The following is a 57,671-nucleotide window of genomic DNA, read 5'->3' on the forward strand; positions in this document are numbered from 1 at the left end:
AAAAATAGCCGCAAGGGATCGGGCGCCTGGCCGCTTGAGGTGTATTCGCTAACGCTTTCGGCAATCACGATAAAAAACGCTCTAAATCCCACAAATACGGTATATGCGACGCTAACGGGCAGGTATTTCATAGCCTTCATAAACGATACGAAGCTAACGCAGACTAACGCGGCAGTAAGCGCGAATCCTACGACATCTTGGGCGTGTTTTAGTCCGTACGCCCAGCCGCACTCGGCGACCGCGCCGCCTAGCACCCACAAAAAGCCCTTAGTTTGCATCGCCTAGGGCGTCTTTTATCTTAAAAATTTGAGCGATATTTGCGTCTAACTCGTCTAAATTTAGCATATTTGGTCCGTCGCAAAGCGCCTCGCAAGGGTTTATGTGCGTCTCATAGAAAAATCCATCCACCCCAACGCTAGCTGCTGCTCTTGCAAGATAAGGCACAAACCTAGCGTCACCGCCGCTTTTTTCGCCAAGTGCGCTTGGCATCTGCACGCTGTGGGTCGCGTCAAAAATGACTGGCGCAAATTCTCTCATCATCACCAAATTTCTCATATCAACGACTAAATTTCCATATCCAAAGGTGCTTCCACGCTCTGTTAGCCAGACGCCATTTGCCTTTGCGACCTCGTATCCATCGCCGCTCACGCCTCTTGTTTCAAGCACCTTTTTAACAGAGTGCTTCATCGCTGAAGCCGCTAAAAACTGCCCTTTTTTTATATTTACGACCGCTTTTGTCTTTGCAGCCGCTACAAGCAGGTCGGTTTGGCGGCACAAAAATGCAGGGATCTGCAGCACATCAGCCACTTCGCCAACTGGCTGAGCTTGATAACTCTCGTGGATATCGGTTAAAATTTTAAAGCCAAATTCTTTTTTCACCTGAGCTAAAATTTCACAACCTTTTTCTAGCCCAGGGCCGCGAAATGAGCTAATACTGGTGCGATTTGCCTTATCAAAGCTCGACTTAAAGTAAAAATCAAGCTTTGGATTTTCATTAAATTTAACTAGCCTTTTTGCTACTTCAAAAACAAGCTCCTTGCTCTCTATCACGCAAGGTCCAGCGATTAAGATCATTTTTTCTCCTTTATTTTTCTCTAAATTTTCTAATCCAATCTATCAAAAGTGGTCTATCGTCGTTTGCAGGTACTTCATACCATTGCGAACAAAGTTTATAGTATATACCATTTATTAGTATTGGGTCCGCATAGTAGCGAACTTTTTCATATTCACTATCTGCCTTAACTAATGCAGCATAGTTTAGCCCGAGATAATCTTTGCTATATTTTTCACTTTGTAGCCTGCTTATCTCATCCGCACCCACTCTACCACTTTCTAAAATTTCTCTCATTATGATACGCGCTATTTGTCCGACTTTTAGCTCTGCGTATTCATCTTGATTATTTTTGTTGTCAATATATTCTTTGGAAGATTGATAAGTATTTGAGATTATTTTTCGTTTCTCTTTTTCGACTTTTTCAATACTTTTTAGCTCCTTTTTATCAAACAAGGATAGCATCTGGTAAGAACGCATAAAAAGCTCCGCTGTATCGGCCACATTACCACTTATCTCTAAAATAGGTTCTAAAACCAAATTTGAAAAATCGCTATTTGCTATTATTCTAAAGTCAAATTCAAATCCCATCTCTTGCATTATGTTGTTTATATCAACAAAACAAGGGCACAAGGCATCTAAAATTTGTCTATTTATTTTAGGGGATGCAAAGATAATTTCTGCTTTTTTAACACCAAAATATCCATAAACACACATGGCGGTTCTAAGACATTTTTTTACTACTCTAGCTACCGTCTCATCAAGACCGCCGTAGTTTAGTCCAGACTCATGAAAAGTAACATCAACTGCATAAATTTCACTAACTCCATCACTCATACAAACGCCCAGTGCATCACACTCTGCTTGTTGCAAAAGTTGTTTTAATGAGGTATTTTGTTTATAAATTTTATATCCATATTTGCCAGAAAAAAGCTCATCTGTTTTTGACATTATATTTTCTAACTCGTCTGAAAATTTTATCTCCCATTTTGGAGAAATTTTCCAGTTAGTTTGCACTATTTGGCACTCTTTAACATGGCGAAGCCAAGAATAAAATAAAGATTCACCGATTTCTATTTTCATAGTATCGCCTTATTTTTCTTTCACAACTAAAATTCCACTCACTATTACTAGCAAGATACCTAAAAGTGCCGTTTGATTTGGCAATACATCGCCCATAAAATAGCCAATTATAAGTGTAAAAATAACGTCTGCGTAGCTAACTGCAGCGATCACTCCAGCCTTTTTACCAACCGCAAACGCCTTTGTCATGTACGACTGAAAAAAATATCCACTAAGTCCCATTAGCAAGATAAAAACAACGTTATACCAGCTTGGCATGCTAAATTTTGAAAACAAAAAATCAAGTGGCTCGTAGGTGAAAAATTCTGCCAAACCCATGCAAATAAGTGGCAAAAACGAGCCCCAAAGCATAAAACTTAACACTATAACATTTGTACCGTAGCTCTTGTTTAGCTCCTTAACACTCGTGTATGCGATCGCCGCACCAAGGCCACTCCAAACGCCGATAATATCAGTCTTGCTTATGCCTAAATTTGGCTGGATAACAAGCAAAATTCCACCAAATCCCAAAAATACAGCAAACCAGCCAAGTGAGCTTAGACGCTCTTTGAAAATAAAGGCTGCGAGGATGGCTGTAAAGATTGGATTTGTCTTTTGAAATGTAAAAGCTGTGGCCAAATTTACATGAGCGACATTATAAAAAAAAGCAAAAAGTGCCACTGTGCCCACAAAGCCACGAAACATTAGCAAAAAAAAGTGTCCACCAGCTTGCTTAAATGGAAATCTATAAATGGCATAAATAACGATAAAAAGGCCTATTAAATTTCTAAAAAATACAACTTCGATAGATGGCATATCTTTGCTAAGATACTTTGCAAATGCGCCAGTAACGGCAAACATAAAGCAAGCAAATAGCATATAAAAAATGCCAAGATGCGAAATATAAAACTTTTTTAACATCACATGACCTTTAAATTTAAAGTAGCCATTTTAATAAAAAGTGGCTTAAATTTTGGTTGATTTTTTCTTTTATTTTGGCGCTTTTAAGCAAATTTTTATACTTTATATAAGTCAAAAATTTGTATAATCAGCCATCACGAAAAGGACAAAATTTGCAAAAAGTAATATTAGTAGGCAAGCCAAATGTCGGCAAAAGCTCACTTTTTAACCGCTTAGCTGGTCGTCGTATCGCTATAACAAGCGATGTTAGCGGCACCACAAGAGATACGAACAAAGCTAAGATCGAGGTTGAGGGTAAAGAGTGCATTTTAATCGATAGTGGTGGCCTTGATGATAGTAGCGAGCTTTTTAAAAATGTAAAAGCAAAGACCTTGGCAGAGGCTAAAAATTCAGACGCCATTTTATACATGGTCGATGGCAAAATGATGCCAGATGACGAGGATAGAGCCATTTTTTACGAGCTTAGCAAGCTAAATTTACCAATCGCTCTAGTCATCAATAAAATAGACAGCAAAAAAGATGAGCAAAGAGAGTGGGAATTTGTAAGTTTTGGCGCAAAAAACTCATTTGGAATTTCTGTAAGCCACAACACAGGCATAGATGAGCTTAGCATGTGGCTAGCAAAGCACTTAGAAAACAAAGTGCAGATAAAGGCCGATACGAGCGAAGATTTTGATGATTTTTTAGAAAACTATAATGACGAGGGTGAGCTAAGCGACGAGATAGACTATGAGAGCAAAAACATTAGAGTTGGTATCATAGGACGTGTAAATGTCGGCAAAAGCTCACTCCTAAATGCTCTTGTAAAAGAGAGTCGCGCCGTCGTTAGCGACGTGGCAGGCACTACGATTGATCCAGTTAATGAAATTTACGAGCATGATGGCAGAGTTTTTGAGTTTGTCGATACTGCTGGTATCAGAAAGCGAGGCAAGATCGAGGGCATCGAGAGATACGCGCTAAATAGAACTGAGAAAATTTTAGAAGAGACGGACGTAGCATTACTTGTGCTTGATAGCTCTGAGCCACTAACCGAGCTTGATGAGCGTATCGCTGGCATCGCTTCAAAATTTGAGCTTGGCGTCATCATCGTGCTAAACAAATGGGATAAAAGTAGTGAAGAATTTGACGAGCTTTGCAAAGAGATAAAGGATAGATTTAAATTTCTCGCATACGCGCCGATCATCAGCGTCTCAGCACTTGGCGGCAAAAGAGTGCATAAAATTTACCCGCTCATAGTTGAAATTTACAAAAACTACACACAAAAAATCCAAACTTCAAAACTAAATGAAGTGATCGGCGAAGCGACCAAAGCGCACCCACTGCCACGAGATAAAGGCAGAGTTGTGAAAATTTACTACGCAGTGCAGTTTAAGACTGCACCTATCATGATAGCGCTCATAATGAACCGCCCAAAATGCCTGCACTTTAGCTACAAACGATATTTAACAAATAAGCTTAGAGAGAGTTTTAATCTAACTGGCGTACCTATCGTGCTAATCCCTAAAAAACGTGGAGAGAGCGATGAAAACAAAGAACAATAATATCGTTTTGATAGGATTTATGGGCGTTGGCAAAGGCACGACCGCAAGGGCGCTTAGCAAGGCTTTAAAGACGATGAACATTGACTGCGACGACTTACTGGAGAGCTCACAAAATATGAAGATAAAAGCTATCTTTGAAGAGTACGGAGAGGAGCATTTTAGGCAGCTTGAAAAGGATCTGGCTAAATTTCTAGCAACAAATGTCAAAAATGCAATCATCTCAACTGGCGGAGGCTTTGCGAAGGTTAAAAATTTAAAGAAAATTGGCACCGTGATCTATCTAAAAGCTAGTTTTGATGCGATCATGCAAAGACTAAAAAATAGTAAAAATAGCGAGAAAAAACTTGCCAAACGTCCACTTTTAAGTGATCTAAAAAGAGCCGAGGCGTTACATCTGGAGCGAGAGGAGCTTTATGAGAAAAAGGCTGATTACATCGTCGAAGTCGAGGGTAAAACTCCAAAGCAAATCGTAAAAGAGATAAGGATGCTTTTAAAGATTTAGTTGTAAAGTGGTGCGAAATACTGCTTGCAACGATAAATTTCAAGATCAGGCTAGATGGCTATCTGGCGTGATGTTAAAATTTGAAATGTTTGAGCTAAATTTAACGTTTTGTAGTTAGAAATTTTGGCAAAGGTTTTGAGATGAATGTAAGTGCTGTGCGGTTAAATTTTTATCAAGACTAGGCATTTAGCCTGCTAAGCTAAATTTTAAGATTAGACTAGATAAAAATATCTGTCCTGATATTAAAATTTAAAAGCTTTTGGCAAAGAATTTTTTTAAGCAAAAGCTAGACGCATGGTCTGCCAGTTAAATTTTAAGATTAGATTAGATACAAAAACTCTAATGTAACGTTAGAATTTAAAAAGCATTTTAGCGAAGTATCGCGAGATGATTTTGATAGTTGTGTAGAAATTTTAAGCCGAGGCTAGACACATAGTCTGTCGAAAGCTTAAAATTTCAAATCTCTATCAAAAGCGCTCACGAGAAAAAGCCAAAATTTGAAAGGATAAGATGAGAGTATTAACCGGCCTTCAACCCTCCGGCAAACTACACCTTGGCAACTACTTTGCCTCGATAAAGCAGATGGTTGATATGCAAGAGCAAAATGAGATGTTTATGTTTATAGCAAACTACCATGCGATGACGAGCCTTAGCGAGGCCAAAGCACTAAAGCAAAACACTTTTGAGGCTGCGTGTGCATTTTTGGCACTTGGGATCGATCCAAATAAAAGCATATTTTGGGTGCAAAGTGACGTTAAAGACGTGCTTGAGCTTTATTGGGTGCTAAGCCAATATACCCCTATGGGCTTGCTTGAGCGTGCACACAGCTATAAAGACAAAGTCGCTAAAGGCCTTAGTTCGCACCACGGACTCTTTAGCTATCCGGTTTTAATGGCAGCTGACATTTTGCTTTATAATGCGCAAGTCGTACCTGTAGGCAAGGACCAGATCCAGCATGTAGAAATCGCTCGTGATATCGCGATAAAATTTAACAACGAGCATGGAGAAATTTTTACATTGCCTGAGGCTAAGATCGATGAAAATGTCGCCACCGTGCCTGGCACAAATGGCGAAAAGATGAGCAAAAGCTATGGCAATACAATCGACATCTTTGCCGATGCTAAAACGCTTAAAAAGCAAATTTCTAGCATCGTGACAGATGGCACACCACTTGAAGAGCCAAAGCAGTGGCAAAACTGCAACGTCTATAATATCGCCAAACTTTTCTTGGACGAAAGTGAGCAAAAAGAGCTTCAAGCTAGATATGAGCGTGGTGGCGAGGGTCATGGGCACTTTAAAGCTTATCTAAATGAGCTTATTTGGGACTATTTTAAAGATGCGAGAGAGAAATTTGAGCATTATCAAAATAATCCTGACGAAGTGTCTGGAATTTTAGAAATAGGAGCCAAAAAGGCAAGTAATGTTGCTCAAACAACGATAAAAAAAGTTCGTGAAGCAGTCGGAATTTATTAATAAAGGAAAAAATATGCAAAATTTATATCCATACGCACAGATAGTTCATCTTTTCTGTGCAATCATCTTTGTTGGTTACCTCTTTTTTGACGTAATCATTTTTAAGGCAGCTTGTAAAAAAATGCCACCTGAGCTTGCTCAAAAGGCAAAACAAGCTATCGGTTCAGTTGCTATTAAGATAATGCCACTTTGTATCTTGCTTTTGGTATTAACTGGAGGCATGATGATGAGTAACTGGGTCGGATCAAAGGCTGGTGGCTACTTTGAGACAAATTTACAAATTATTTTTATGATCAAATTTTTCTTAGCAATGCTAATCGTAGCTGCGGTTATAACAAATTTAAGCTGCAAATTTATATTTAAACGCCCTAGCCCACTTGGCAACATCCACCCATTTGCACTAACAGCGGCAGTTTTTATCGTACTTTTTGCAAAAGTTATGTTTATGGTTTAAGGATACGGAATGATAAATTTAAAACTACTCGAGACAAATTACGATGAATTTGTAAAAAAACTTGAGGGAAAAAATGTAAAAGCTGGGCTACTTGACGAGCTTTTACAAACTTTTAACGAGCTAAAACAAAAACGTAAAGCACTTGAAAATTTCCAAGCGATCCAAAACGCAAAGAGCAAAGAGCTTGGCATAAAGGCAAGAGCCGGTGAAGATGTAAGCGAGCTTAAAAATGAGCTAAATTTAAACAAAGCTGCACTTTCTGATGCTGATGAGATCGTTAAACAATATGAAGAAAAGCTTGAGCAAATTTCATTTAGCGTGCCAAATATCACCGATGATGACGTGCCTTTTGGCAAGGACGAGGACGATAATGTCTGCATAAAAACGGTACTTGAGCCAACTAAATTTAGCTTTACACCAAAAGAGCACTGGGAGCTAGGTGAGAGCCTTGGTTGGCTTGACTTTGAAAGGGGCGCAAAGCTCTCAGGATCTCGCTTTACCGTACTTCGCGGCATGGGAGCAAGGCTAAGTAGAGCGCTTGTTAATTACATGATCGACTTTAATAGCTCACGTGGCTTCGAGCTTGTAAATGTCCCTTATCTAGTAAGCTCAAATACACTTTTTGGTACTGGTCAGCTGCCTAAATTTGAAGAGGATCTTTATAAGGTGCGCGACGAGGATCTCTACCTCATCCCAACTAGCGAAGTGCCTGTGACAAATTTATACAATGACACGATCATTGAAGCTGAGCAGTTACCTATAAAGATGACTTGCTACTCAGCATGCTTCCGTCAAGAGGCTGGCTCAGCAGGACGTGACACGAGAGGCATGATCCGCCAGCACCAGTTTGAAAAGGTCGAGCTAGTAAGTATCACAAGACCTGATCAAAGCGAAGACGTGCTAAATGAGATGGTATCGTGCGCAAGCGATTTACTAACTAGCCTTGGGCTTCCTCACCGCCATATGCTTCTTTGCAGTGGCGACCTTGGCTTTAGCGCGGCAAAGACGATAGACCTTGAGGTTTGGTTGCCTGGTCAAGGTAAATATAGAGAGATTAGCTCTATTTCCAACACTCGTGATTTTCAAGCAAGGCGTGCAAAAATTCGCTTTAAAGATGGCAAGAAAAATATGCTTGTAAATACGCTAAATGGCTCAAGTCTAGCTGTGGGCAGGACTCTTATTGCCATCATGGAAAACTACCAAAAAGCAGATGGCACTATTGAAATTCCAGAAGTTCTTAAAAGGTATATGTAGTGGCTGAAGAAGAGGTTGTAGTTTTAAAACCACCTGGCGAGCAAGCAGAGCAAGAAGCGCCTGAAGAGGCAAAAGCCGAAGTGCCTGAAGAGATCGTCTCGCTTGAGAGTATCGCAAGTGAGGGTGTACTACAAGATGAGAGCATCCCAGAGCCAATCCCTGTAAAAAAGAGCAATAAAAAGCTCTTTATAATAGCAGGTATGGTCGCTCTAGTACTTATCATCTTGATAGTGGTTTTGCTAGTTATCTTGCTAAAGAAAGACAAAAAAGAGAACATAGATACTGCAAGTATCGTAAAAAATATAGAAAATAACTACCAAACGCAAAATTTTGGCGCTTCAAAGATAGATGAAATGATAAATAAAGCCAATCAGCTCTACGAGCGTGGCAATAAATTTGAAGCGTTAAAAATTTATGAAAACGTAGCTGTTTATAACCAGTCACTTTCAAACTACAACCTCGGTGTTTCGCAGATGAAACAAGAAAGATGTGATGAGGCGATCGTATCTTTTAATAAAGCTATAACCGATAGAGAAAACACAGCAGTTAGCGCCATAAATGCTGCCGTTTGCTCACTTGAGCTAAATAACACTAAAAATTTTAACTACTATATAGGACTTGCTGACTCATTTTTGCAGTATGAAAACAACTCGCCACTTTATAGCTATTACTACGCGCTTATAAACTACTATAAAGGCAACTATTACGAGGCGCTTCAAGCACTTTCTCATCCAAATACTGCAGATTATAAAAATGAATATGCGTATTTAAGTGCAAAAATTTTATCACTTCTTGGAGATGATGAAAGAGCAATAGCCAAACTTGAGAGCCAAAAGGCGTTTAAAGCCGACTTCACGCTAGCGCAGCTCTACGCAAGACTTGGCAAATACGACAAGGCAAGGGATTATTTAACAAAAGCTTCTAAAAATACGCCAAATATCGATCTTATCAAGATGACTGAGGCGCTAATTGATCTAAAAACTTCTGACTACGGCGACGCGGCTGCATTTATCAAAGATGTTTACGACTACAATGCTTCTTTGCCAAGCAAAATTTACAAGATAAAAACGATACTAAAGCCTGATCTTTTTGATGTCAGCCTAGCTCAGGCACACTTTAGCGATGATATGTTTTTTGATAGAACAAGGCGCTATGAGACCCTTTTTTACTTCGCGCCTTACAAGGTCTTTGATGCAAAACAGAGCATCGAGCAGATAAGAAAAGGCGGTGTTAGCGTCTTTTTAGACGATACATCAGCAGCAAATGACTATCTTAGCCAAAGTGCAGCTGCTTCAAAAGTAAATGCAAAACTTAGTGAAGCTATTGCAAAAGCACTAAGCTATCGCTTAAAAGAAGCAAATAAAGAGTTTGAAGAGCTAGCCAGCACTTATCCAAATCACTCTATCTTGCAATACAACCTCGCCCTAAGCTACGCTCAGCTTGGAAATTTTAGCCTTGCAGCAAAGCACTTCATAGCAAGCTATCACCAGGATGTAAATAACCATCTTGCAGGTATTTTTGGGGCGATTTGTCTAGATATAAATAGAAATTTAAACCCAAAACTCATTGAAGAGATCGGCGAAAATTTAGAAAATGACAAGAGTTTAAAGCCTGTAAATTTATATGCCTCGCTTCTAAGCCTGGTTAGCGGCAACCAAAGCGCCATGATAAGGTGGCTTGAAGAGCCAAAAGAGCAGACAATGCTAAATTTAGCCTTTGATATCATCATCGCAAAAGTAACAAACAATGACGAGCTAATGGCAAAGAAAGCTGATGAATTACTAAAAATTTTGCCAAATGATATTATTGCAAATATCTTAAATTTCATCTCGAAAAACAAAGAGCAAAATGTCAAAGAGTATGCAAAAGCGATACAAATTCACTTTAATGGCAAGCAACTTGATTCAAACGCTTTCTATCACGGCGCTGATATCATCAAAAAGCAATACATCAAGCTACTTCAAATTTCAGGCTTACTTACAAGAGAGCGTGATAAGTTAAGAGCCGAGCTAAAAAATGCTCCAAAGAATATAAATTTGATCCAAACTCTAGCCTATATCGATATCTTTACAAACGATTTTGAGGAGAGCTATAAACTTTATAATCAGGCAATCGATGAGTTTAAAGTAAATGACGCTAGCACATTGTTTTTAGCATCTGTGGCTGCGACAGGAGCTGGAAAAGTATCAAACGCGATCGCACTTTTAGAGCTAACAAAACTAAATGATGCTAATGCTATCGAAAATAGAATAGCTCTTGGCCTAATGTATCAGCAGATAGATAATATAAAAGCAGCTCTTATACAATACAGCAAAATAGGAAATGTTGAGTATGAAAGCGAATTTTACGGCTTTGAGATAGATAATGACTGATAAAAACTGGGTTTATGCGCCTAGTTTTAACTATTTTAAATACTAAGCAATATCTAAAATTTCAAGATTTATTTGATCTAAGACTTCACTAAATTTATAGATCGTATCACCGCATTTATACTCAATACTCTTGCTGCTCTTTTTATTTTTTTGAGATAAAATTTTCTCCATCATACTGGGAAGCTCTTTTTGTAAAAGTAGTTTATAAGACATCCCCATTCCATGCGTTAGAGACTTTATAAATTTGCCATCAACCTCACTCTCATCTTTTATCATATGTAGTGTTGCGTCAAATTTAAGTTTCTTAAGAGCCTCGTAAAGCTCGATTTTATCCTTTGCTGGAGCTATTTCTTTATCACAAATACAGTGATAGCTCACGTAAATTGGCTTTTTATAGCTGCTTTGAACATTTAGATGATCTAAATTTAGGATGTTTCTTATCTCTTCTCTTGCGTCAATAAAATAGTATGGTGATTTTTTATTAAGTGTCCAGTAGGTCTTATCAAAAAAATAAATATATAAATTTTGATACAAAGTGTCAGTGCCAAAACAAAAATAGTTAGTAAAATTTATCTCTTTACCAAAGCCGATAAGACGCCATAAAAATATGGCATAAGAGCTATTATCTATCACCCCATCAACTAGCCATGGAGCGATCTTAGCACACATATGTGCCAGATATCCACCATGTGAGCTACCTACCATTATCACTGGCAGATGTTCAAATTTGGCATTATTTATATATTTTTTTGTATAAAGCACAGCATTTAGCACATCTAATGCTTGCATAACGCCAAAATTTTGATATTCATTTTTTGTTGGCACCATCGTAATGCTAGCATTTAGCCTAAAATCAGCCGGCAAAATACCTCTCTCTTTTCGAATAGTAATCTCTTTGCTGAGAAATTTAAGTAGCAAATCAACCTTCTCGTGGCAGTCGATACTTTTTAGATCAATTGGTAAATTTATACCTATGCTTGATAGTTCTCTTGTTAAGATTTCGCGATCTATATCATCAAGCCCAAATTTCGCCCCAAGCTGTGGGCGGTTGCCTATGCAGTGATAATCCACACTAATGCATGCAACATCATAAGCCTCTGCCATAGTCCGCATAAGGTTAGCTCTATATCCAAGGTCAGAGTCTTCTCCAAGCCCAGGGATAATCACCAAAAGGGCTTTTGCATTCTTGGCATCGTCATAACAGGAATAAAAGGAGAGAGGAGAGCTTCTTTTTATACCAAGTTCAATATCATCACAAGATGAAATTTCATAGCTTCCATCAACTAGCATTTAAATCCTTTTAAATTTACTAATTTCTCCTATTTTTGCGAGACGTTATAAAAAAAGCTAACGATCTGTTTTGCTAGGCGTTCTTTAAAAAACGGCCAAATGTAGCTTGGCGAATAGACATTGCCAGCTTGCATAAGTGAGATATTTGTCGCCTTTTCGCCACCATTTTTTGGACGCACTAGCACGCTTACTTGCATGTGATAAGTATAGCTATTTGTACTAAAGTCATCATCATCGTAATAGCCAAATGGGAAAAACATCGAGTAGCCAAAGCCAAAGCTTGGTCTACCAAAGCCATATCCCATGCCCATTGAAAATCTAGGATCTCTTTTTATTATCCTAGAAAAGCTTTGCACATCGCCAAGGATGATGAAGTCGGCATTTTTGATATTTGGCTCGTTTCTAAAGCCAGCCTTTGCAAACTCGCTTAAAATTTCAGCATTTACATCTTGCCCGGTCGCACTATTTTTAAAATTTACATAGACACTTTTGTTTGATTCATTAAGCGTAAAAAAGATCGGATCGCTCGTTTTGACCGAGATATTTGGAGTGCTACTAGCACATCCAACAAAAAATACCGCTAAGACAAATAAAAAGAAATTTTTCATATTCACTCCTACAAGAGCGATCTTATAGCACTTTCAAGTACACTTTTTGGTGTAAGACCGATAAATTTTGATCGCATCTTACCATCTTTATCAAAAAAATAGATAACTGGCACGCCCATGACGCCACCAACTGCCTTGCTAAAGTAATCAACTGAAACCTTATCACTCGTAGTTTTAAATGTAATGTTGTGCTCTTTTAAAAGCTCAATATCTTTATCAAAGCCTTTACTAGGTCCTAAAACACCAATGAATTGAACCTCTTTACCATACTCTTTTTCAAGCGTATTTAGATCAGGTATAGCGGCCTTGCACACTCCGCAGTCCGTACCAAAGAAAAATAGCATATATGGCTTATCGCCTATCTTTAGCCTCTTTTCTGTTGGAAAAAACTGCGTATCAATGCCGCTTGAGTCATTTAGCGTAATGTGATGCTTCTCATACTGCTTGACGCAGCCCATAACTAGAGCTGCGACCAGGCACAAAAATAGAAATTTAAATTTCATTTGGCACCTTTGGATTTTCAATAGTGCGAATTTTCTCCAATTTGCCGTGTCTTAGATATACGATCTTATCGCCATACTCGCCAAGATCAGGGTTGTGAGTTACTAGAAGAATGGTTTTGCCATCTTTTCTTAGCTTGCAAAATAGATCAAGTATAACTCTTTCATTTGCTTCATCAAGGTTACCAGTTGGCTCATCTGCTATTAAAATTTCAGGATCGTTTATGAGTGAGCGCGCGATACAAAGGCGTTGTTGCTCACCACCACTTAGCTGACTCGGTCTGTGCGTTAGCCTATGTGAAAGACCAACTGCCTCAAGTGCCTTTTTAGCATCCTCTTCATCAACTGAGCTGTGATAGTACTGAGCGATCATCACATTTTCAAGAGCGCTAAGATATGGCACTAAGTGAAACTGCTGAAAAATAAGACCGATCTTTTCACGTCTGAATTTAAGTGTATCATCAGCATTTAGATTGCTCGCGTCATCCCCACCGAGCATATAAGTACCACTGCTTGGAGTATCCATTAGAGAAAGGATATTTACAAGCGTACTCTTACCACTACCACTTGGTCCCATTACGCTGACCCACTCACCTTTTTTAACCTCAAAATTTATATCATCAAGTGCTTTAACATCGCCAAAAATTTTACAAATATTTTTTAATTCTAGTGCATTTTGCATATCATTCTCCTCTTAATGTATCTGCCATTTTATTATTAAGTGCCCGTTTGATCGGATAAAATGCTGCGATCGCTGCAAATAAAAGCGAAATTATCACAGCTACTGGGATGCTTAAAATTCTAAAATCAATACTAGAATCAAATATCGCATAACCTAAAATTTGAGCTAGTAAATATCCTAAAAATGCACCAACTAATGCTGAGATGAGCGCTGTCACAAATGTTTCAAAGCCAAATAGCTTTAATACATCCTTTTTGCTTGCGCCTATGGCTCTTAGAAGTGCGATCTCCTTTGAGCGAGAGAGCAAGATAGCACTAAGCGTTGTGTTTACGCACATTGAAGTAATGAGCAAAATAACAAGGCTAACAAGTGCCATTAATAGCTTTATTTTCTCCAAAATATAGCCCTCAGATTTTGAGACCTTTGCCACTGGTTTTGCAGCTATTTCATCATTGCTTATAGTCTTTGCAAGTGATGTTATCTCGTCAAAGTTACCAAGCACAACAGCTTCAGCATAGTTTATTTTGCCAGCTTTATTTGAAATTTTTTGAGCCAAAGATAGTGACGTGATCAAAAGTGCATCCTCTTTATCGCCGCTTGCGACTACGCCTTTTATCTTTACATTTATGCTCTCATTTGAGCCAATGGCGCGAATTTCTATATCATCGCCTGCTTTAAAGCCAGCCTGACGAGCTAGATCAACGCCTATTAGCACATTTTTATCGTCAAAATCGACATTTATCATCGTTCCATCTCTAACATCTAAAAATGGTTTAACTTTTTTTAGATTGCTAAATTTTGCTCCCATGACGATAGCATTTGTTGGACCGATATTTGCCTGAGCAAAGAGATAACCGCTCTCACCAAGAAGCTTATCTTTTGGTACCTTAGCGATCATTTCATTGTAAGTTTTTTCACTCATATCATCGCTTGAGGCCATATCTTTTGGAGCAAAGATCATATTTGCACCATAAGTTTTTAGCTCGCGTGAGACCTTTGAGTCGATATCAAGATAGACATTAACAAACGCCGCACACACGCATGCTCCAAGCAAGATAGAGATCACGATGACCATGACTCTTGATGAGCCATTTTTTAAACTTTTATAAATTGTATTGTAAAAGAATTTGCTATTTGCGGTCATATAGCACCTCCGCAGGTAGTAAATTTATGACGTTTCTCATTGGCATTAGCGAGCCAACGACTGAGATAAGTAGGGCAAATGCCACGCTAATTGGTAGCACGATCCAAGCTATGCCTATGCCGTGAGAGAAGATAATGTAAGACATCACGTAGCTTAGTGCGTATCCTAAAAATGCTCCAGTGATACCTGCAAAAAATGCCACCACAAGACTCTCGCTAGCAAAAAGTGCGTAAATTTCAAAGTTACTAGCACCTATGGCTTTTAAAAGGCCGATCTCTTTTTTACGGCGATAAATTTCACTTGTCATTAGCGACGTTATTCCAATAGCTGAGACCACAAGAGCGATGATGCTAACGATGCCCATTAGGCTTTGGATTTTCTTTACGATATTACTTTCAGCATCACTTACTTGAAGGCTAGCTTTTGCGCTAACGTTTGGTAAATTTTCTTCTATCTGAAATGCGATCGAGCCAGCGTAGGCTGAGCAGTACCATTTGTCGTACTCTGCGCTATCAAGATTGTCTAAATTTCTTCTTGCTTTTAGTGATAGGTCGTTTTCTGGGATCGTCATGGCTGAGACTTCAGCCTTTGTGTATGAGTTTGCATGTCCAGAGAGATCTCCAGCAAGCTTTAACGAGCCAACTAGCTTATGCGTCTCGTCACTAGCTCCTTTTAAAATTCCAACTATTTTAACCTCTCTTGTACCATTTTTGCCCACAAGGCTAAGCTTGTCGCCAACTTTTAAATTTTTAGCCTTAGAAAGTTCTTCGCCAACTAAAATCTCATCCATACTCTCATCTTTTGGCCAAGCGCCCTCAACACCCCAAAATCCATACAAGCTCTTAACGCCTGTGCTAAATTCTGGCTCATCTTTTAGACCGATATTTTTATCAAAATAAGTCCCCTCAAAGCTAAACTCATCGCCCTTAGCGTCCTTTACCTTTGTCTCTAAAAACGGAGCAAAAGCAACGATGTTATTTCGCCAAAAGATCTCTTTTATCTTATAAATATCAGCTTCTGGAAGTAAATTTTGTGATTTTAGCGGGGTGAAATTTTTACCCTCGATCTCGATACTTAGGCTCTCACCGCGTGGTAAAACAACGATATTTGAGCCATATCCTCTAAGCTCAGTTGCTACTTGATCACCGATTTTTAGTGTGATATTTAGCATGCAAGCTATCAAAAGAGCAGCTAGTAGTATGGTGATAAATGCCATCGTCTTTTGCACCTTTGAGCCCGTGATCGAGCTTTTTATCATTCTTAGTTGCATATTTTTCATTTTAACGTTCCATTTATTTCTACATATTTTTCTGGATTTGCTTCAAATTTCGCCTGAGTTTCGTTATTTTCAAAGAAATATGTGCGTCCATAATATAAATATGATCTTGACTCAAGGTTGCTCACTTTTTTGCGACTAACTGGGTCAAGCACCATTTTTTCGACAACCTTACTAAAGAAATTTGCTCCATCTGTAATAGTTTTATAATCAACTATGATATTTTTGCCATCAAAGATAAATGGCATTGGTATCGGATTGCAACCACCCTCTTTGCCAACTGATGGCAAGAAAATTCTAACATTACAAGAGATACAAATAAGGTCATTTCCTCTTTTTATATAGCCCATATCGCCACATATCATGCATGAATCAAAGACGATAACAGGTGATACACGGTCGCTAAAGCGGTTTAATAAGAAAAATCTTATCTGTTTGCCCTCGTCTGTTATATAAGCAAATCTGTGAAGTTCATTATCTTTTAGCATATCAACATCAAATATAAATTTATCTCCCACTGGCTCAACCAAGACTGGCTCTGAAATTTCAGGTGGACGAGATGCGTAAAGATCATAATAGAGCGAAAATCCAAGTGCTATCAAAATACTACAAAATGCAAATTTTGCATTATCAGAAATATTTTCTCTAATGGCTTTTGTAAAGCGGTATTTGATAGAACCAAATTTATTTTTATCAATACTTTTTGGCATAAAGAAAAGTGCAGTGATGCATAAAAGTAAGATCACAAAGATATAAAAATAAGTACCAAATTCTGATACGTAAATACCTTTTGCACTAACAGATAGAATCTGAGAGTTTAACTCACTACTTATTTTTAAAGCCCCAGCACGTAAAAGCTCAAGCGCTGTCTGAGAACTTCTATCTATTAGTAAGAAAACTAAAGTGATAATAGCTAAAATTTTAGCTATTAATGGAGAAATGCTAGATTTTAAATTCGAAATAAAAAAGAATAAAAATACGAGCAAAATCATTGCAAATATCATTAGAAAGAAGCTAATGACCGAAAGCGTATCTAGTAGCTCACCACCAAATAGCGGGAATAACACACTGCTTGAACTATAGCCAAAGCCAAAGCCGATGCCTAAAATAAAAAACGTTACAATTTTTGCTATCTTAAGCTCAAGAAATATCCATAAAATGCTAATTAGTAGAAAAACTAGCGTCACTAAATCGATGAAAATTTTAAACTGATCATCTACAAGTGCGTGACGAACGACTTTAAAAATAAATATGCCAGCTACGACTCCAAAAAGTGACGGTAAAAAGAGTGTTTTTAAACTTTTATCCTTGTTATTTAAGGCAGCAAAAAGCGTAAATCCAAGGAGGGCTAAAAAGACCTGATAGAAATAAATTGACATAACTAAACCCTGTGAGAATTTTTTAAAAGGGGCGAGAACGCCCCTGGTGATTATTTAACAGGACCACCTGTCCATTGAAATTTATAAGTTGTTGTGAAAGGCTCAAACCATTTACCAACACCGCTCTCTTTGTCAGCGTGACGACCAAAACCTTGTTTTTCTGGATTATCAATGTGGAATTTAAGCTCATAGTTACCTACGCCTGTATCCATTTTTACGTTAGCACCATAGTGTGGGCCATCGCTTGCAACCATTGGCATAAAGGTACCTTTTTTAACTTTGCCGTTATCAAGGTTTTTTAGCTCGTAGTTAATCTTTAGGTATGGGATCCACTCACCTTCGCCAAAGCCGTTTTTATTACCAGCAATAGCGTGTATGTCAGCTTCTAGGTGAAAATCAGCTAGGCTTGGAGCTAGGTCAATACCCTTTGGTTCCATGTCGATTGGTTGCAAATAAACTGCAGCTATCTCCATACCATTAGCCTCTACAGGCTCACCGATTGGGTGCTCACCAGCAAGTGCAAAACCAGCTGCTAGGCTAAGTGCTAGAGCTGAACTAAGAATTTTATTCATTTCCTCTCCTTTAAATAAGATTAATTTTTATTTTGTTTTGATTTCATAATAACGATGCCAATAACAAGGGCAAGCACCATAATGATTTGAGGCACTAAGCTCTCATAATATGGCTGAAGTCCTAGCCAGTCTCTCATCCAGTCAGGGAAGCTAAGTCCATTTATGATAGTTGGGATGAAAATTTTACCCTCAACTAGCTCGCCAACACCCTTGCCAACAAAGACGATCGACATATAAAAGATGATCGCTGACGTAAATATAAAAAATGGTTTAATAGGAATTTTAACAGCAAAAATTTTAAATAAGAAATAGACTATTAAAAGAACGACAAGTCCTATCACAAAGCCAGCTGCTATCATTGAGTAACCAGCTGAATCTTTAGCTCCAAAAATAAGTGCCTGATAAAATAGTACAGTTTCAGCACCCTCTCTAAATACTGCTAAAAACACGGTCCACCAAAGTGTTGTGGTTGAGCCACTTGAGATAGACTCAGATACATGTGATTTAATGTAGTCATTCCATTTTTTAGCACCAGCATTTGAAAGAAGCCAGAAACCAACATAAAATAGAAGTCCCACTGCAACAAGCATCGTGATACCTTCCATAAGCTCTCTTTTTTGACCTGCTGCCTCGCCAAAAATGACATTCATTAACCACGCCATGACAAAACTTAAGATAACAGCCACGCCAACTGAGCTATAAACAACTTTACCCATCGCTTTAGCATTACCAGTTTTTACAAGATATGCAACAACAGCAGCAACAATGATAAGCGCCTCAAAGCCTTCTCTTAAAATAATAGTCAAAGCCCAAACAAATAAAGACCAAGGTGAGCTTGAACTGCTAGTTTTCTCAAGTGCAGCTGTTAGCTGAGATGACATCTTACTTGCACTCTCTTCAAGTGTTTTTTCGTCTGCACCTGATTTCATAAGGGCTACAAGATTGCCAAATGTAGCTTCAATAGCTGTTTTTAAATTTACATCTATTGCACCTACTTTATTCTCCATGCCGCTACCTTCAAACTCATCAAAGTAGATGTCTTGGATATCGCCCATGGCTTTTTTTACATCACCATTTTTATAAAGTGTGATAGCAGCTTGAATTTTGTCGTTTATGCTTTGAACGACTTTGGTATAATCTACACCACTATCTTCTTCAGAAGCTGCTTCTACATCGCTCATATCAACTTTTGCAAGTTTTGCAGTATCAGCTGGAAGTTTTGAGACAGCGTCATAAGCTAGCTTTTTGATCTCATCTAGCTTGGTTTTAAAGTCATCTTTGCTTATACCATTTGTGATGCCGCTGATCGCTTCGCCCATCTTTCTTTGGATGTCAGCATCTATGCTTTTACCATTTTCTATATGCTGGCGAATAGCGATTTCAAGTTGAGTATTTCTGTAGTCTGTAAATTTAGCATCTTGGATAGCATTTTTAGCATCATCTTGCTTATCACTCTCATAGCTTGCTATTGCTTTATCTAGATCGGCTGATAAATTTGTAAATGCTACCTTCCATTCAGGGATAAATTTAGAAGTATCATAGTCAGTTGCAGCAGCTTGAGCTGGGCTGTCTGAATACTCACCAACTAGTCTATGTCCTTTTAAAATAACTGGTAGAACTTCAGCGATCTCGCTATTTATCTGATCTATTCTTTTTTGCACATCATCTGGTGCTTCGCCTGCTTTTATCGCCTTTCTGATCTCGCCAAACTGCTTCTCCATTGAGTAAGCTTTTTTCTGACCTAAATTTATTCTGATGCCAGCTTCGACATCTTCAAATAAGCCAAAATAAGCATTTTGAGTATCACTGACCGCTTGTTCAACATTGCCCGCTCTATACTCTGTTATTACTTTTTGTAGCGACTCTTTTATCTGAGCTGCGACTTGCTCATAGTCGTCGTTTTTTGCCACGAGCCAAATAGGCAACAACATAATTAACATAAATTTTAAGAATTTATTCATTAAATAAACCACCTGTGAGATTTTTTTGAAGCGAATATTACCAAGGCTTTACTTTGATTAAAATAAAAACGATTATCATAAAATAGAGCAAATTGAGATAATAAAGAGAAATTTGTCTTCAAATAGCCAATTTTAAATGGTTTTAGAAATTTTCTAATGTAAATTTAAAATTTATCTTTTGAATAAAAAATAGTCGCTTTATAAAAAATGAAAAGGTTTTTATGTTTAAAATTTAGAATTTAAAGGAGAGCAAATGCTCTCCTTCTTGTTAGGCATTTAGCCCAGTGTTTCTTAGCATAACGCGTTTGCGATATACGTTTGATACTTCAGCCGCATCTCCAACTAAAAGTGCATTTGTAGCACACACAGCCGCACACATAGGCACTTTTCCTTCGGCCATTCTATTTTGACCGTATAGTTCTCTCTCCTCGTGTGAGTTTGTTGGCTCTGGACCGCCTGCGCACATTGTACATTTATCCATAACGCCTTTTACGCCAAATGCTCCATCTTTAGGGAACTGTGGTGCACCAAACGGACAAGCATATAAGCAGTAACCACAGCCTATGCATTTATCTTTATCGTGAAGCACGATGCCATCAGCTCTAATGTAGAAACAATCAACTGGGCAAACTTGCTCACAAGGTGCATCAGTACAGTGTTGGCATGCAATGGTAGTTGAAACCTCTTTACCTTCGATACCATCGTGAAGTGTAATGACCTTTCTTCTATAAATTCCTACTGGAAGTTCATGAGCAGAAGAGCAAGCAACTTGGCAACCATAACAACTAATACATCTATCAGTATCTACGAAAAATTTCATTCTTGCCATTTTATTCCTCCTTACTCTTTACCCATGGCGTCTCTCTCGCCATATTCATGGAAAAACGATGTTTTAAATGTATTTTCCTCAGCTTTTTCTATGCGGCAAAGACCTGCGTTAAACTCTGAAATTTGAGTAACTGGGTCAAATCCGTAGTTAGTAACTGTGTTAAAGCTCTCGCCGATAACATAAGGCTTAGTGCCCTCTGGATAGCGAGCTGAAAGATCAACGCCTTGCATAATACCAGCGAAGTTGTATGGCATACAAATTCTATCTGGAGTTACCATCTGGCTGTGATAGCATCTTACTTTGATCTTTGTGCCTTGTGGACTGTGGATCCACATCATATCGCGGTCTTTTATACCGTATTGTAAAGCTAGCTCTGGGTTAACATTAGCAAACATCTCTGGCGTAATAGCTGATAGATATTTACTGGTTCTTTCGATCATGCCAGCACCACTTAAGTTTACGACACGTTGCGTACTAAATACGATAGGGAACTCTTTTGACCAATCTTTTGCCTGTTGCTCTGACTTAAACTTAGTAGAAACACGGAAATTTCTAGCTTGATCTTCAAATGTCGGATACTTTTGAACAAGATCCCAGCGTGGTGAGTGAACAGGCTCTCTATGTTTTGGAATAGGATCAAGGAATTCCCAAACGATAGCTCTTGCCCTTGCATTACCATAAGGCACAACACCTTTTTCACGGCATTTTTCAAAGATAATACCACTATAATCCATACTCCAGCTTGGTCCCATCTTAGCTTTCTCTTCTTCAGTTAGAGTTATGCCTAAGACTTTTTCTATATTCTCTTTTGTGATTTGTGGATAGCCACCTTTTATAGCTGAGCCAACAAGTGTTGTCTCTTCGCTAGCTAGCTGACTAACGCCATTATGTTCGAGTCCAAAGCGATTTCTAAAGCCTGAACCACCTTCAACATAAGGTTTGCTCATATCATATAGTATTGGAGTTCCAGGGTGTTTTTCATCCCATGCTGGCCATGGTTTACCGTAGTATTCGCCTTTGACTTCACCGCCAATACCTATTAGCGTATCTGGGTCAAATTTATCCCAGTTTGCTTGATGTCGTCTAAACATCTCGGCTGTTCTACCACCATAACCTATAGAATTTCCAATTCTTGCTATCTCATTTGTCGCATCATCAGGCCATACAAAATCATCTTTTACTTGTTTTATTTCATGATCTACGATACCCATTTTCATGCCTCTTACGTATTCATCGTAAAAGCCAAATTTCTTAGCAAACAAGAACATCACTTCGTGATCGCCCTTGCTCTCATAAAGTGGATCAACAACTTTTGTTCTCCATTGTCCTGAGCGGTTTGTAGCACTTAAGTGACCTTCATTTTCAAATGCAGTCGCTACTGGCAAGATATAAACGCCATCTTTTCTATCTGAAAGGATAGAAATTTCATTCACAAATGGCTCAGCTACAACGATCATATCTAGTTTTGAAGCTGCTTCTTGAATTTTAGCTAAGTGTGCCATAGATGTTAGACCAGTTCCTTGAACCCAAAGAACTCTTAATGCACCACTACTAAATGTATTCTCCTCTTTCAAGACGCCTTGCCACCATTTTGAAAGTGACCAGCCTTTTTCGTTTCTCCAGTTTCTATCTTCTGGATGTTTAGGATCGTGGTAATAATACTCTTCAAAGACTGTGTTTTTAACAGGAGTACCACCTTGTTTTGGCTCTTTTGTTGAGACTGCAAAGCGTTTAATAAATTCGTCATAATCAACGCCCCAGCCTTTGCAGTAATATTTCCATGCTGCATCAGTTAAGCCATAATACATTGGCAAGCTATCTGAAAGGTTGCACATATCAGTTGAGCCTTGAACATTGTCGTGACCACGAATGATATTACAGCCACCGCCTGCTTTGCCCATATTTCCTAGAATTAGTTGAAGGATAGGTAAAATTCTTGTATTTGATGTACCAACTGAGTGTTGAGTGATGCCAAGTGCCCAAACAACAGTACCCGGTTTTGTATGAGCTAGGATATCTGCGGCTTTTAGTAGCTTATCAACTGGCACTCCAGTAACATCAGATGTAACCTCTGGTGTCCAGTGCTCAGCCTCTTTTCTTATCTCATCAATACCGTAAGTTCTATTTTCTATAAATTCTTTATCTTCCCAACCATTTTTAAGAATGATGTGAATAAGACCATAAACAAGTGCAATATCAGTTCCTGATCTTTGTCTTAAATAAAGATCAGCATGTGCAGCTGTCTTTGTAAAATTTGGATCAGCTACAATTAATTTTGCATTGTTTCTATCTTTTGCTTGTAAAGTGTGCTTCATGCCACCAACTGGGTTTGCCACAGCTGGGTTTGCTCCAATGATAAATATACATTTTGAGTTTGCAGCCATATCTCCAAAGTGGTTTGTCATCGCGCCATAACCCCAAGTATTCGCCACACCGGCGACTGTTGCGCTATGTCAAATTCTTGCTACGTGATCGTTACTGTTTGTACCCCAAAATGCACAAAATTTTCTAAAGTAGTAAGACTGTTCGTTGTTAAATTTAGCCGATCCTAAGAAAACAACACTATCAGGGCCATCTTCTTTACGGATCTGAAGCATCTTATCACCGATCTCATTTACAGCTTGATCCCATGAAATTCTTTGCCATTTACCATCAACTTTTTTCATAGGATATTTAATGCGTTGTTTGCTATGTGTAAGATCGATCTGATCGATACCTTTTGAACAGTGTGAGCCCTGAGATATTGGGTGGTACATTGCCATATCTTGGCGGATCCAAACACCATCTTTTACCTCAGCCTCGATACCACAGCCTGCTGAACAAATAGAACAAATAGTCCTAACCTTTTTTGAGCCAGGAAAAGGATCTTTTATCTCTTCCGCACTCGCCTCTCTTATCGTATCATTTTTCCCAAAAGCCATTGTGGTGCCAGCACCAAGTGCTGCTAGCTTTAAAAATGAACGTCTCCCTATACGTGCATCACTCATGGTTTTCTCCCTTAATAAGCGATTTTATAGTAGGTTTCCCAATTTTTGCTTTTTTTATAAAGCACCTCTTTTTTGTTAGACTTACCTACGACGACGCCATTGCCATCAGGAGCTAAGTCATCACTAGTTGTTTTTGCTATTGCAGAAACTGCGAGTATTCCGCCAGCAGTACCAACTTTTAGAGATTTCTTTAAAAAATCTCTTCTTGATCCTTGCATTTTTTCTCCTTGCCTCTCAAATCTTAAAAATTTGAGAAATTTGGTTCCATGATATGTAAAATTTGCATATTTAGAGATACTAAAATATTGCAAATAGTCTATTTCAGGGCTTTTAGAGCCTAGAATTAAACTATGTAAATTTAGCATATTTATAAAATAATAAAAGTAAATATATAATATTAATTATATTTGTTAAGTATTTATTAAAAATATAGTTAAATGTATTTTAAAATTTAAGAATTTTTATTAAAAGAAGAAATTCTAGGGAGAGCTCCCTAGAAAAGATTATTTTAGATCACTTTTGTTTATGATAAATGGCACTGATCTAACGCCAGCTGAGAAATATTTTTTACGTAAAGTATCGATCTTGTCGCTCTCTTCTTTGCTAACATTTTTTTCATCCACGTTATAATCTTCAGAAAAATACTTTCTTAAAATTTTAACCTTATCGCTATCACTTTTTGCATTTTTTATATCTTTATAGATCAAAGCACTTTTTTGCAAAGACGATAGTTCATGCACTGGAGTTAGGATGATTTCAACGTTATTGTCTTTTAATGTCGTTTCGATCTTTGCTAGCTCGGCTCTACAATATGGGCATTCAGGATCTGAAAACATGATAAGAGTTGGCTTTTTGCTATCATTGCCAAGAGTTATAACATTTGCCTTGTCTTCATTTTTATAAATTTTAGCTAGTGATTTTACTAAATCAAGTGCTGCTTTTTCTGCGATTACCTTTTTTTCTTCAGCCAAATAAGACTTTTGCTCCTTTAAATTTACAACATCAGGAAACATAAGATCGCCCTTAACAAAAGTCACATCTTCTTGAGACATATCTCCTTTGCTAAATTTTAAGCTTACTTTTTCTATATCATCTAAAATTTTAGTGCGCTCTACGACTTTTACATTAACACCATCGATATTTTGATTTTTAAAAACTTCTGAGTAAAAATCTTCTATTTGCTTATTACTAGCTGCCACTAGGCTAGTTGCCGCTAATATTGAGGCCAAAACCACTTTTTTCATTTTTTTCCTTTTTAAAAATTTGGCGGATTATATTTGTTTTTTGTAAATGAATACTAACCACGAAAGACTCTATCATTTCCTTGCTTTATTATGTCACTCTCAAGATCGAGCTGCTCAAGATAAGCGATTACATATTTTCTACTTAAATTTAGTGCATCCTTGGCGTTTGTGACATTTACAAAGCCTTGATTTTTTATGATGGCTCGAAGCCTATCAAGTGCCATTCTTAGCGAATTTCTAGTGATAAAAAGATTATGCTCCAGCCTTACAACTCTACCCATTGCAGTTAGTTTTTTAAGTGCATTATCGCCACTTAGCCTATCTATTTCCAGCTCATCATATATATTATAAGGCGCCGTTGGAGCTAGCTTTCCGCTTTCTAAAATTTCATAAATTTTCTCTTCAAGCCTTACTTTTAGTTTGCTTATATCAACGCCCTTTTTTGTATAGACGCCATCATTTTTAGAGATTAAGTTTATACTTTCAAGCTCATCAAGTGCTTTTTGAGCCAAATTTTGACTAGCCCAAGCAAGCTTTAGGCTTATACTTTGAGCTGAGAAAACGGCAAATTCGTTCTTTTCTATCATAAATTTAACCACAGATTTTATCCGCTCAATCGCGCTTAGATCGTAGATATTTAAAGCTTTTTCATCGACAAAGACGTTTGAGACTTTTTTAGCCACATTTACTGCCTCTTCGTGACTCAAACCAAATCTTTGATAAGAAGAGATGATGCCAAAGCCATTTTTGTGGGCTTCTTTAAGTATAGAAAATGCTCCAATGAAATCATGCTTTAAAAGTGCTGCTAAAAAGAGAATTTTTCCAGCCTTTTTTAGTGGCTCAAGTACAGGGTTTAGTACTCTACCACCACCTATCACTCGTGCGTCTGAAATGAGAACAAAAGTCTCGTCAAATTTCAAAAACATATCGCTTTGAAATTTAAAGGCAACAAAGTAGCTATCATCTTTTTGGCTTAGTATTAGCACCTTTGCAGGGACGTTTTTAGCACCCACACAAAATGTTACGTTTTGCGAGTGGATCAAATTTTTAGCAGTTACGACCGCGTCTGCCTCTCTAAAACCTCTAAAAAAGCCTTTCTTACTAAGTAGCTGCCCCTTTTTAAGCTCACCAAGCTCTATGCCTGTCAAATTTAGTGCCACGCGGCTGCTCACACTCGCACGCTCTACAAATTCATCGTGGCTTTGCACGCTTCTTACGAGTACCTCTTTGCTAGCGTCGTAGTTAAAAAGCTTCTCATTTTTATTGACACTTCCCTCTATCACGGTACCAGTTACGACGCTACCAATACCTTTTAGACTAAAAACTCTATCGATGTAGTATCTAAAAACGCCGTCCTCATCGCGTTTTTTAGCCCTTAGTGTAAAGAGATAGTTTCTAAGCTCATCGATGCTTGCCTTATCCTTTATACTAACGGCGAAAATTTCTAAAATTTGTAAATTTTTAAACTTAGAAATTTCATCTCTTATCTCTTTTTTTCTTAAATTTATAGTCGCTTCATCGACTAAATCACACTTTGTAAGTGCCACGATCAAGGATTTCACGCCAAGGATATTTAAAATTTCAAGATGCTCCAAGCTTTGAGGCATAAGCCCGTCATTTGCTGCCACCACAAACAAGCACGCGTCAAAGCCATATGCGCCACTTATCATCGTTTTTATTAGATTTTCATGCCCAGGCACGTCGATAAAGGCGATATTTTCGCTATTTTTGCTTAAATTTGAAAAGCTTAGATCGATCGTTATGCCACGCTTTTTCTCCTCTTCAAGATTGTCCCCCTCAAAGCCGTTTAGCTCCTTTATAAGAGCAGTTTTGCCGTGGTCGATATGCCCTGCTGTTCCTATTATTAAACTCATTTTTCTTCCGTTTCATTTATTATTTTTATTAGCGTCTCTACGTCCTCATCTAAAAGCGATCTAAGATCTAGCATAAATTTGTCATTTTCTATGCGTCCGATCACCTTTTTTTGCCTAAATTTTAGCTCGTTTAAATTTGCCTCTCCTCTAAATGCAAGTGCGATGCTTGGGATCTTTTTATTTGGCATCGCCCCACCTCCTACAAAGGTTTGTGTGCCTACTATCTCAAGTGGATTTTTTAAATTTTTATTTATAAAATTTGCTAAGTTTTCAAGCTCTTTTACGCTTTTGTGAAGCAGTTTTTGCGTTGTGATTAGCTCGAATTCTTTATTTAAATAAGCTTTCATGCTCTCAGCCAAAAGCGAGATGATCACTTTATCTACGCGAAGCATCCTTAAAAGCTGGTTTTTCCTAAGCTTTGCGATGAGCTCTTTTTTGCCAACAATTATGCCACACTGCACCGCACCAAGCAGCTTATCGCCACTAAAACTAACTAGCGAAACATCTTTTAAATTTTTTAGATCTGGCTCGTTTTTGTCAAGATTAAACGGCAAATTTCCGTAAAATCCGCTGCCAAGATCAAAATAATCTATCAAATTTTGCTCACACGCCAATTTGTTTAATTCATTTGCTGTAACCTCTTCGCTAAAGCCCACGATGTCAAAATTTGAGCGATGAACCTTTACAACCATCGCCGTTTCTTCGCCGATCGCCTCTTCGTAGTCCTTTAGTCTAGTTTTGTTTGTCGTGCCAACCTCTTTCAAAAAGCAGCCCGCATTTGCCATAACTTCTGGCACTCTAAAACTACCGCCGATCTCGACTAGTTCGCCTCTGCTAACGACGACTTCCTTGCCCTTTGCAAAGGTGTTTAACACCAAAAATACAGCACTTGCGTTATTATTTACAACGATAGCGTCCTCAAAACCAAATGCTCTAGCTATTAGCGAGCCGATATAGTCATATCTGTTTCCACGACTGCCTGTTTCTAGGTTATATTCAAGGTTAGAATATCCTGTGATAACTGGCGTCGCTCGGTTTAAAATTTCTTTATCTATTACACTTCTAGCAAGATTTGTGTGAATGGTCACACCGGTTAAATTTAGCACTCTTTGAAGGCTTGATTCATTAAATTTATGATATTCATTTAGGATTAAATCTATTATTTCTTGCAACGCAAAATTTGCATTTTCATTTAAAATTTTAGCTCTAACTTCATTTAAAATTTGCCTCGCAAGCAATGTGACTAAATTTATATCAAATCCTGAAAATGCTTCGTTTTTTATGATCTTATCAACTTGTGGGATATCTCTTAAATCGCTCAATTCGTGCTCCTAGTAAGTTAGTTTTACCAAGCCGTGATTTTAACATAGATTTGCTTTTAAAACATTATTCCAGACCCTACAAGAACTTACTATATCCACCATTGCAATAATACTGATCTTGACATAAAGCTTGATACATTGCTGTTTTCCAGTGATTTATATGATTCATAGCTTTAGATTTAAATTTTTTATGAAGTTCTTCTTCTATATCTGTTGTTGTTAAATTTTTATTTTCAAATTCTATTCTCAGGTCGCTCAATTCACTAGCTGCTTCAACGGCATATCTTCTAGCTAATTCGTACACCGAAAAATGCCCTTCAATTTTCTTTTTATCCAAATCATTATTAATATTTTTTGTGTCTACAAAAAATTCCATAACGAGTGCAGGCCAATTCACTTTTGCAAATAACCACTGTATTTTTGTAAAGTTATCATAATATGGGTGAATAGTATTTAAAACTATATTTCTTTTTATGGCATTACAGTCCCTACAACATCCAATCAGATTGTTTGGCAATATTGAAAAAATTGGAAACTCGGATTTTGGTAAATAGTGATCCAATGTAGCTACTTGCCCCAATCCGCAATATGGACACTTGCCTAATTTTGGACTAGCCTTTATTTGATTATAGTATTTTCTTGGCTCCTTTCCTCTCACTAAGCGCTTATCATACAAATCAAATAAATCGTTTTTTATATCTTCGTATCTAGCAAATTTTTTATAATTAATCGGTTCTTTGATTATATACTTATCAAGATATTTTTCTCTTACACTGTTGCGGTAATCGCAAGCGTTTAATAAAAATACATATAAATAATTTAATAATTTATTTTTCTTCGCCTCATCCTTTATTCCATTACAACAACATTTATATATGTCAGATTTACTTATTTTAGGCATATCTACTACAACCATAAGACTATTTCCTATTGTTTAATAAGGCTCTTACCAATAATCTTGCTTCGGATCCAAGCTGATTATTATATTCTTCCATTATGCTATCATAAGAGGCTCCATTTTCTTTTTTTACACTATTGTCCAGCATCGCATAAAAGCCCGATTTGTTTACCTCAAGGCCAAAAATTTCTTTAGTTAATGTTCCTATCGTCTCTCCAAATGTTTCAATATCAAAACGCTCCGCTTTAGCCTCTAGACCAAATCTACTTAGTCTCCAAACGCAGCTCTTCGGAACCTCTTGTAAAACCACAGGCGAATGAGTCGCTATAATAGCGACCGCATTCTTTTTTATAAGCAAATCTGATAACGCCCTCATAAAGGATGATAATAAAGGCGGATGCAAATGACTTTCTGGTTCATCTAATAATACAAGGGTTTTTTCTTCTATCTTTTCAAAAATTTTAGTAATAGTTAATAATATTATAGCGTGCCCTGAACTTAATTTTCTAAATAAATCCATAGCCGGTTGCTTCAAGCCTTGACTAGTAGCTTTATCATCTTTTTTAAATTCCATAATAACTTCTACCGTTTGGCGTATAATCTCCATAATATTCAACTCTTTGAATATTGGATCTGATTCCAGTTGGGATATTAAATTTTTGTATTGTTCTATATTTTTATTACTTAAAATTTTTACAAAGCTACTAGCAAACTCGTCTGAAAGTTCTTTATTGTCTTTTAAATGGTTTTTTTCACCAGATACTGTGCCGCTCTCTTCTGGATTAAATTTTAACTTTTTAAGTCCGATATAAGAATACTCTGGGTATTTTTTTTCCGAAAATGGCAAAAATGGGTCAAATGCACTATAGGATACCGATAAAATTCTTGAAAAAATTTTACGAGGAGGCTTTACTTTTTCTCGTTCTCCAAAAATATCTTCTTCAAATTCAAAGAATTTACCATTTTCACAATCTAAACCAATAAAGCTTTTTGTCATATTATTTAGCAAATGGGTTTTACCAACACCATTTCTTCCGATTAATACATGGATGTTAGTTGGAGGATTTGAATCCGCAAAAACCTCAAAATACAACTTATAACCAGCCTGATTATTTACACAAGATGTCTCATATCCAAAGCTATAGTCATCTAAAATAGCTCCACCATCCAGTATTCTCTTATACTGCCCTCTAATTGTAACTAAACTAGTGTCCCTCAAAAGTGAAGTTGTGAATACATCTTCACTTAATGCCTCATTTAGAAGCTCTTCATTTTTAATAACATCATTAATACTTGCTAAAAATATATCCCTTATTTCTGCAGACATTTGGCTTAACAACGAATAATATTCGGGACTTTGACCTAATGAAAAATAGCTACTACCTAGGCTCTCGAATTTTGGAGGTATCTTTGTTTGCTTTTGACCAAAAGAGGCAATTTTTACATAACCTAAATCATATTTTTTACCACTTATGTCAAAAATGACTATCTGGTACAGCGTTTTATACCCAAAATCATCCCAATTGTCGTAACACAAATAAACTTTACAAGCATGATGAGGAAACAACTTATCGTTTTCAAGTCCTTTAATTCTTGAAAACTGACTCCAGTCCTTTTCAAAAAATTCTAGCATATTTCATACGTCCTAAATTAAATACTTAAGATAATAATTGAAACAATTATATCGTTTTGTTCTATAAAAATATCAGGTTTATCTTTATGTAGTGCCAAATAAATTTACTAATTTTTAAAAATTTACAATTTTTCTTAAACCAAAAAATAGTTAGATTTTTTCAGAGTCTATTAATCCCATTAATATTAGAATAAGTCCGTTTTTGATAATAGGAGAAACAATGAAAGAATTTGGCTTTTATAACGATTTTGACGATGCTTTGATGCTAAATGAACAAATAGAGATCAACAACGAAAATGGCGACTATCTCGTCTCTAACTCGCCAAAACTAAAAGCAAATGTCATCGCACCTGAGATAAATTTTTACCTTAAAAATACAACTGCAAATGTCTTAGAAAAAGCCAAAAACACGCTTTTACTATACGAAGCAAGAGCTAGTGCCTTTGACATGGCAAAGGATGTAGACTTCGAAAAAGAGGTTGGCAAAAATGTCGTAATAGTTAGCAACTCAGGCCGCGAAGAGCTAGCAAATCTACTAAAAGAAAATGGTTATAAGGTCATTGAGTTAACGCACTTTGAAGTAAAATTTATATACGGCGCGGCTGGTGAGCTAAGCGTTTTGGTACTTAGAGCAAATGACGAATTTGAAGTTGATTGTGACTTTTTCTTGGTTGAAAACGCAAGGGACTATATGCTAAAACAAAGCGGCTGTTACGAGATAGCAGGGCTTAAAGATGAAAAAGTGCTTGAAATTTTAAATGCAAAATCACCAAAATTTAGATATAAAAGTTTCACTCAATACGACTCATCTATCTGCCAGTATCATGAGAGAAGGACTGAAATTTGCGGACGTTGTGCCGAAGTTTGCCCGACGGTTGCGATATTAAAAGAGGATGAGACAAAGCATCTTGTATTTTCACAGATAGACTGCACAAACTGTGGAAACTGCATAAGCGTCTGTCCTAGTGGTGCACTTGATTACACGATAATGCCTCAAAGCTCATTTGCTGCTGTGGCAAAGCTTTATAAAGGCAAGATTGCACTCATTGTGCCAGAAGAGATAAATTTAGAAGATCTTAGTGTTAGCCTACCAGAAAATGTCCTACCTTTTGCCATTTCAGCTGCACATTTTCTAAGCCAAACGCACTTTTTGACACTCCTTCAAGAAAGCGGTGCTAGCGTTATTTTATTTAGCAAGAGCCTTGGTAAAGGTGAAAAAGATGCCATTAGCATCCTAAATCAAATTTATGAGCTTAAATTTAAAGAAACTGCGATCTATCACGTAAAAAATGAGACTGAGCTAGAAAGCGCGCTTAAAAAGGCTAAATTTATAGATGGCTCTCAGCACTCTATAACAGAATACGCGCTACCAAAAAGAGAAATTTTTGCAAAAAGGCTCGAGTTTTTAGTAGGTAGCGAAGATCTTGGCGTAGTAAAAAGCGGCGAGATGATAAGATACGGCGATGTCAAGATAAACACTGATAGCTGTACACTTTGTCTAAGTTGCGTTGGCGCTTGTAACGTAAGCGCGCTAGTGGCTGATAAAAAGACAAATTCGATTTTATTTAATCCAAGCGTCTGTACAGCTTGTGGATACTGCGAACTAAGCTGTGCTGAAAAAGACACCATAAGCCTTGAAGTTGGAAAAATTTCTCTTAAACCTGAGTTTTTTACATATAATGAGCTGGCACGAGATGAGCTTTTTGCCTGTGTTGAGTGTGGAAAAGAGTTTGCGACTAAAAAAGCAGTCGAAAAGATCGCAACTATAATGCAACCAAGATTTGGCAACGATAGGGTTAAGATAAAAGCACTTTACTGCTGTGCTGACTGTAAGGCCAAACTAATGGTTCAAGCCCAAATAAACGCGATGAAAGAGGATTTATTAAATGGATAAAAACATCATAAAAGCAAGATCATATTTTTACGAATTTCTAGCATATCCTATGTTTTTTTACACAAATGATGAGAAATTTTCAAGGTGGAAAGAGCAGTTAAGATACTTAAGCGCAAATCCTTTAAGCGAGGATAGTGATGCTGCGTTTAAAAATTTAGATAAATTTAGCTTTGAAGAATTTTCAAAAGAACAAAATGACGTTCTTTTTGGCTTTACAAATATCCCCTTAAGCGCTTCATTTTATGAAGAGGGCAGAGATAACGGAGCAGCTAGGCTTAGGGTTATTGAATGTTTAAAACTAAGCCCATATAGACGTGATAGCGAGCTTTGCAAAGACAGCGAGGACTACGTTGGATTTATATTTTTAGCGATGGCTACATTTTTAAAAGATGAGTTTAATGATGCAAAAAATATTAGCAATAAGCTATTTTCTGAAACTTTAAATTTATTTGTAGATGAGTTTGGCTCGCTACTTTTGGCTCACAAAGAGGCAAATTTCTTTAAATCATATATTATTATTTTAAAAGATTTCATCGATCTTGAACGCTCTATACTAAACGTAGAAGCACCGGCTAAGCCAAAAGGCGATAGTGTCGCCATGGCAGCACTTAAGAAAGAGCCATTTCAAAGCAAGATGCCAACAATCAAAACCAAACTTCACTGGGAGGAATTTTCTCCAGTCATTTCACACGAGTTTAAAGACTAGCTTAAATTTACTCTTAGCCTGGCTAGGAGTAAATTTAACATCCGCTTAAATTTGCTAATATTCTTGATATTTTATAATTATTAGCAATTTGGTAGTAAATTTCTTTAAATTTTTACAAAGGATTTACAATGGTAATGACACACTACATGGAGCTTTTATCGCTCAATCAACCTTACAATCTAATCCTCTACATGGTGATACCTATGGGGCTTGCGGAGCTTTTAGTGGCGATGGAGTTTTTTACGATGTATCACATGGATAGCGGAAAAAATGCTGGCTTTAAGGCTATTAGTAAATTTGTTGGCATAGTTCTTGGGGTCTATTTTACAGCTCTTGTGATCTATTTTATGGCAAAAATTTATCCAAGTATAAAATGGCGTGGATATGCCGATGTTATAGCTATCTACTCATATCTCATCGGCGTCATACCACTTCTTGGCATCGCGCTTTTAGAGCTAAATTTGATCTACAAAAACGCAAGCGAAAAGGCAAAGCTAAAGCTTCATTTTTGCCTACTCATATTTTTCTTGATCGTCGGACACGTCGCTATGATATTTGGCATGGTTGATCCTACCATAACAGGCTACAAGGCTAATGATGGCGCGATGGATATGCATATGAATATGCAAATGAACATGCCAGCAGATATGCCGATGCACGATCACCACAAGATGATGATGCAAAATATGAGCGATGATAACTCAACTAATATGCATATGCACCACTAAATTTTATAGCTTCTTGGCAGCTACTAAGAAGCTATAAAAATTTAATTCTTTTTGCTGCTTTTAATAATCTATTTTCTTTAAAAAATTTTCTGAGTGATTTTTGCTCTTTTGGGCCTATTTTGTAGCTTATAAATTTCAAATACCACTTGATATCCTGTTCGCTTATGTCACGGCTTTTGGCATACTGAGCTAATATATAATTTGGAATTTTTACATTTTTTTGTAGAAATTTTGCAACCAGTCTTTTGTAAAACGAGCCATTTTTTACGTAAGAAAATCTACCAAAAACAAAGGGCAAATTTGTCTTTTCGTGCCAAATTTGACCAAGGTCGTAAAAGCACTCTTTGCCATCGCTTAAGTATGCCTTTAGCGCCCTGTCGCCTATGATCACTTCGCCATTTAGACGAAGCACCTTAGATAGGGCGTTCGAGCTAGCTGAGGCAGGATCTGGTTTTGGGGCTGAGTTTTTGCGCACAAGCACGCTTTTTACATCGTTTTTAGCGACTATTCCAAAATTTAGCTTCTTTAAATTTGCCTTTTTGCTAGCTATGCTTGAGATCACCGCAGCGTCGATCTTTCTAGCGTTTAGGGCTCTATTTAGCTTGCTTGGCACACCCTTTTTAAACTCGATCGCCTTTTTTATCTGAGAGCTTAGTGGAGCTGATTTTAAAAATACGTGAAATGGGAGTAAATTTAGATAATCAATCTTTCCAAATATCATTTTTCATCTTTTACAAGCTCAAATTTAACTAGCTCATTTTCGTTACAAACATCACGAAATAGCCGAGTCAAGCTCTCTTTTGTACTATTATCCAAAGAATTTTCATTTTTTAGCTTTATAAGCGTTGGCTCATTTATCTCGCAAAGGCAGTCAAAAAGTGCGTCTAAATTTTTGCCGTAGTACTTTGGCAGGTCAAATTTCTTGGCAAAATACTCATGCATCTTTTCTTTTTCGAGCATCTTTTTGGTATCTAAGATCACGATTTTCATTGCATCCTCTTCTCATAAAGCAGGTAAAAATGCTCGTAGTGATCGGGCGTGTAGTAGATAAGCCCGTCGTTTGAGTATAAAATTCTCTCAGCACCGCGCCTGCCACCATTATAATTTACATCGCACTCAAACCACTTTCTACCATCAGCATCTGGCAGCCTCTTTTCTCTGTTTGAAAATCTATCTCCGCCGATACTTTTGCCACCGCTTATCTGCCATAAATTTCCGCTTTTTGCATCCCAGCCAAGGTCAAGTGCTTCTTTTTTGGTTATGAAATTCTTTGGTAGTTTGTTAAATTTATAGATATAAAGTGCGACCTCATCTTTTGAGGTGTATGAGCCATTTTCTGTAAGGCTCTGGCTTTTTTGTCCCTCCTTGTTTAGCTGCTCAAGTAAAATTTGAGCGTTTTTATTTGCCTCACTACCATTATTTGAGAAAAAGAAAGTACCAACAATTACGGCTATTACAAAGGCGACTAAGGCTGGCAAAAGTCTTTTGTTCAAATTTAGCCCTTAAAGCGTGTTAAAAACTCTATCGCCAGCATCACCAAGACCTGGAACGATGTAGTTTTTCTCGTTTAGTTTCTCATCAATCGATGCCGTATAGACCTCGACGTCTGGGTAAATTTCACTAAATCTCTTTAGCCCCTCAGGTGCAGCGATGATAGAGATAAATTTGATCTCTTTAACGCCCTTTTCACGCAAGAATTTGACCGCATCTATCGCCGTGCCACCAGTTGCAAACATAGGGTCAATTATGATCGCCATGCGCTCTTTTGCATCTTTTGGAAGCTTTGCGTAGAAAAACTCAGCCTGCGCTGTCTCTTCGTTTCGCTGAAAGCCCAAAAAGCCCACGCTTGCATCTGGGATGATAGTAAAAACGCTATCAAGCATGCCAAGAGCAGCCCTTAAAATGGGGCATATCATCACCTTTGTAGTAAGCCTTTTTGCATCTGCCACCGCAACTGGAGTTTGGACTTTGACATCTTTTACCTTTAAATTTCTAGTCGCTTCAAATATCATAAGATAACTGATCTCATCAACTAGCATGCGAAACTGAAAAGGTTGGGTGTTTTTATCACGTAGAATGGTTAATTTATGCTCGATCAGTGGGTGCGAGATGAGTTTAACGTTTTGCATTTTTTATCCTTAAATTTACTATTTTTATAGGGTTTATCTTTACAAAATGCCAAAAGAGTTTAGCCCAAAAATTGGGCTAAATTTTAAAATCCTTTTGCAAGTTTGGCTCTATAAGCCTCAACATCAAAATCTTTTACTCTCGCTACGCCATCTTCAACTGCAGCTTTTGCAACTGCTGGAGCAACCGCTGTTAGCACACGTTTATCAAATGGTTTTGGGATGATGTACTCTTTACCAAATTTTAGCTCGCTAACGCCACTTGCCTTTAAAACCTCAGCTGGCACTGGCTCTTTTGCAAGTTGTGCAAGTGCTCTAGCTGCAGCCATTTTCATATTTTCAGTGATCTTTTTAGCTCTAACGTCAAGCGCACCTCTAAAGATAAAAGGGAAACCTAGCACGTTATTTACTTGGTTAGGATAGTCGCTTCTGCCTGTACCCATCATTACGTCACTTCTTACAGCCTCAACGTCCTCTGGATAAATTTCAGGCACTGGGTTTGCCAAAGCAAAGATGATAGGCTCTTTATTCATTGAAGCAACCATCTCTTTTGTAAGCACACCAGGCTTAGAAAGGCCTAAAAACATATCAGCACCCCTCATCGCATCAGCCAAAGTTCTATCCTCAGTTTCAAGCGCGAACTCTACCTTTTCAGGCGTTAGGTCTGTTCTTTTTGAGTGAATGACGCCTTTACTATCTATCATAACGATATGTTTTGCACCAAGCGCTTTATACATCTTCGCGCATGCAATGCCAGCTGCACCTGCGCCGCTAACTACGATCTTTATCTTTGAGATATCTTTGCCAGAAATTTCCATCGCGTTTATCATGCCAGCGCTTGTTATCATCGCTGTGCCGTGCTGATCGTCGTGCATGACCGGGATATCGACTGCTTCTTGAAGCTTTCGCTCGATCTCAAAGCATTTTGGAGCACGGATATCTTCTAAATTTATACCGCCAAATGTCGGAGCAAGAGCCTTGCAAATCTCAACGATCTTATCTGGATCATGCTCGTCTAGCTCGATGTCAAAGGCATCAACATCTGCAAATTTTTTAAATAAAACTGACTTTCCTTCCATAACTGGCTTACCAGCGATAGCGCCGATGTCGCCAAGTCCAAGAACAGCCGTGCCATCGGTGATAACGGCTACTAGATTTGCTTTATTTGTATATTTATAAGCTAGTTCATTGTCAGCTTCTATCTCTTTGCAAGGCTCTGCAACGCCAGGCGTATAGGCCATTGAAAGGTCTCTTGATGTCTCGCAAGGCGTCTTTACCTTTATCTCGATCTTACCGCCTATGTGGTAGTTTAGTGCTTCTTCTTTAGTTACATGTGTCATTTTTCTTCCTTTAATAAATTTTGTATTCTATTTTTCGTCTCGCTACTGCCCACTACTTCAAGCACTTCAAAGATGCTTGGGCTCACGCTTGAGCCAGTTAGCGCTATTCTTAGAGCCTGAGCTAGGTCTTTTAGCTTTAAGCCATTTTGCTCTAAAAATTTATTTGTTAGCTCCTCGTAGCCCTTTGCGTCAAGGTCGCGGTCTAAAATTTGAGCAAATTTAGCCAAAATTTCTTTGCTATTTTCATTTATAAATTTAGCCCAAGCTTTCTCATCGTAGCTTTTTGGAGCGTTGATGATCGCATTTGCACTATTTGCCATTTCGATTAGTGTCTTTGATCTCTCACGGAGCGAATTTAGAAGTAGCTCACCCTTTACCAAAGCCTTAAAATCCACGCCAAATTCAAGCATATCTTGTGCTAGCCTCTCGTAAGGTAAAGTCTTAATGTAGTGAGAATTTAGCCAGTCAAGCTTTTGAGCGTTGTAAGTGCTTGAGCTTTTGTTGATGTCGTTTGGATTAAAGTATTTAAGCATATCCTTAATAGTAAAAATCTCATCATCGCCGTGGCTCCAACCAAGACGAACGAGAAAATTTAAGAGTGCTTCAGGCAAATAGCCCATCTTTTTATACTCCATAACGTCAGTTGCGCCGTGCCTTTTGCTAAGCTTTTTGCCATCCTCGCCGTTTATCATCGCGACGTGATAAAATTTTGGTACCTTAAAGCCAAGCGCCTCGTAAAGAACGATCTGTTTTGGGGTATTTGATAGGTGGTCATCGCCGCGGATGACGTCTGTTACACCCATTAGCGCGTCATCTATCACAACTGTGAAGTTATAGGTCGGTGTGCCATCGCTTCTAGCGATGATGAAGTCGTCTAAGATATCTTCAACCTTAAATTTAACCTCGCCCTTTATGCCATCATGTATGACAATCTCGCCGCTAAGTGGGGCTTTTATACGGATGACTGGCTCTATGCCAGCTGGAGGAGTGCCAGTAAAATCTCTATATCTGTTGTCATATTTTGGACGCTCTTTTCTTGCCTCTTGGCTAGCTCTAAGCTCTTCAAGCTCATCCTTGCTCATGTAGCATTTATAGGCTTTGCCCTCATCAAGAAGCTTTTTAACATACTCTTTGTAAAGATCAAACCTCTTTGACTGATAGGTCACCTCGCCGTCGTGATCTAGCTTGCACCAAGCAAATGCCTCTTTTATGGCTTGCGTGGCTTCTTCTGAGTTTCGTTTTAGATCAGTATCTTCGATGCGAAGTAAAAATTTTCCATTATTAGCTCTTGCATATAAATAATTATAAAGGGCTGTCCTAAGTCCGCCTATATGTAGGTATCCAGTAGGCGAAGGAGCAAATCTAGTAACTATCATTTTGTGCCTTATTTTTATGTTATAATTGCCCAAAATTATATTTACTAAATACTTAAATAAAGGTTTTATTATGAAAAAATTGCTCTTTTTGGCTGCTGGCATGCTAAGTGCTTTAAATTTATATTCGGCTCAGATGATAAACGGTATCGCAGCTATTGTAGAGAACGAACCAATCACGCTTTATGAAGTTTATAGCTTAAAAGAGCAGCTAAGAGCTAGTGAACAAGATGCCTTAAATTTACTCATAAGAGATAGGCTCGAAGATGCTCAGATAAAAAATTTAAACATTAGCGTAACGCCATTTGAGCTAAACGATAGAATCGAATCAATCGCAAAGCAAAATGGCATGACAAATTCGCAGTTTAGAAGCTCTATCCAAGCTCAAGGCATGGACTTTTTGGAGTTTAAAAACAACATAGAAAAAAAGATGCTTCAAGAAAAGCTTTATAAAAGTATCTTGGCTGAAGCTGGCAAAAATGTAAATGAGCAAAAAGCAAAGATGTATTTTGATGCTAATCCTGATAAATTTAAGGTCTTTAGCACCGCTAGAGTCGTAGTTTATAGAGCAAAAGATCCTGAGCTACTTGAGGCTCAAAAGACAAGTCCGAAGCTACTAGACGGCGTGCAAACACAAGAGGTTAGTTTGGACTATCAAAGCATAGATCCAAGGCTTGCTGCGATCATCTCAAGCACAAATAACGGTGACTACACACAGCCTTTGCAAGGGCCTGACAGCTTTGATATGTTTTTAGTAAAAGAGAAGATCGGCTCATACACACCAAGCTTTGCAGACGTTAAGGATAATGTTATAAATGAGCTTTATCAAGGTGAGCAAGAAAAACTTATGGCTGATTATTTTGATAAACTCCGCGCAAAAGCAAAGATTCAAATTCTAAGATAAACTTGGTTTTAGCCATCTTTTGGTGGCTAAATTTCCCACCTCATTTTACACAGTAAAAGATTACACCGCCAAAGATAGCGGTGTAAATTTAGTTAAAACGTATAATGCATATTTATCATGAACGATCTCTCATCACCAGGTCTTGAGTCTGAACGCCAGTATTTTTTATTTAAGATATTATTTATTGCCAGTGTTATTTGAGCGTGTTCATTAAAGTTATATCCAGCACTTGCATCAAGCCTTACAAAGCCGGGCAAGTGTTGATCGGTTACGCTTGTTTTATTTACTTGGTAACTATATCTTTTAGAGTACCCGGTTACGCCACTTTCGACATACCATTTATCATTTTTAGCATATCTTAAAAAAACATTGCCCTGCCAGTTAGTTGTATTGTTTAGACTAAGTTTTTCATTTAATGGATTTGACTTATCATTTACGATGATGGCTCTCATGTATCCAAGTGAGCTTCTAAGATATAAATTTTCATAAATTTGACCCAAGATATTTAGCTCTATACCACGACTTCGCTCTTTACCACGCTGCGCCCAAGTATATGGATCATTTGTAGGATCTGGTCTATATCTTATATTATTATGCTCGATCTGAAATATCGCTAGGTTTGAGCTAAATTTATTATCAGCCCATGTGCTTTTTAAGCCGATCTCGTATTGCTCGTTATTTTGTGGTTTTAGATCAAGCATTGACGTATTGTCTGTACTTATACCTATATTTCCACGACCACCATAAGGTGCAAAGCTCTTTGAGTATGAGGCGTATGCGGTATGTTCTGGCAAAAAGTCCCACAGTAAGCCTACTCTTGGACTAAAAGAGTGCCCTTTGTAGCTATTTGTCATATCTGCAATATTTCTTGTTTTAAACTTATAAAAGTCAAACCTACTGCCAAGAAGTAGCCTATATTTGTCATCTAAGCTTATTAGATCTTCTAAAAATACTCCATTATTTATAGCTTTGTGTTTGTTGTCGGTCGTAAGCGGCATGTAACCCACACTACCCCAACTTGATCTTGATGCGTATGGATTTATGGTCACACTTTTGTCTTTATCGTACCAAAGCCTTGGATGACGAGTTTCTACGCTGTTGTCGTATCCAAAAGTAAGATTATGCTTAAATCTTGTAAATTCAAGATCTTTTGTAAGTGTTATAGAATTTGAGAGTGTGTCATTATCAGTTTGTTGTTTAGCATAGTTTTGCTTTAGTCTATTTCCAGGCATGATGGTACCACTAAAATAATGATCAAAATTTTGACTAGCTTTTCTGTATCCAAAAACCCATTTTAAATTTAGCTCTTTTGCCAGCTCGGCATTTAGCTCAGTGCGGAAAAGTGAAGTTTGTCTTCTGTAAAGTCACCATCGTGAGAAAATCCCTTTGTATAGTCGATACCAAGTTTGTCATAGACACTTTTTGTCGGCATTCTATCAGGTACACGCCAAGCATTATCATATGTGTATTGCGCCTCAAAGCTTACCGTTCCGCCATCATTTGTCACGATAATGCTTGGACTTACCATAAAATTTTTATATTTTACGCCCTCTCTCCATGACTTTCCACGTTCCATATCAGTCGTTAATCTTGCAGCTAATTGATTATTTACTACGTGATTTATATCGATACCACCACCATATCTACTCCAGCTGCCAACTCTTCCTGAGAGCTTATAAACAGGCATAAAATTTGCCTTCTTACTAACTAGGTTTACAACTGCGCCGCCATCGCTTCTTCCATATAAGATCGAAGCTGGCCCTTTTAAAATTTCAACTCTCTCAACATTTGCTGTACTGCGTCTTATCTGGCCAGAGTCTCTAACACCGTCTCTATATATATCACCGCCATCAACACTAAAGCCTCTTATCTTGATGCTCTCGCCTCTCATATCATAGCCTGCATCAATACCAGCATTTCCTTCTAGGATACTTGAGAGATCATTTGTACCGTAGTTTCTGTTCTTTTGTATATCTATATTTTCGATAGTTTGTGGCGTCTCTTTGTTACTGAGTCCATTTCTATTGATATCCGCACTATCATACGCGATATAACCTTTTAGGGTATTTTGCTCCGAGATACCTTCCACCTCGATAGTTGGTAAAACAACTGAATAATCACTGTTATTTGTATCTAAAGCCCACAGCGAGCTAAAGATCAGTGATGAAGCAAGTATGCTAAACTTCATAGAATTCCTTTAGATAAAATTAAAATCGATATTCTATATCAAAATAGCTTAAAATATTTACGTTATATTGATACTTATTAAACTTTGCTAATTTATTGTTAAAATTTAGTTCGATTTAGAATTATCGTTTGCCAAATCTTAAAACAAAATGCATTACTATTGCTGCTAAAAAATTTTAAGATTAAGGCTAGTATTTCAATGATCACACATTAACGTGAGCTTTTTGGACTTTTTGATGAGGTGATAGATATAAAAAGTGAGTAAATTTGACTGCAAAGGCAGCCAAATTTATATTATGCTTTTTTAGTAAAAACTCCGACATAAATAGCATAGATAAAGCCGATCGCTACGGCATATGGAGCGTAAGGAGTGATGCCAGCTCCTGAGCTTGCAAGTATGAAGTTGTGGCTTATCGCAGCGCCTGCTCCCATGCCTAAAACAAATACAGCTGAGCTTAAATTTCCAGCTCCCATTTGCACTAAATGTTTGCCTGGGCAGCCATAACTTAGGCTAAAGCAAAGACCAGCGAGCGTCATACTAAGAAAGTTCCAAAGAATGTCATTGTGAGCGATAGGCTGACCTTCAAAGCCAAATTTGTATTGATTTAACACTAAATTTGTAATGCTTGCAAAAACAATAACCGAGACGATGCCATAAAACATTGAAAAATCACGCTCGAAAACTTTACTGATCGCACCAACCGAACAAAATTTGCTTCTTTGCATAAAAACACCAATAACAATGGCGCAAATAAGTGAGATAAAGATATTTGCATGCATTGAACCTGGGCCTTTTTCTGAGCTAAATAATGCACCATTATCACCAAGCTTTAAACCAAAAACAAGGGCTGCTAAAAGCAAAACAGCAATAATTAATGGTAAAAAGGCAACTGGTTTTGTAGTGGCGTCATTTTCAGGTATAACGTAACCATTTTTCTTGAAAAATCGTCCAACAAAAACGCCGGCGAATAGACCGACAAAACCAGCAATAGCAGTCATATCTCCGCCGCCAAGGCGCAAAAAGGCTCTCCAAGGGCAGCCCAAAAAGATAAGGCAACCAATCATAGCAAACACACCTAGAAAAAATCTAGAAAATGCTGCACTGCCAGATACTGGAGTGAAATTTCTACTCCAAAGCAGGCTAGCTAAAAAGCCTCCGATGATAAGCCCTAAAATTTCAGGTCTTAGATACTGCACTACTTTTGCTTGATGAAAGCCAAAAGCACCTACACTATCTCTTAAAAAGCAAGCCGCGCAAACACCCATATTTGCTGGGTTGCCAAAATAAACAAGCACTGGGCCAAGAATGCCTAAGCTTGCACCTGCGATGATGTAAAGCACTGTTTTATTCATGAATATTCCTGTGTATAGGGTAAAATCAAACTGATTTCTTAAACGACATTTTAATAATCATTAAATAAAACAAAGATTAATTTTTTTAAGAGCAAAGTAGATAAAATATGCAAAAATTTCATAAAAGGGATAAAAATGAAAGATTTTATGAGTTACGCAGATAGCCTAAAAATTCTAAAAGATACTATAAATGAGTGGGATAAGGTCGAAAAAGTAGCCATCACGGATGCACTTGATAGAAATATCGCCTACGACGTTGTGGCTGCTGAAAACTACCCAGCAAAGCCAGTCTCAGCGATGGACGGCTATGCTTTTGCCTTTAGAGATGGCCTAAGCGAGCTTGAGCTCATCACAGACCTTCCAGCAGGTAGCGACAAAGGGATAGTTATAGAGGGTAGTAAATGCGTAAAAACCTTCACCGGCTCGCTAATGAGCGAAGGCACTGACACGCTCGTACCAGTCGAAAACGTCGAGGTTAGCGGCTCAAAAATAATCATCAAAAAGAGCGTGCCAAAGGGTTTTGCTGTGCGCGAAGTAGGAGAAAGCTATAAAAAAGGTGAAATTTTGATCAAAAAAGGCACACGTCTAAGCTACGCTGAAATCGCACTTCTAGCAGAGCTTGGCCACTTTCACATAAGCGTCTTTATCCGTCCAAGAGTGGCGATACTTGCAACTGGTAGCGAGATAAAAGACCTTGGCGAGCCATTAGAAAATCCAGCACAAATTCACAGCTCAAATCACGTAGGCATCGCTATGCAGATACGCAAAATGGGCGCAGAGCCGGTCCTTTGCGAGATCGTAAGAGACAAGGCCGAGCTTGTCGAAAAAGCGATAATAAAGGCACTAAAATCAGCTGATATATTAGTGACGACTGGTGGCATAAGTATGGGGGACTATGACTTTGTAAAAGGCGCTTTAAATGAAAATTTTAGCCTTATCATCGAAGGTGCTGCCATAAAACCGGGTCGTCACATCAGAGTGGCAAAGTCAGGCGATAAATATATCTTTGCGCTGCCTGGATTTCCGTACTCGGCAATGGTTATGTGTGTGCTTTACGTGAGGGTGCTAATAAATGCGTGGTTTGGTCAAGAAGAGCCAAAGATCACGGCGATAATGGACGAAGACTATAAAAAACGCTCACCATTTTTAGAATTTACAGCTGTAAATTTAGAAAATCGTGAAGGAAAAAATTTTGTAAATCTAAATGGCAAAAAGCTTGGCAGTTCAGCGATCGTAAATAATTTAACAAACAAAGCCGCACTTTTAATGATCCCAATGGATAAAGAATTTCTCAAAAAAGGCGAGATAGTAGAAGTATTGATGATGCCTTGTTAAAATTTTAAGGATAAAAGTTGAACGCATTAGAAATTCAAACAATTATAGTTTTTCTGCTAATGGCATCACTTGCCTTTGGAATAGATCTTTTTGCTCATAAACATGATGAGAAAATTTCACTAAAACAAGCTGGCATTTGGTCTATTTTTTGGATAGGAGTTTCGGTACTTTTTGGCATATATTTATATTTTGAGCGAGGCAGTGAAATAGCAAGTCTTTATTTTGCAGGATATGCGCTAGAAAAGTCGCTCTCAGTAGATAATCTTTTTGTGATGATGGCGATTTTTTCATGGTTTAAGATACCTGAAATTTATCGCCACAGAGTGCTTTATTTTGGCGTTATAGGAGCTATGATATTTAGGCTCATCTTTGTAGCCGTAGGTACAATGCTTTTTGCCATCTCGCCTTGGATGGAGCTAATATTTGCGGCAATAGTCGCATATAGTGCCGTAATGATGATAAAAAAAGATAAGTGTGATGAGGATATAAAAGATTATTCAAACCACATAGCTTATAGGGCAGTTTATCGCTTCTTTCCGGTTTTACCACAGCTTTTTGGACATAGCTTTTTTGTTAAATTTAGCGAAATTTCTAAGCAAATTTCAGATAGTCAAAAAACTACTCTTAACGATCAAATTTTAAGGCTAAAAGCCACTTGGATAGCAACACCATTATTCTTGTGTCTTTGCGTGATTGAGCTAAGCGATGTGATATTTGCTTTTGATAGCGTTCCGGCTGTCATTGCTATGAGCAAAGATCCTGTGATTGTTTATTCAGCGATGATATTTGCGATACTTGGGCTAAGAACGCTTTATTTTGTGCTTGAAGCACTCAAAAATTTTTTAAAGTATTTAGAAATTTCTGTGATCGTGCTTTTATTTTTTATCGCAGTAAAGCTAGCTGTAAATGCGACTGCTCATATCTTTCATCATGGTTTTGAAATTTCTACACAAATTAGCCTTTTTATCATTCTAGCCATTCTTGGAGTTGGGGTCGTAGCAAGTTTGGTTAAAAAATAGCCACCACAAAAGTATGCAAGCTAAAGTTAGGCAAGGTTAAAATTAAAAATTTATAAGTATAGAGCTTTATATTTTGGTGTCTAAATTTTTTAGAATCTTGCTTGCTTGTGCAAAAATTTATTACTGTATATTTATGCTGCCGGCTGGAGTTGGCATATCGCCTTTTTCATCAGCAAATGGTGGCCCTTTTTGAAGCAAAGTGGTGATCTCAGATGCTACTTTTGGATCCATTTTTGCCATGATAGTTGATATCTTTTTGGCATCAAGAGCATAAAGTATGGTGGCCGCGTTTGATCTAGGCATTTTAGAGAGCACCTCAGCTGCCGCGCCATCTTTCATCTTAGAATACGACTCATTGACTTTATCACTAGTCATTGTGCGAAGTTCTTTTAAAATTTTCTCATTTTTGGCGACCACTTCATCGATCTCTTTGCGTTTTTGCTCGATTACTTTCATTGTCGCATTTAGGTCAGCTTCTTTTTTGGCAAGCTTTTTATTGTTTTCTTCATAGGCTGCTGCCGAGCTTGCGCGAAATACTTCTAAAGCTTGGCGCTGTTCATCTATGACCTCAAGTTCCTTCGAAATTTCTTCTTTTCTAGCTTCAAAAATTTGCGTACAATCAACTGGCACTTCAAAACAAAATGCAAAATTTAAAATAGTTAAGAGTAATAAAACCGCTCTCATCACAACTCGCTCTTAGCTGTAAATTTCATCACCGCAAACTCATCAAGTGCAAGTGCTTCGGCCTTTTGTATACGTTTTATCTCTTTTTTAAACTCTTCTTTTTCTAGATATTTCATCTTTTCGTACTCTAAATTTGCATTTTTATATTTATATTCGTAATGCGAAACCTCTTTTTTAGCTATTTCAAGGCTCTCTTTGCAGGCATTTAACTCTTGCCTTGCTATCTTTATAAACTCTAAATTTTCCTTTAGCTCACCTATATTGCCACTTTTTGGCAAGCAAAACTCCTCAAGCCTTGCTCTTAAATGTACTAAATTTTCTTCAAAATTTCTTACATTAAGCCTAGCAACGGCAAGCTTTGCCTCTACCTTATCCATCTCTTGTTTTCTTACGCGGACGATAGAGGTAAATTTGCTTTTCATCTAATGATCGTATCGCTTCTTTCAGGGCTTGTTGAGATGTAGCCGATCTTTACGCCAGTTAGCTCTTCTATTCTCTCGATATAAGCTCTTGCATTTGCTGGCAGATCTTCATATTTGCTTATACCTTTTACACTATCCCAGCCTGCAAGTTCTTCATAGATAGGAGTTGCATTTTCAAGATCTGTCGGCATATAATCGATAGTTTCACCGTTATATTGATAAGCTTTGCAAATTTTTACCACCTCAAATCCATCAAGAACATCAAGCTTCATAAGTGCATAAGTATCGACACCGTCAAGCCTTGATGCGTATTTTACACTCACAGCATCAAACCAACCACAACGTCTACGGCGACCTGTTGTTGTGCCAAATTCCTTACCAATATCGCACATCTTATCGCCATTTACACCCTTATCTTCTGTTGGGAAAGGACCAAAACCTACACGAGTTGTGTAAGCTTTTATAACACCTATTACTTCACCGATTTCTTTTGGATTTAGTCCAAGCCCTGTACAAGCACCTGCGCTTATGGTATTTGAGCTAGTTACGTATGGATATGTGCCATGGTCGATATCTAAAAGCGTGCCCTGAGCGCCTTCAAGTAATACCTTTTTATTTTCATCAAGTGCCTTCCATACTAGGTTTGTAGTATTTGCGATAAATGGAGCCAAAACCTCTTTATATCTTTTTAGCTCTTCAAGCAATTCATTCTCATTAGGAATTTTTACACCAAGTGCGTCAAATACGCATTTGTTTGTCTCAAAATCATGCATCAAGGCATCGCACAAACGCTCCGGCTCAAGTAGTTCGCCTACTCTGTGACCACTTCTACTTATTTTATCAGCATAAGTTGGTCCAATGCCTTTGCCAGTCGTACCGATTGCTTTTTCGCCTTTTAGTCTCTCTTTTGCTTGATCGATTTGGCTATGGTAGCTTAGATTTAAATGTGCTTTATCGCTAATATAAAGCCTTCCCTCTAAATTTTCAAACTGAGCCATTTCAGTGATTAATACTTCTGGGCAAACAACAACACCATTGCCAATAATATTTATGATATTTTTATGCAAAATTCCGCTTGGAACAAGATGAAGCGCGTATCTAACGCCATCAACCCAGATCGTATGGCCGGCATTATGGCCGCCTTGTGAGCGACAGATCATGTCATAGTTTAGTCCTAGCATATCAACTATCTTGCCTTTGCCCTCATCACCCCATTGAACTCCAACTACTAAATCAGCCTTTCTCATTCTTACTTCCTTAAATTAATTTTTTCTTCTATCAATGCATCTGTATAAACAGCAAAACCACTATTTATTTTTCCGTCTATTTCGTAGCTACCGCCACTTGCTATTATGCTGTTATTTCTTAAAAATCTAAAAAATAGACTATCGTAATATCTCATTTTTGAGTAATATAGCGGAACTATTCTTAAATTTTTATATTCTAAAGCGCTGGCTAAATTCCTCAAATTTTCAAGCGGTTCTTTTAGTTTACTTGGAGATATTTTTATTATCTCATCCAGCTCGCTAACTGATTTTAAAAGAGCAAGAGCGCTTAGCCATGGAACATTTTGAGATAAAATTTTTTCCATTTGTCCATTTTCAAAAATCTCAATAGGCACACTCAAAATTTCACAAATCACCCTTGGAATTTGCATATTACTCACTTGTAAAAATGTATCCATTTTTAGCTCATCAATAAGCTTTGCTACGATATTTATGCTTTTTAAAACATCATTTTCACCGATTAGTTCGGCTCCGATTTGATAAATTTCTTGGCTTGGATAGCGAAAGACTGGCTGGATATAAAACCATCTTTTTGATTCGTTTGCTTTTAGCCTTCTAAGCACGATCCTTACAGTATCTACCGTGCTATCAGCTCTTAGACTTATTTCGTGATTTAGACTATCGCTAAAACGCAAAAGATTTGTCGCATCTACACTTAAATGCTGGTGATATGAGAAAAATGGCGTTACGATCTCGCTAAAGCCTTCATTTTCTAAAATTTCACTAGCTTTTTGCTCGATCTGCCTCTTTAGCTTTGCGCTACTGGCAAAGTATAGCTTGCTTCCATTTGGGATTTCGTGCTCATAAACATTTAAAGCATTTTCATTCATTATTTATTCGCTCCACTCAAATTTAGATCATTGTCGCATAACAAAATTGCCTCATTAGCTAAATTTATTACGTTCTCTTTGTCTATTTTTATAAGGATCGTATCTAAAATTTCAGCTAATTTTTCATTTATTATTCTGATATCATCTACTTGATCTGCTATTTCGCCTTTTAATTTTTCGCTTACTTTTTCATCGCATTTAAGCAAATTTATCAAACGAGTCATAAGCTCTTTTGCACCTACTATTTTGCAAAGCATATTGTAGTTCTCATCATCTTGAAAATTTCTTACATTTAGCGGAGATGATAGAGCAAATTTAAATTTGAGCACATCATCCAGGCTAAGCTCTGGCGCAAAAAGCCGTCCTTGAAATCTACTAAAGCCAAATCCGACAAAAATTTCAAGCATGCTTTTATCTTCTAAATTTTTTATCATGACATCAAAATCAAATGTATCTGATACATACTTTATCATGCGTATGGTCTTTAGCGCTTCTACTGAGTCAAAAATTTGTTTGCAAAATCTTTTATCTATATTAAATCTATTTGTTTTTAACATACCTAACGCTTCTACTGAGCCCGAATAAGACGCAAAATCATCAAGCGAAAAGCTAACGCCTAGCTCCTTATAAGCATCGATATATCTAACAACATCATCTAAATTTACGCCACTTGCGGAGTCGACGATATCTATGATTAGCCCATTGGCGTCTAACTGCTCATATTCTAAAAGCTTTTTAAATTTCTCAAAAAACTCAGATGTCATTAGCTTTTTAATGCATAAATTTACTCTAACTTTTGCATTTATTCCCTCTTTTAGCCATACAGCCCTAGCTTTTAAAGCATCTTTTAGTGTAAATAGTGCAATAGCAACAACTGCTTTTGAGCCTTTTGCAAGTGGTAAGAAATCTGATGGCCTTAATATCTTATCGCCATTTTTCCATCTAATAAATGCCTCAAAGCTACTAACTTCCCCGCTTTTTATATCAATCTCAGGCTGATATAGTAAGAACATCTCGCCAGCATCGATAGCTTCAATGATCTTTGAGTCATCCCTATATTCATTTTTAAAGTACGTATCTTTTTTTGAATTAAATAAATAATATTTATTTTTTCCATTAAGCTTTGCTTGATACATAGCCCAATCGGCTCTTTCAATTAGATCATCAACACTAAGTGCATCGCTACTTAAGCTAATACCAATACTTACGCTAAGTTTTTTCTCATCATCATCAATAGAAATTTTACTCTGACCCACTCTTAAGATGTTTTCAGCAGTTTCGTAAATTTCTCCCAAATTTTCATAAGGCATAGCACCTATAAACTCGTCTCCGCCTATTCTTGCAAATATCCCTTGTTTTGGAAAAATTTCATCTATTTTTTTTGAAATTTCTATTAGGATTTTATCGCCTACTTGATGTCCATATCCGTCATTTATCGATTTAAAATTATCAAAATCAACATAAAATGCTGCTATTTTTAAGCTTTTTTTCGCTTGTTTTAGTAGATTTTCTAGCTTATTAAAAAGTAAAAATCTATTTGGTAGTCCAGTCAGCGTATCGTGATATGCGATAAATTCGAGGTACTCTTTATTGTAGCAATCATCATTTGCGTTTGAAGCTAACAATATATATCCCTCTTGATCGCCAAACGCGTTTAAAAGCTTGCTTATGCTTATGACTTCGAGTCTATTTTTGCTTCGAACATCATGAATAAGACCTTGCCAAAAGCCAGTTATTTTAAGTGAATTTAAAATTTCATCTTTAATATCTTTTAGTCCGTTTTTAAAATTTATTATATCTTTTGAGTAAATTTTCTCTATAAAATTTTTATCTCTAGAAATGTTAAGCGTATCGAAAAAAGCATCATTAGCATCTATGATCCTAAACTCATCATCAAGCATAATAATTTGCTCTTTTGCGTATGAGAAAATTTTTGCTAAAAGGTCTTGATAAGAAAAAAAGCTATTTTGCACACTAAGATCTTGCATTGTGCCCTTTATGACGCTTACTTCACCATCATAAAAGGCTATTGCTTTTGCTCTAATCCTTACATAAATAATCTCTTTATCAGCCCTATAAAAACGCACTTCGCCATCATATACTTCACCTTTTTTTATAAGGTCAAAAAAGTCCTTAAAGCTTACAAATTCATCTACAAATATAGTTTTTGCACGTTCAAAATTTATACTCATATCCCCATTTAATGCATATCCGAGCGACTTGGCGATAGCATTTGGGATATAAAGGGTGTCGCTTTTTTTATCCCATGAAAAGACAAGCGCTTGGCTTGCCCAAAGTATGCTTTGAAAATATTTTAATTCAGCATCATATTTTTCTTGCAACTTCGCTATATCACTTAAGTCATTAAAAAAGTAGATGATCTTTCGCTCTTTATCAGCACCATTATCTATAAATTTTACTTTTATCTTAAATGGCGTTTTGTTGTTTTCATTTGTTTGCATATTGGCTATGAGATTTATTTCGCTATTTTTGCCGCCTTTTTCAAAGAATTTTTTAGATTCATTAGAAACATTTACAGCAAACTCATCTAAACTTTCAGGGCTTATTAGATCTTTTAAATTTATAAGCTTCTTATCTTGCGGGACTTTAAAGACACTATCGATATTTTGCGTACTTCTTACTATAGAAAATGGATCGCTGCTTAAAGCTTCTGCTATTACATTTGGCGATAAAAACGAATAATCATTTATTGCTTCGTTATCCTTTTTCGTAAATTTTCCATCATCAAGCTCGTGTATAAGCATAAAATTTAGCCTAGAATCCCTTAGTTCAATCTGCGACTCTTGTAAAAATCCCTCTTTAGTGCCGCCATCTTTTGTTTTTAGCTTGATTTTAAAACTCATATCGCTATTTTGAGCATCTTGTTTCATTTGCATAAACAATGCAAAATCGTCATCTATTAAATCATTTAAATTTAGCTCTATAATCTCATCTTTTGTGTAGCCAACAGAAGATAAAAATGCATTACTAGCATCAATAATATCGCCGCTATAAGCATCATAAACCACTATTTTCAAAAAGCTTTGCTCAAAAATATAGCCAAATCTACTTTTGTATTCTTCTAGCCCATCAGTTGCTTTTTTGGTTTCTATCTTTAGCTTGTTTATTCCATTTTTTATATCTTCAAATTCTGTTACATTAAGGCTTCGTTTTATCTCGTATTCATCACCATCTAAAGTATCTCTTACCTCTTTTAAAGCTGGCATTATTCTATTTTTTACAAATTTTACATCTCTAACCCATAAAATTAAAGAAGATATAAAACAAAAGATCGATAGCCAAAATAACACAAACTGCATAAAGATATGAAAATGCTTCGTTGAAGCGGTAATAACAAAAATTTTATACTCTGGCATATAGCTTATGAGATAAAAGCCCATATGACTTAAAGAAAATATTATTTTATCCTCTTTAAACTCGTCGCCAAGACTCACATAAGGCAAAAACATCGATTCATCAAATTTTTTATAAAACTCATCTCTTGATAAATTTCCATATTTATCTACCAAATAAGCATAAGTTTTGGTTTTCTCATCGTAATCTACATTAGTGTAGTTTTGCAAAAATTTTATATCAATTTGAACTAAAATGCTGCCTCCATTTTTTAGTCCATAAGATGCATAAATGCCTCTAAAACGACTGTTTTTATAAACTCGATCTGATACTTTAAATTTCCCAGCATCTGTCTCGTTTAAACTAAGCCAAGATAGATCCTTTTCGGCTATGTCATCAGCACCTAAAAATCTCTTTGAATAGAGTAAATTTCTATTTTTATCAAAAACATAAAAAGCTATATAAAGATCGTTTTTTGTTGAATTTTTATCAAATAGCATATCACTAAGGCCTGCTTCAACCATTTTTGATTTTAAAAATAGATCGTTTTTTATTATAAAAAAGCTATTTGAGATTGATGATTTTATATTTGAATTAGTTGAGCTAAGATCATATTTTATATCGTTCGTACCGGCACAAACTACAAATAATGCTAAAAATATAAATGAGAGTAGAAGTAAAATAGCCTTTGTATAAAACATTTTTACTATTTGAAGGCTGGTTTTTTGTTTATCAAACACGATAGGCACCTCGTTAGTTTAGGTTTTGGCTCTGATTTTATCCCATTTTTACTTGATTTGGGTTTATAAAGGTAAGTATTTATTTAGAATTTATTGATTTTTTAAAATTGAGCCAAAAATTTATTTAAAATTTTGGCTCAAATATCTTAATAGATCCAAGTAACGATATCAGAAATTTCTCTACGAAGTTTTTTTGGTTGTGGATTTAGGCGGTAGCCAAATGGCACCATGATAGCCACTCTTTGAAAGCTCTCATCAAGCCCCAAAAGTTCATTTAAAGCGTATCTGTCAAAGCCTTCTATCGGACAACTATCAATGCCCAAACTCGCGGCTGCATTCATCATATTTGTGGCAATTATCATGCACTGCTCATGTGACCACTGAAATGTTAGCTCATCATCATTTTTAAAATTTGCTAGCAAAAAGTCGTGATAAAATTTTTGCCTTGCAGCAATTGCTTCAGGATCTTTATTGGTATTTCTAGCGATCATTTTATTAACATATGTGCTTCCAAATTTCACCTCTTTGATCTTAGCTAAAACGACAACTAAATGCGAGCAAGATGTGATTTGTGCTTGATTCCATGAAAGAGCTTTTATTTTTTCTCTAAGCTCTTTATTTTGAACGACTAAGATATCCCACTGCTCAAGGCCGGTTGAGCTGGGACTTAACCTACCAGCCTCTAGTATAAAATCAAACTCTCCAGCACCGATTTTTTTACTTTTGTCAAAAACCTTGCAAGCATGACGAAATTTTAAAATTTCAAGATAATTCATCATCTCTCCTTTATAGTTTTTGAAATTATAGAATGGTTAAGTAAATTAAAAGATTTCACTAACGCAATGAGATAGCATGCTATTTTTAAAAATTTATCTTAAAAATATACCAAACTCGCTCTTTGGCACCGCAGAGCCAACGATAGCTGAGTGCTCATAGCCTACTTCTTTTAAGCGTTTTACTGCAAGCATCGCGTCCTTTTCACCAACTGCAAGCAAAAGTCCACCAGAAGTTTGTGCGTCAAATAGTAAAATGTCAGCTTCTTTGTCTACAAAATGCTTTGCAAATTCGCGGTTTTTATAGCTTCCTTCTGGAATGATACCCATATCGGCAAATTCCTTTGCGCTTGCAATGATTGGCACGTTTTTTTCATAAATTTCAAAACTGATCTTTTCATTTAGCATTTCGCTTAAATGCCCTAAAAAGCCAAATCCAGTCACATCAGTAGCACCGTAAACTTTGATACCATCAAGTGCCTTTAATGCATAAAAATTTAGCTGTGCCATGATAGTTGCAGCCTCTTTTATCTGCTCCATGCTTAATAAATCAGCCTTTATTGCTGTGCTTAAAATGCCGCTTCCAAGGGGCTTTGTAAGTATCAAAACATTGCCATTTATGGCTGTATTATTTGCCCAAAATTTATCAGGATGCACCCTTCCAGTGACGCTAAGCCCATAATACATCTGCTGTGTCTCGATCGTATGTCCGCCAACGATTATACCGCCACACTCTTTTACTTTATCGGCTCCACCTTGTAAAATTTCGCCTAAAATTTCAGGTGCCAAGTTGCAGCTATCAAAGCCTACGATATTTAGAGCATTTATCACCTCGCCACCCATTGCAAAGACGTCGCTTAGGCTATTTGCAGCAGCGATTTGACCGTAAATAAATGGATCATTTACCACAGGCGTTATAAAATCAAGCGTTTGAACAAGTGCAAGATCACTTGAAATTTTAAAGACACTCGCATCCTCATTAGAATTGGTGCTTGAGAGCAGATTTGGATGAGATAAATTTAAACTACTAATCGTTTTGTTTAGACCCGACGGGTCAAGCTTAGCAGCTCAACCAGCGGCTCTAACGAACTGCGTAAGCTTTTTGTCGTGGTAGATCATAATTTGATTTGCTCGTGAGTTGAGAGTATGTCGATGATCTCATAAGCATTTGAAATTTCGCCAATCGCAAGATCACTTACTAGCTTATAAGCCTCCAAGCAGCTTCCACAGCTTAAAATTTTAACACCAGCAGCTTCAAGATCTTTAAGCGGCTTAAAGCTTGGGTGTGAGCGGTTTGTTGTCATCTTTACAGCGTTATTTACGCAGATTATTATCTTTGGTTTTTTCTCAACTTGAAGAAATGCTCCTAGGAATTTTGATAGTAAATTTATTCCTACTTCGCCACTTCCCGCGCGCTCTTCATTCAGATAGAGTACTTTATTATTTTTTGGTGTTATGTCGCAGACAAACTCATCAAAATTTGTAAGCTCAAGCGCATTTTTACCTTTTGTAGCTAAAATTTTAGTTTCGTTGCCATTGCTTTCTAGGCTAAAGTTTATATTTTGATTTTTTAAAAATCTTGAAATATTTTCTTTTGGGGCTAGTGCATTTACCAAAATTTCTAAGCTTTTGCCTTCGCTTAAACCATCAAGTGCATTTTTTGTCATTATGACTGGTTTTGGACATTCTAAATTTCTACAATCAATTGTTGTCATGATTTTCCTTTTGCAATTAGTATTTCAAACCTTGAAACTAGTTTGGATTATAGCCAAAAAAATATTAATTATTTTAAAAATTTTAATGTATAAATTTGAGATAAAAGAGAGCTTTGACCTCGCTTACTAGCAAGGTCAGAGTAAAGTTAATTATTTTAAATTTGTATAAGACTTTTCATAATCAGATACTGGAATTTTATTCTCTCTAACGAGCTCTTGATACCAGTAGTGATGAAGAACATAAACTTCTTCTTCCTCTTTATATCCAGTAATCATCGACCAAATAGCACCATGAATAGCAATAGCTGCCATATAAATATGAACTAAGAAAAATACTGCACATGCGATGCCAAGACAGTTATGGATAATTACGCTGTATCTTAAAAGATCAATTTGTGTAAGACCAAACCAAGAAGCAACTGCTGGCTCTTTGAAGTCTAAGAAATACATAATCGCGCCAGTAATTATCATAACGATACCACCAGGGATAGCGATCCAGTACCATGCTTTTTGACCAGCATTAAATTTACCAGCCGGAACAGGTCTCTTTTTCTTTGATAAATAGCCACCAACTATCATCATCCATCTGATATCATAAATTGCCGGAAGCATTCTCTTTGTCCAGGTAAATAACATAGGAAGCACAGAAACAGCAAAGATCACAGTTGCTATATCGTGCAAATATCTACAGAAACGCACAAATGTTCCACCGCCAAGCTCTGCACCCCACATAATGATGATACCAGTTGGCACTAAAATGATCCATGAGATAGCTGCCAAACCATGAGCTATACGTATGATCAATGAAAAAGCAAATACCTTTTTACCATCATGACTAAAATGTTTTGGTCCAATGATTAAAAAGTGTAATGCAAATGCTCCAATAACAGCCAAAATGATAGAAAGTGCTGCTATTGCAAAATAATCATTACCTTGGATAAAAGTAAATATCGGACCCCAGCTATGTTCGTAAGGCTTGATATTTTCTATCCTCTGTGCTGCCCAAATGGTGCTGTCAAATTGATTGACGCCAGTTGGTCCCTCAATGGCCATTGCCGCAACAGACAATGTAAAAAGTAGAGTAAGAATTCTCGTCATTGTAGTCCTTTATGAGTTTGAGCTTAAACAATTTAAGTATTGGTTAAATACGTTAAATCGCATAGCTACGCTATTTTGGTCGCTATTATATCAGAGCTAATCACAAGCAAACCTTAGCAAAAAAGATTACTAAAAATTTTATAAAAAATATTTAAGTTTTGTTAATTTTTATCGTTTTTGATCTGAAAATTTAGCTAAAATAAAGCCAAATTTTAGTTAAAAAGGACTGTGCTATGGATCTTTTTTGCCTTATCTTTGATGACTATGAGACGCTTGATCTAATGGGGCCGGTGGAGTTTTTGGCAAGGGTACCTGAAATTAACATTAATTATGTCTCGTTTGATGGTGGGATGAAAAGAAGCAAGCAAGGCTTTTTGATAAAAACAAAAAAACTTAACAAGATGCCAAAAGAGAGCATTTTGCTACTCCCTGGTGGTCAAGGCACAAGGGCACTTGTAAATGATAGTGAGTTTATTTTGAGACTTAAAGAGTGCGTTTTGGCATCCAAATTTTGCCTAAGCGTATGCACAGGTTCGGCGCTCATCGCTCGCACAGGAGAGCTTAACGGACTAAAAGCTACCTCAAATAAAAGATCGCTTGAGTGGGTAAAAAGTTGCGGCTTAGCAGTAAAGTGGCAAGAGCGCGCTAGGTGAGTGAGGACAGGTAAGTTCTACACAGCTTTATGCGTAGCTGCTGGCATGGATATGGTGCTTGGCTTTATCAGCGATTATTTTGGCAAGGAGCTAGCCCAAAAGATCGCAAATGAAACTGAATACAACTGGCAAAAGAGTGCAAAGATAGATAATTTTGCCAAAATTTATGGATACTGATCTGTAAAAATTTTATAGATATAAATACAAATGAGCTTTTAGTATTTAACAGTCAGAAACTAGCCGCAAGGCCAGCTATTAGTTTCTACGCCTATATTCTTCATAGTCTAGCTCTCTAATCATCTTTATCTCACCATTTTCTTTT

54 protein-coding genes and 1 pseudogene (2 of these 55 running past the window's edge) are annotated in these 57,671 nt (G+C 37.1%); 14 read left to right on the forward strand and 41 right to left on the reverse strand.

The genetic code is table 11. The features are described from left to right. The 4 genes in view from F3H00_RS03420 to F3H00_RS03435 are tightly spaced (at most 10 nt apart) and all read right to left on the reverse strand, a layout consistent with a single transcriptional unit that may run on beyond the window. Positions 1-278 carry the 5' portion of a DMT family transporter gene (locus tag F3H00_RS03420; protein ID WP_148800494.1) on the reverse strand. 52 nt of this gene lie to the left of the window's left edge, so the window shows 278 of its 330 coding nt (coding positions 1-278); it begins with the start codon at positions 276-278; its stop codon lies beyond the left edge, outside the window. Then, on the reverse strand, positions 268-1,074 hold the full coding sequence (kdsA, locus tag F3H00_RS03425) for a 3-deoxy-8-phosphooctulonate synthase (RefSeq protein ID WP_148800492.1): 807 nt from the start codon (positions 1,072-1,074) through the stop codon (positions 268-270). Before kdsA ends, F3H00_RS03420 begins: the two co-directional genes overlap by 11 nt. Before the next feature lie 10 nt (positions 1,075-1,084). Continuing rightward, positions 1,085-2,134: a hypothetical protein gene (locus tag F3H00_RS03430; protein ID WP_148800490.1), complete on the reverse strand. Its 1,050-nt coding sequence runs from the start codon at positions 2,132-2,134 to the stop codon at positions 1,085-1,087. Between the two features lie 9 nt (positions 2,135-2,143). After that, the gene (locus F3H00_RS03435; RefSeq protein WP_148800488.1) at positions 2,144-3,034 is read right to left on the reverse strand and encodes a DMT family transporter; all 891 of its coding nucleotides are present in this window, start codon (positions 3,032-3,034) and stop codon (positions 2,144-2,146) included. A 152-nt stretch (positions 3,035-3,186) separates the two neighbouring features. On the opposite strand from F3H00_RS03435, the gene der reads away from it, so the two are divergent. The 6 genes from der to F3H00_RS03465 all read left to right on the forward strand — a co-directional run bounded on the left by der (position 3,187) and on the right by F3H00_RS03465 (position 10,630). Then, positions 3,187-4,575 (forward strand): ribosome biogenesis GTPase Der, encoded by a 1,389-nt coding sequence (gene der, locus F3H00_RS03440; RefSeq protein WP_148800486.1) that lies wholly within the window; start codon positions 3,187-3,189, stop codon positions 4,573-4,575. Continuing rightward, on the forward strand, positions 4,556-5,077 hold the full coding sequence (locus F3H00_RS03445) for a shikimate kinase (protein WP_148800484.1): 522 nt from the start codon (positions 4,556-4,558) through the stop codon (positions 5,075-5,077). Before der ends, F3H00_RS03445 begins: the two co-directional genes overlap by 20 nt. 510 nt (positions 5,078-5,587) lie before the next feature. After that, the gene (gene trpS / locus F3H00_RS03450; RefSeq protein ID WP_148800482.1) at positions 5,588-6,550 is read left to right on the forward strand and encodes a tryptophan--tRNA ligase; all 963 of its coding nucleotides are present in this window, start codon (positions 5,588-5,590) and stop codon (positions 6,548-6,550) included. A 13-nt stretch (positions 6,551-6,563) separates the two neighbouring features. Beyond that, positions 6,564-7,004, forward strand: a complete 441-nt coding sequence (locus F3H00_RS03455; RefSeq protein ID WP_021090475.1) for a hypothetical protein — start codon at positions 6,564-6,566, stop codon at positions 7,002-7,004. A gap of 9 nt (positions 7,005-7,013) precedes the next feature. Further along, on the forward strand, positions 7,014-8,258 hold the full coding sequence (serS, locus tag F3H00_RS03460) for a serine--tRNA ligase (RefSeq protein ID WP_148800480.1): 1,245 nt from the start codon (positions 7,014-7,016) through the stop codon (positions 8,256-8,258). After that, on the forward strand, positions 8,258-10,630 hold the full coding sequence (locus F3H00_RS03465) for a tetratricopeptide repeat protein (RefSeq protein WP_148800478.1): 2,373 nt from the start codon (positions 8,258-8,260) through the stop codon (positions 10,628-10,630). The genes serS and F3H00_RS03465 overlap by 1 nt, the downstream gene beginning before the upstream one ends. 42 nt (positions 10,631-10,672) lie before the next feature. Here F3H00_RS03465 and F3H00_RS03470 read toward each other — a convergent pair whose 3' ends face one another. From F3H00_RS03470 to F3H00_RS03555, 18 genes and pseudogenes are all read right to left on the reverse strand, one after another. Continuing rightward, a complete protein-coding gene (locus F3H00_RS03470) occupies positions 10,673-11,920 on the reverse strand; it encodes a DUF2920 family protein (protein ID WP_148800476.1) in 1,248 nt (415 codons plus the stop codon). A gap of 29 nt (positions 11,921-11,949) precedes the next feature. Beyond that, a complete protein-coding gene (locus F3H00_RS03475; protein WP_148800474.1) occupies positions 11,950-12,528 on the reverse strand; it encodes a hypothetical protein in 579 nt (192 codons plus the stop codon). An 8-nt stretch (positions 12,529-12,536) separates the two neighbouring features. Further along, complete coding sequence (locus tag F3H00_RS03480) at positions 12,537-13,031, reverse strand: TlpA family protein disulfide reductase (RefSeq protein ID WP_148800472.1); 495 nt, start codon at positions 13,029-13,031, stop codon at positions 12,537-12,539. Continuing rightward, positions 13,021-13,710, reverse strand: coding sequence for an ABC transporter ATP-binding protein (locus F3H00_RS03485; RefSeq protein WP_054196145.1), 690 nt, complete (start codon positions 13,708-13,710; stop codon positions 13,021-13,023). Before F3H00_RS03485 ends, F3H00_RS03480 begins: the two co-directional genes overlap by 11 nt. Before the next feature lies 1 nt (position 13,711). Beyond that, entirely contained in the window at positions 13,712-14,854 is a 1,143-nt protein-coding gene (locus F3H00_RS03490) for an ABC transporter permease (protein WP_087585458.1), read from the reverse strand. After that, a complete protein-coding gene (locus tag F3H00_RS03495) occupies positions 14,841-16,133 on the reverse strand; it encodes an ABC transporter permease (protein ID WP_148800460.1) in 1,293 nt (430 codons plus the stop codon). Before F3H00_RS03495 ends, F3H00_RS03490 begins: the two co-directional genes overlap by 14 nt. Beyond that, positions 16,130-17,509 (reverse strand): Fe-S-containing protein, encoded by a 1,380-nt coding sequence (locus F3H00_RS03500; RefSeq protein WP_103629191.1) that lies wholly within the window; start codon positions 17,507-17,509, stop codon positions 16,130-16,132. The genes F3H00_RS03495 and F3H00_RS03500 overlap by 4 nt, the downstream gene beginning before the upstream one ends. A gap of 50 nt (positions 17,510-17,559) precedes the next feature. Further along, positions 17,560-18,081: an iron transporter gene (locus F3H00_RS03505; RefSeq protein ID WP_084041674.1), complete on the reverse strand. Its 522-nt coding sequence runs from the start codon at positions 18,079-18,081 to the stop codon at positions 17,560-17,562. Between the two features lie 20 nt (positions 18,082-18,101). Further along, positions 18,102-20,042 carry an FTR1 family iron permease gene (locus F3H00_RS03510; RefSeq protein WP_148800458.1) on the reverse strand — a complete coding sequence of 647 codons (1,941 nt, stop codon included), beginning with the start codon at positions 20,040-20,042 and terminating at the stop codon, positions 18,102-18,104. A gap of 268 nt (positions 20,043-20,310) precedes the next feature. Next, positions 20,311-20,871, reverse strand: a complete 561-nt coding sequence (fdh3B, locus tag F3H00_RS03515) for a formate dehydrogenase FDH3 subunit beta (RefSeq protein ID WP_103644344.1) — start codon at positions 20,869-20,871, stop codon at positions 20,311-20,313. Between the two features lie 11 nt (positions 20,872-20,882). Next, positions 20,883-23,537: a formate dehydrogenase subunit alpha gene (locus F3H00_RS03520; protein ID WP_223155240.1), complete on the reverse strand. Its 2,655-nt coding sequence runs from the start codon at positions 23,535-23,537 to the stop codon at positions 20,883-20,885. Positions 23,538-23,597: 60 nt separating this feature from the next. Beyond that, positions 23,598-23,858: pseudogene (locus F3H00_RS10820) on the reverse strand (hypothetical protein); the annotation flags it as partial. An 11-nt stretch (positions 23,859-23,869) separates the two neighbouring features. After that, complete coding sequence (locus F3H00_RS03530) at positions 23,870-24,076, reverse strand: twin-arginine translocation signal domain-containing protein (RefSeq protein ID WP_087579573.1); 207 nt, start codon at positions 24,074-24,076, stop codon at positions 23,870-23,872. Between the two features lie 285 nt (positions 24,077-24,361). Continuing rightward, positions 24,362-25,102, reverse strand: a complete 741-nt coding sequence (locus F3H00_RS03535) for a thioredoxin fold domain-containing protein (protein WP_148800456.1) — start codon at positions 25,100-25,102, stop codon at positions 24,362-24,364. A gap of 53 nt (positions 25,103-25,155) precedes the next feature. Then, a complete protein-coding gene (gene selB, locus F3H00_RS03540; RefSeq protein WP_148800454.1) occupies positions 25,156-26,976 on the reverse strand; it encodes a selenocysteine-specific translation elongation factor in 1,821 nt (606 codons plus the stop codon). Beyond that, entirely contained in the window at positions 26,973-28,298 is a 1,326-nt protein-coding gene (gene selA / locus F3H00_RS03545; protein WP_148800452.1) for an L-seryl-tRNA(Sec) selenium transferase, read from the reverse strand. Before selA ends, selB begins: the two co-directional genes overlap by 4 nt. 76 nt (positions 28,299-28,374) lie before the next feature. Beyond that, positions 28,375-29,214: an HNH endonuclease gene (locus tag F3H00_RS03550; RefSeq protein WP_148800450.1), complete on the reverse strand. Its 840-nt coding sequence runs from the start codon at positions 29,212-29,214 to the stop codon at positions 28,375-28,377. A gap of 4 nt (positions 29,215-29,218) precedes the next feature. Further along, a complete protein-coding gene (locus F3H00_RS03555) occupies positions 29,219-30,829 on the reverse strand; it encodes an AAA family ATPase (protein ID WP_148800448.1) in 1,611 nt (536 codons plus the stop codon). A gap of 220 nt (positions 30,830-31,049) precedes the next feature. On the opposite strand from F3H00_RS03555, the gene F3H00_RS03560 reads away from it, so the two are divergent. The 3 genes from F3H00_RS03560 (at position 31,050) to F3H00_RS03570 (ending at position 34,157) form a co-directional block, all read left to right on the forward strand. Beyond that, the gene (locus F3H00_RS03560; RefSeq protein ID WP_148800446.1) at positions 31,050-32,723 is read left to right on the forward strand and encodes a 4Fe-4S binding protein; all 1,674 of its coding nucleotides are present in this window, start codon (positions 31,050-31,052) and stop codon (positions 32,721-32,723) included. Beyond that, positions 32,716-33,429, forward strand: a complete 714-nt coding sequence (locus F3H00_RS03565; RefSeq protein WP_148800444.1) for a formate dehydrogenase-specific chaperone — start codon at positions 32,716-32,718, stop codon at positions 33,427-33,429. The genes F3H00_RS03560 and F3H00_RS03565 overlap by 8 nt, the downstream gene beginning before the upstream one ends. Positions 33,430-33,557: 128 nt before the next feature. Then, positions 33,558-34,157: a DUF6803 family protein gene (locus tag F3H00_RS03570; RefSeq protein ID WP_148800442.1), complete on the forward strand. Its 600-nt coding sequence runs from the start codon at positions 33,558-33,560 to the stop codon at positions 34,155-34,157. Positions 34,158-34,188: 31 nt separating this feature from the next. On the opposite strand, the gene F3H00_RS03575 is transcribed toward F3H00_RS03570, so the two are convergent. The 6 genes from F3H00_RS03575 to gltX all read right to left on the reverse strand — a co-directional run bounded on the left by F3H00_RS03575 (position 34,189) and on the right by gltX (position 38,999). Further along, entirely contained in the window at positions 34,189-34,878 is a 690-nt protein-coding gene (locus tag F3H00_RS03575; protein WP_148800440.1) for an MqnA/MqnD/SBP family protein, read from the reverse strand. Further along, positions 34,875-35,147: a barstar family protein gene (locus F3H00_RS03580; RefSeq protein ID WP_149703706.1), complete on the reverse strand. Its 273-nt coding sequence runs from the start codon at positions 35,145-35,147 to the stop codon at positions 34,875-34,877. The genes F3H00_RS03575 and F3H00_RS03580 overlap by 4 nt, the downstream gene beginning before the upstream one ends. Further along, positions 35,144-35,650 (reverse strand): ribonuclease domain-containing protein, encoded by a 507-nt coding sequence (locus F3H00_RS03585; RefSeq protein WP_148800436.1) that lies wholly within the window; start codon positions 35,648-35,650, stop codon positions 35,144-35,146. The genes F3H00_RS03580 and F3H00_RS03585 overlap by 4 nt, the downstream gene beginning before the upstream one ends. Before the next feature lie 9 nt (positions 35,651-35,659). Continuing rightward, the gene (upp, locus tag F3H00_RS03590; protein WP_004317747.1) at positions 35,660-36,286 is read right to left on the reverse strand and encodes a uracil phosphoribosyltransferase; all 627 of its coding nucleotides are present in this window, start codon (positions 36,284-36,286) and stop codon (positions 35,660-35,662) included. Between the two features lie 83 nt (positions 36,287-36,369). Further along, complete coding sequence (locus F3H00_RS03595) at positions 36,370-37,623, reverse strand: malic enzyme-like NAD(P)-binding protein (RefSeq protein ID WP_148800434.1); 1,254 nt, start codon at positions 37,621-37,623, stop codon at positions 36,370-36,372. Beyond that, a complete protein-coding gene (gene gltX / locus F3H00_RS03600; RefSeq protein ID WP_148800432.1) occupies positions 37,620-38,999 on the reverse strand; it encodes a glutamate--tRNA ligase in 1,380 nt (459 codons plus the stop codon). The genes F3H00_RS03595 and gltX overlap by 4 nt, the downstream gene beginning before the upstream one ends. 70 nt (positions 39,000-39,069) lie before the next feature. Here gltX and F3H00_RS03605 point away from each other — a divergent pair, with 70 nt between their 5' ends. Then, positions 39,070-39,900 carry a peptidylprolyl isomerase gene (locus tag F3H00_RS03605; RefSeq protein ID WP_021091056.1) on the forward strand — a complete coding sequence of 277 codons (831 nt, stop codon included), beginning with the start codon at positions 39,070-39,072 and terminating at the stop codon, positions 39,898-39,900. A 92-nt stretch (positions 39,901-39,992) separates the two neighbouring features. Here the strand turns inward: F3H00_RS03605 and F3H00_RS10495 are convergent, their stop codons facing one another. The 3 genes from F3H00_RS10495 to yedE all read right to left on the reverse strand — a co-directional run bounded on the left by F3H00_RS10495 (position 39,993) and on the right by yedE (position 43,440). Further along, positions 39,993-41,216, reverse strand: a complete 1,224-nt coding sequence (locus F3H00_RS10495) for a TonB-dependent receptor (protein WP_222862606.1) — start codon at positions 41,214-41,216, stop codon at positions 39,993-39,995. Positions 41,217-41,224: 8 nt separating this feature from the next. Further along, positions 41,225-42,088, reverse strand: coding sequence for a TonB-dependent receptor plug domain-containing protein (locus F3H00_RS10500; RefSeq protein ID WP_222862603.1), 864 nt, complete (start codon positions 42,086-42,088; stop codon positions 41,225-41,227). 293 nt (positions 42,089-42,381) lie between these two features. Continuing rightward, positions 42,382-43,440, reverse strand: coding sequence for a YedE family putative selenium transporter (gene yedE / locus F3H00_RS03615; protein ID WP_148800430.1), 1,059 nt, complete (start codon positions 43,438-43,440; stop codon positions 42,382-42,384). A gap of 135 nt (positions 43,441-43,575) precedes the next feature. Between yedE and F3H00_RS03620 the strand changes: the two genes are divergently transcribed. Further along, entirely contained in the window at positions 43,576-44,775 is a 1,200-nt protein-coding gene (locus tag F3H00_RS03620; protein ID WP_148800429.1) for a molybdopterin molybdotransferase MoeA, read from the forward strand. A gap of 17 nt (positions 44,776-44,792) precedes the next feature. Continuing rightward, positions 44,793-45,794, forward strand: coding sequence for a TerC/Alx family metal homeostasis membrane protein (locus tag F3H00_RS03625; protein ID WP_148800427.1), 1,002 nt, complete (start codon positions 44,793-44,795; stop codon positions 45,792-45,794). A 120-nt stretch (positions 45,795-45,914) separates the two neighbouring features. Here the strand turns inward: F3H00_RS03625 and F3H00_RS03630 are convergent, their stop codons facing one another. The 9 genes from F3H00_RS03630 to F3H00_RS03670 form a co-directional block, all read right to left on the reverse strand. Next, positions 45,915-46,478 (reverse strand): MotE family protein, encoded by a 564-nt coding sequence (locus F3H00_RS03630; protein ID WP_148800425.1) that lies wholly within the window; start codon positions 46,476-46,478, stop codon positions 45,915-45,917. Continuing rightward, positions 46,478-46,900, reverse strand: a complete 423-nt coding sequence (locus tag F3H00_RS03635) for a flagellar export protein FliJ (protein ID WP_149703707.1) — start codon at positions 46,898-46,900, stop codon at positions 46,478-46,480. The genes F3H00_RS03630 and F3H00_RS03635 overlap by 1 nt, the downstream gene beginning before the upstream one ends. Next, positions 46,897-48,147, reverse strand: coding sequence for an adenylosuccinate synthase (locus F3H00_RS03640; protein WP_148800421.1), 1,251 nt, complete (start codon positions 48,145-48,147; stop codon positions 46,897-46,899). The genes F3H00_RS03635 and F3H00_RS03640 overlap by 4 nt, the downstream gene beginning before the upstream one ends. 2 nt (positions 48,148-48,149) lie before the next feature. Beyond that, a complete protein-coding gene (locus tag F3H00_RS03645) occupies positions 48,150-49,016 on the reverse strand; it encodes an ATP phosphoribosyltransferase regulatory subunit (RefSeq protein WP_148800419.1) in 867 nt (288 codons plus the stop codon). After that, positions 49,016-53,110 carry a diguanylate cyclase domain-containing protein gene (locus F3H00_RS03650; protein ID WP_149703708.1) on the reverse strand — a complete coding sequence of 1,365 codons (4,095 nt, stop codon included), beginning with the start codon at positions 53,108-53,110 and terminating at the stop codon, positions 49,016-49,018. The genes F3H00_RS03645 and F3H00_RS03650 overlap by 1 nt, the downstream gene beginning before the upstream one ends. Positions 53,111-53,256: 146 nt before the next feature. After that, positions 53,257-53,886, reverse strand: coding sequence for an NAD(P)H-dependent oxidoreductase (locus F3H00_RS03655; protein WP_148800415.1), 630 nt, complete (start codon positions 53,884-53,886; stop codon positions 53,257-53,259). Positions 53,887-53,979: 93 nt separating this feature from the next. Next, on the reverse strand, positions 53,980-55,002 hold the full coding sequence (selD, locus tag F3H00_RS03660; protein ID WP_410369062.1) for a selenide, water dikinase SelD: 1,023 nt from the start codon (positions 55,000-55,002) through the stop codon (positions 53,980-53,982). Then, the gene (yedF, locus tag F3H00_RS03665; protein WP_148800413.1) at positions 54,999-55,598 is read right to left on the reverse strand and encodes a sulfurtransferase-like selenium metabolism protein YedF; all 600 of its coding nucleotides are present in this window, start codon (positions 55,596-55,598) and stop codon (positions 54,999-55,001) included. Before yedF ends, selD begins: the two co-directional genes overlap by 4 nt. Positions 55,599-55,748: 150 nt before the next feature. Continuing rightward, positions 55,749-56,696 (reverse strand): formate dehydrogenase subunit gamma, encoded by a 948-nt coding sequence (locus F3H00_RS03670; protein WP_103629214.1) that lies wholly within the window; start codon positions 56,694-56,696, stop codon positions 55,749-55,751. 233 nt (positions 56,697-56,929) lie between these two features. On the opposite strand from F3H00_RS03670, the gene F3H00_RS03675 reads away from it, so the two are divergent. Both F3H00_RS03675 and F3H00_RS10505 read left to right on the forward strand, forming a co-directional pair. Beyond that, positions 56,930-57,349: a DJ-1/PfpI family protein gene (locus tag F3H00_RS03675; RefSeq protein ID WP_223155231.1), complete on the forward strand. Its 420-nt coding sequence runs from the start codon at positions 56,930-56,932 to the stop codon at positions 57,347-57,349. Further along, positions 57,350-57,526: a type 1 glutamine amidotransferase family protein gene (locus F3H00_RS10505; RefSeq protein ID WP_223155232.1), complete on the forward strand. Its 177-nt coding sequence runs from the start codon at positions 57,350-57,352 to the stop codon at positions 57,524-57,526. Positions 57,527-57,604: 78 nt separating this feature from the next. Here the strand turns inward: F3H00_RS10505 and nspC are convergent, their stop codons facing one another. Beyond that, a protein-coding gene (nspC, locus tag F3H00_RS03680) for a carboxynorspermidine decarboxylase (protein ID WP_148800411.1) crosses the window boundary here: on the reverse strand, positions 57,605-57,671 show its 3' end. It continues 1,073 nt past the right edge of the window; the window shows 67 of its 1,140 coding nt (coding positions 1,074-1,140); its start codon lies off the right edge, out of view — the gene reads right to left on this strand; it ends in the stop codon at positions 57,605-57,607.

It is taken from the genome of Campylobacter concisus, from assembly GCF_902460845.1.
Taxonomy (GTDB): Bacteria; Campylobacterota; Campylobacteria; order Campylobacterales; family Campylobacteraceae; genus Campylobacter_A; species Campylobacter_A concisus_X.

Bases quoted from the DNA above. Each gene is read 5' to 3' on its own strand.
- kdsA (WP_148800492.1), bottom strand. From the start codon at position 1,074: ATGATCTTAATCGCTGGACCTTGCGTGATAGAGAGCAAGGAGCTTGTT.
- F3H00_RS03430 (WP_148800490.1), bottom strand. From the start codon at position 2,134: ATGAAAATAGAAATCGGTGAATCTTTATTTTATTCTTGGCTTCGCCAT.
- F3H00_RS03435 (WP_148800488.1), bottom strand. From the start codon at position 3,034: ATGTTAAAAAAGTTTTATATTTCGCATCTTGGCATTTTTTATATGCTA.
- F3H00_RS03445 (WP_148800484.1), top strand. From the start codon at position 4,556: ATGAAAACAAAGAACAATAATATCGTTTTGATAGGATTTATGGGCGTT.
- trpS (WP_148800482.1), top strand. From the start codon at position 5,588: ATGAGAGTATTAACCGGCCTTCAACCCTCCGGCAAACTACACCTTGGC.
- F3H00_RS03455 (WP_021090475.1), top strand. From the start codon at position 6,564: ATGCAAAATTTATATCCATACGCACAGATAGTTCATCTTTTCTGTGCA.
- serS (WP_148800480.1), top strand. From the start codon at position 7,014: ATGATAAATTTAAAACTACTCGAGACAAATTACGATGAATTTGTAAAA.
- F3H00_RS03470 (WP_148800476.1), bottom strand. From the start codon at position 11,920: ATGCTAGTTGATGGAAGCTATGAAATTTCATCTTGTGATGATATTGAA.
- F3H00_RS03475 (WP_148800474.1), bottom strand. From the start codon at position 12,528: ATGAAAAATTTCTTTTTATTTGTCTTAGCGGTATTTTTTGTTGGATGT.
- F3H00_RS03480 (WP_148800472.1), bottom strand. From the start codon at position 13,031: ATGAAATTTAAATTTCTATTTTTGTGCCTGGTCGCAGCTCTAGTTATG.
- F3H00_RS03485 (WP_054196145.1), bottom strand. From the start codon at position 13,710: ATGCAAAATGCACTAGAATTAAAAAATATTTGTAAAATTTTTGGCGAT.
- F3H00_RS03490 (WP_087585458.1), bottom strand. From the start codon at position 14,854: ATGACCGCAAATAGCAAATTCTTTTACAATACAATTTATAAAAGTTTA.
- F3H00_RS03495 (WP_148800460.1), bottom strand. From the start codon at position 16,133: ATGAAAAATATGCAACTAAGAATGATAAAAAGCTCGATCACGGGCTCA.
- F3H00_RS03500 (WP_103629191.1), bottom strand. From the start codon at position 17,509: ATGTCAATTTATTTCTATCAGGTCTTTTTAGCCCTCCTTGGATTTACG.
- F3H00_RS03505 (WP_084041674.1), bottom strand. From the start codon at position 18,081: ATGAATAAAATTCTTAGTTCAGCTCTAGCACTTAGCCTAGCAGCTGGT.
- F3H00_RS03510 (WP_148800458.1), bottom strand. From the start codon at position 20,042: ATGAATAAATTCTTAAAATTTATGTTAATTATGTTGTTGCCTATTTGG.
- fdh3B (WP_103644344.1), bottom strand. From the start codon at position 20,871: ATGGCAAGAATGAAATTTTTCGTAGATACTGATAGATGTATTAGTTGT.
- F3H00_RS03530 (WP_087579573.1), bottom strand. From the start codon at position 24,076: ATGCAAGGATCAAGAAGAGATTTTTTAAAGAAATCTCTAAAAGTTGGT.
- F3H00_RS03535 (WP_148800456.1), bottom strand. From the start codon at position 25,102: ATGAAAAAAGTGGTTTTGGCCTCAATATTAGCGGCAACTAGCCTAGTG.
- selB (WP_148800454.1), bottom strand. From the start codon at position 26,976: ATGAGTTTAATAATAGGAACAGCAGGGCATATCGACCACGGCAAAACT.
- F3H00_RS03550 (WP_148800450.1), bottom strand. From the start codon at position 29,214: ATGGTTGTAGTAGATATGCCTAAAATAAGTAAATCTGACATATATAAA.
- F3H00_RS03555 (WP_148800448.1), bottom strand. From the start codon at position 30,829: ATGCTAGAATTTTTTGAAAAGGACTGGAGTCAGTTTTCAAGAATTAAA.
- F3H00_RS03560 (WP_148800446.1), top strand. From the start codon at position 31,050: ATGAAAGAATTTGGCTTTTATAACGATTTTGACGATGCTTTGATGCTA.
- F3H00_RS03565 (WP_148800444.1), top strand. From the start codon at position 32,716: ATGGATAAAAACATCATAAAAGCAAGATCATATTTTTACGAATTTCTA.
- F3H00_RS03570 (WP_148800442.1), top strand. From the start codon at position 33,558: ATGGTAATGACACACTACATGGAGCTTTTATCGCTCAATCAACCTTAC.
- F3H00_RS03575 (WP_148800440.1), bottom strand. From the start codon at position 34,878: ATGATATTTGGAAAGATTGATTATCTAAATTTACTCCCATTTCACGTA.
- F3H00_RS03580 (WP_149703706.1), bottom strand. From the start codon at position 35,147: ATGAAAATCGTGATCTTAGATACCAAAAAGATGCTCGAAAAAGAAAAG.
- upp (WP_004317747.1), bottom strand. From the start codon at position 36,286: ATGCAAAACGTTAAACTCATCTCGCACCCACTGATCGAGCATAAATTA.
- F3H00_RS03595 (WP_148800434.1), bottom strand. From the start codon at position 37,623: ATGACACATGTAACTAAAGAAGAAGCACTAAACTACCACATAGGCGGT.
- gltX (WP_148800432.1), bottom strand. From the start codon at position 38,999: ATGATAGTTACTAGATTTGCTCCTTCGCCTACTGGATACCTACATATA.
- F3H00_RS03605 (WP_021091056.1), top strand. From the start codon at position 39,070: ATGAAAAAATTGCTCTTTTTGGCTGCTGGCATGCTAAGTGCTTTAAAT.
- F3H00_RS10500 (WP_222862603.1), bottom strand. From the start codon at position 42,088: ATGAAGTTTAGCATACTTGCTTCATCACTGATCTTTAGCTCGCTGTGG.
- yedE (WP_148800430.1), bottom strand. From the start codon at position 43,440: ATGAATAAAACAGTGCTTTACATCATCGCAGGTGCAAGCTTAGGCATT.
- F3H00_RS03620 (WP_148800429.1), top strand. From the start codon at position 43,576: ATGAAAGATTTTATGAGTTACGCAGATAGCCTAAAAATTCTAAAAGAT.
- F3H00_RS03630 (WP_148800425.1), bottom strand. From the start codon at position 46,478: ATGAGAGCGGTTTTATTACTCTTAACTATTTTAAATTTTGCATTTTGT.
- F3H00_RS03635 (WP_149703707.1), bottom strand. From the start codon at position 46,900: ATGAAAAGCAAATTTACCTCTATCGTCCGCGTAAGAAAACAAGAGATG.
- F3H00_RS03640 (WP_148800421.1), bottom strand. From the start codon at position 48,147: ATGAGAAAGGCTGATTTAGTAGTTGGAGTTCAATGGGGTGATGAGGGC.
- F3H00_RS03645 (WP_148800419.1), bottom strand. From the start codon at position 49,016: ATGAATGAAAATGCTTTAAATGTTTATGAGCACGAAATCCCAAATGGA.
- F3H00_RS03655 (WP_148800415.1), bottom strand. From the start codon at position 53,886: ATGAATTATCTTGAAATTTTAAAATTTCGTCATGCTTGCAAGGTTTTT.
- yedF (WP_148800413.1), bottom strand. From the start codon at position 55,598: ATGACAACAATTGATTGTAGAAATTTAGAATGTCCAAAACCAGTCATA.
- F3H00_RS03670 (WP_103629214.1), bottom strand. From the start codon at position 56,696: ATGACGAGAATTCTTACTCTACTTTTTACATTGTCTGTTGCGGCAATG.
- F3H00_RS03675 (WP_223155231.1), top strand. From the start codon at position 56,930: ATGGATCTTTTTTGCCTTATCTTTGATGACTATGAGACGCTTGATCTA.